Source organism: Enterobacter sp. 61D5 (assembly GCF_034107965.1).
GTDB classification, from domain to species: domain Bacteria; phylum Pseudomonadota; class Gammaproteobacteria; order Enterobacterales; family Enterobacteriaceae; genus Enterobacter; species Enterobacter cloacae_M.
The window spans coordinates 190,851-248,521 of sequence record NZ_JAWNFK010000014.1; the positions used below are offsets into that span (position 1 = coordinate 190,851).

Annotated in this window: 51 protein-coding genes and 3 tRNA genes (1 of these 54 only partly in view); 22 read left to right on the plus strand and 32 right to left on the minus strand. The window is 54.9% G+C overall.

The window, feature by feature from the left end; translation table 11 throughout:
• Window positions 1-181: 181 nt before the first annotated feature.
• The 19 genes from cpoB to sdhC all read right to left on the minus strand — a co-directional run bounded on the left by cpoB (window position 182) and on the right by sdhC (window position 19,471).
• Window positions 182-976, minus strand: coding sequence for a cell division protein CpoB (cpoB, locus tag UTM25_RS16000; protein ID WP_029740420.1), 795 nt, complete (start codon window positions 974-976; stop codon window positions 182-184).
• Window positions 977-985: 9 nt separating this feature from the next.
• The gene (gene pal / locus UTM25_RS16005) at window positions 986-1,507 is read right to left on the minus strand and encodes a peptidoglycan-associated lipoprotein Pal (RefSeq protein ID WP_003858578.1); all 522 of its coding nucleotides are present in this window, start codon (window positions 1,505-1,507) and stop codon (window positions 986-988) included.
• 35 nt (window positions 1,508-1,542) lie between these two features.
• The gene (tolB, locus tag UTM25_RS16010) at window positions 1,543-2,835 is read right to left on the minus strand and encodes a Tol-Pal system beta propeller repeat protein TolB (RefSeq protein ID WP_194400099.1); all 1,293 of its coding nucleotides are present in this window, start codon (window positions 2,833-2,835) and stop codon (window positions 1,543-1,545) included.
• Window positions 2,836-2,969: 134 nt separating this feature from the next.
• Complete coding sequence (gene tolA / locus UTM25_RS16015) at window positions 2,970-4,256, minus strand: cell envelope integrity protein TolA (protein WP_029740419.1); 1,287 nt, start codon at window positions 4,254-4,256, stop codon at window positions 2,970-2,972.
• Window positions 4,257-4,284: 28 nt separating this feature from the next.
• On the minus strand, window positions 4,285-4,713 hold the full coding sequence (tolR, locus tag UTM25_RS16020; protein WP_003858589.1) for a colicin uptake protein TolR: 429 nt from the start codon (window positions 4,711-4,713) through the stop codon (window positions 4,285-4,287).
• A gap of 3 nt (window positions 4,714-4,716) precedes the next feature.
• Window positions 4,717-5,409, minus strand: a complete 693-nt coding sequence (tolQ, locus tag UTM25_RS16025) for a Tol-Pal system protein TolQ (protein ID WP_008501101.1) — start codon at window positions 5,407-5,409, stop codon at window positions 4,717-4,719.
• The gene (gene ybgC / locus UTM25_RS16030; protein ID WP_003858593.1) at window positions 5,406-5,810 is read right to left on the minus strand and encodes a tol-pal system-associated acyl-CoA thioesterase; all 405 of its coding nucleotides are present in this window, start codon (window positions 5,808-5,810) and stop codon (window positions 5,406-5,408) included. The genes tolQ and ybgC overlap by 4 nt, the downstream gene beginning before the upstream one ends.
• A 148-nt stretch (window positions 5,811-5,958) precedes the next feature.
• Window positions 5,959-6,249, minus strand: coding sequence for a cyd operon protein YbgE (ybgE, locus tag UTM25_RS16035; protein WP_010428735.1), 291 nt, complete (start codon window positions 6,247-6,249; stop codon window positions 5,959-5,961).
• Window positions 6,249-6,362 (minus strand): cytochrome bd-I oxidase subunit CydX, encoded by a 114-nt coding sequence (cydX, locus tag UTM25_RS16040; RefSeq protein WP_003858598.1) that lies wholly within the window; start codon window positions 6,360-6,362, stop codon window positions 6,249-6,251. The genes ybgE and cydX overlap by 1 nt, the downstream gene beginning before the upstream one ends.
• Window positions 6,363-6,376: 14 nt before the next feature.
• Window positions 6,377-7,516: a cytochrome d ubiquinol oxidase subunit II gene (cydB, locus tag UTM25_RS16045; protein ID WP_023334940.1), complete on the minus strand. Its 1,140-nt coding sequence runs from the start codon at window positions 7,514-7,516 to the stop codon at window positions 6,377-6,379.
• Between the two features lie 15 nt (window positions 7,517-7,531).
• Complete coding sequence (gene cydA, locus UTM25_RS16050) at window positions 7,532-9,100, minus strand: cytochrome ubiquinol oxidase subunit I (RefSeq protein ID WP_023310795.1); 1,569 nt, start codon at window positions 9,098-9,100, stop codon at window positions 7,532-7,534.
• A gap of 732 nt (window positions 9,101-9,832) precedes the next feature.
• Window positions 9,833-10,702 carry a succinate--CoA ligase subunit alpha gene (gene sucD, locus UTM25_RS16055; protein WP_008501094.1) on the minus strand — a complete coding sequence of 290 codons (870 nt, stop codon included), beginning with the start codon at window positions 10,700-10,702 and terminating at the stop codon, window positions 9,833-9,835.
• Window positions 10,702-11,868 carry an ADP-forming succinate--CoA ligase subunit beta gene (sucC, locus tag UTM25_RS16060; RefSeq protein WP_023310791.1) on the minus strand — a complete coding sequence of 389 codons (1,167 nt, stop codon included), beginning with the start codon at window positions 11,866-11,868 and terminating at the stop codon, window positions 10,702-10,704. The genes sucD and sucC overlap by 1 nt, the downstream gene beginning before the upstream one ends.
• 83 nt (window positions 11,869-11,951) lie before the next feature.
• Window positions 11,952-13,172: a 2-oxoglutarate dehydrogenase complex dihydrolipoyllysine-residue succinyltransferase gene (gene odhB, locus UTM25_RS16065; RefSeq protein WP_194399848.1), complete on the minus strand. Its 1,221-nt coding sequence runs from the start codon at window positions 13,170-13,172 to the stop codon at window positions 11,952-11,954.
• A gap of 14 nt (window positions 13,173-13,186) precedes the next feature.
• Complete coding sequence (sucA, locus tag UTM25_RS16070; protein ID WP_194399847.1) at window positions 13,187-15,994, minus strand: 2-oxoglutarate dehydrogenase E1 component; 2,808 nt, start codon at window positions 15,992-15,994, stop codon at window positions 13,187-13,189.
• A 233-nt stretch (window positions 15,995-16,227) separates the two neighbouring features.
• The gene (gene sdhB / locus UTM25_RS16075; RefSeq protein ID WP_008501090.1) at window positions 16,228-16,944 is read right to left on the minus strand and encodes a succinate dehydrogenase iron-sulfur subunit SdhB; all 717 of its coding nucleotides are present in this window, start codon (window positions 16,942-16,944) and stop codon (window positions 16,228-16,230) included.
• 15 nt (window positions 16,945-16,959) lie between these two features.
• The gene (gene sdhA / locus UTM25_RS16080) at window positions 16,960-18,726 is read right to left on the minus strand and encodes a succinate dehydrogenase flavoprotein subunit (RefSeq protein ID WP_023310789.1); all 1,767 of its coding nucleotides are present in this window, start codon (window positions 18,724-18,726) and stop codon (window positions 16,960-16,962) included.
• Window positions 18,726-19,073: a succinate dehydrogenase membrane anchor subunit gene (gene sdhD / locus UTM25_RS16085; protein WP_008501088.1), complete on the minus strand. Its 348-nt coding sequence runs from the start codon at window positions 19,071-19,073 to the stop codon at window positions 18,726-18,728. Before sdhD ends, sdhA begins: the two co-directional genes overlap by 1 nt.
• A complete protein-coding gene (gene sdhC / locus UTM25_RS16090; RefSeq protein WP_194400097.1) occupies window positions 19,067-19,471 on the minus strand; it encodes a succinate dehydrogenase cytochrome b556 subunit in 405 nt (134 codons plus the stop codon). Before sdhC ends, sdhD begins: the two co-directional genes overlap by 7 nt.
• Window positions 19,472-20,110: 639 nt before the next feature.
• On the opposite strand from sdhC, the gene UTM25_RS16095 reads away from it, so the two are divergent.
• On the plus strand, window positions 20,111-21,394 hold the full coding sequence (locus tag UTM25_RS16095) for a citrate synthase (RefSeq protein WP_023310788.1): 1,284 nt from the start codon (window positions 20,111-20,113) through the stop codon (window positions 21,392-21,394).
• A gap of 97 nt (window positions 21,395-21,491) precedes the next feature.
• Here UTM25_RS16095 and nei read toward each other — a convergent pair whose 3' ends face one another.
• From nei to UTM25_RS16130, 7 genes are all read right to left on the minus strand, one after another.
• Window positions 21,492-22,283 carry an endonuclease VIII gene (gene nei / locus UTM25_RS16100; protein ID WP_194399846.1) on the minus strand — a complete coding sequence of 264 codons (792 nt, stop codon included), beginning with the start codon at window positions 22,281-22,283 and terminating at the stop codon, window positions 21,492-21,494.
• Window positions 22,284-22,302: 19 nt separating this feature from the next.
• Entirely contained in the window at window positions 22,303-23,043 is a 741-nt protein-coding gene (pxpA, locus tag UTM25_RS16105; protein ID WP_194399845.1) for a 5-oxoprolinase subunit PxpA, read from the minus strand.
• Entirely contained in the window at window positions 23,030-23,962 is a 933-nt protein-coding gene (pxpC, locus tag UTM25_RS16110; protein WP_194399844.1) for a 5-oxoprolinase subunit PxpC, read from the minus strand. The genes pxpA and pxpC overlap by 14 nt, the downstream gene beginning before the upstream one ends.
• A complete protein-coding gene (gene pxpB, locus UTM25_RS16115) occupies window positions 23,956-24,612 on the minus strand; it encodes a 5-oxoprolinase subunit PxpB (RefSeq protein WP_109846272.1) in 657 nt (218 codons plus the stop codon). Before pxpB ends, pxpC begins: the two co-directional genes overlap by 7 nt.
• 14 nt (window positions 24,613-24,626) lie before the next feature.
• Entirely contained in the window at window positions 24,627-25,370 is a 744-nt protein-coding gene (locus UTM25_RS16120) for a type 2 GTP cyclohydrolase I (RefSeq protein WP_023310783.1), read from the minus strand.
• A 10-nt stretch (window positions 25,371-25,380) separates the two neighbouring features.
• Window positions 25,381-26,793 (minus strand): deoxyribodipyrimidine photo-lyase, encoded by a 1,413-nt coding sequence (gene phrB, locus UTM25_RS16125; RefSeq protein WP_194399843.1) that lies wholly within the window; start codon window positions 26,791-26,793, stop codon window positions 25,381-25,383.
• 392 nt (window positions 26,794-27,185) lie between these two features.
• Entirely contained in the window at window positions 27,186-27,392 is a 207-nt protein-coding gene (locus UTM25_RS16130; protein ID WP_023310781.1) for a YbfA family protein, read from the minus strand.
• A gap of 309 nt (window positions 27,393-27,701) precedes the next feature.
• On the opposite strand from UTM25_RS16130, the gene kdpF reads away from it, so the two are divergent.
• The 9 genes from kdpF (at window position 27,702) to potE (ending at window position 39,634) form a co-directional block, all read left to right on the plus strand.
• Entirely contained in the window at window positions 27,702-27,791 is a 90-nt protein-coding gene (kdpF, locus tag UTM25_RS16135; RefSeq protein WP_014069365.1) for a K(+)-transporting ATPase subunit F, read from the plus strand.
• Window positions 27,791-29,470 carry a potassium-transporting ATPase subunit KdpA gene (kdpA, locus tag UTM25_RS16140; protein WP_194399842.1) on the plus strand — a complete coding sequence of 560 codons (1,680 nt, stop codon included), beginning with the start codon at window positions 27,791-27,793 and terminating at the stop codon, window positions 29,468-29,470. Before kdpF ends, kdpA begins: the two co-directional genes overlap by 1 nt.
• A gap of 18 nt (window positions 29,471-29,488) precedes the next feature.
• On the plus strand, window positions 29,489-31,537 hold the full coding sequence (kdpB, locus tag UTM25_RS16145; protein WP_194399841.1) for a potassium-transporting ATPase subunit KdpB: 2,049 nt from the start codon (window positions 29,489-29,491) through the stop codon (window positions 31,535-31,537).
• A 12-nt stretch (window positions 31,538-31,549) separates the two neighbouring features.
• Window positions 31,550-32,125 (plus strand): potassium-transporting ATPase subunit KdpC, encoded by a 576-nt coding sequence (gene kdpC, locus UTM25_RS16150; protein WP_023310778.1) that lies wholly within the window; start codon window positions 31,550-31,552, stop codon window positions 32,123-32,125.
• Window positions 32,126-34,813: a two-component system sensor histidine kinase KdpD gene (kdpD, locus tag UTM25_RS16155; RefSeq protein WP_023310777.1), complete on the plus strand. Its 2,688-nt coding sequence runs from the start codon at window positions 32,126-32,128 to the stop codon at window positions 34,811-34,813.
• Window positions 34,810-35,487: a two-component system response regulator KdpE gene (gene kdpE, locus UTM25_RS16160; protein ID WP_048976306.1), complete on the plus strand. Its 678-nt coding sequence runs from the start codon at window positions 34,810-34,812 to the stop codon at window positions 35,485-35,487. Before kdpD ends, kdpE begins: the two co-directional genes overlap by 4 nt.
• A gap of 279 nt (window positions 35,488-35,766) precedes the next feature.
• A complete protein-coding gene (gene speFL, locus UTM25_RS16165) occupies window positions 35,767-35,871 on the plus strand; it encodes a leader peptide SpeFL (RefSeq protein WP_003858645.1) in 105 nt (34 codons plus the stop codon).
• A gap of 254 nt (window positions 35,872-36,125) precedes the next feature.
• Window positions 36,126-38,324, plus strand: a complete 2,199-nt coding sequence (gene speF / locus UTM25_RS16170; protein WP_194399840.1) for an ornithine decarboxylase SpeF — start codon at window positions 36,126-36,128, stop codon at window positions 38,322-38,324.
• The gene (gene potE / locus UTM25_RS16175) at window positions 38,321-39,634 is read left to right on the plus strand and encodes a putrescine-ornithine antiporter (RefSeq protein WP_095907516.1); all 1,314 of its coding nucleotides are present in this window, start codon (window positions 38,321-38,323) and stop codon (window positions 39,632-39,634) included. Before speF ends, potE begins: the two co-directional genes overlap by 4 nt.
• 104 nt (window positions 39,635-39,738) lie before the next feature.
• Here potE and pgm read toward each other — a convergent pair whose 3' ends face one another.
• Both pgm and seqA read right to left on the minus strand, forming a co-directional pair.
• Entirely contained in the window at window positions 39,739-41,379 is a 1,641-nt protein-coding gene (pgm, locus tag UTM25_RS16180; protein ID WP_045356603.1) for a phosphoglucomutase (alpha-D-glucose-1,6-bisphosphate-dependent), read from the minus strand.
• 24 nt (window positions 41,380-41,403) lie between these two features.
• Entirely contained in the window at window positions 41,404-41,952 is a 549-nt protein-coding gene (gene seqA / locus UTM25_RS16185) for a replication initiation negative regulator SeqA (RefSeq protein ID WP_008501070.1), read from the minus strand.
• Window positions 41,953-42,135: 183 nt separating this feature from the next.
• On the opposite strand from seqA, the gene ybfF reads away from it, so the two are divergent.
• The 4 genes from ybfF (at window position 42,136) to fur (ending at window position 44,749) form a co-directional block, all read left to right on the plus strand.
• Complete coding sequence (ybfF, locus tag UTM25_RS16190; RefSeq protein WP_194399839.1) at window positions 42,136-42,909, plus strand: esterase; 774 nt, start codon at window positions 42,136-42,138, stop codon at window positions 42,907-42,909.
• A gap of 128 nt (window positions 42,910-43,037) precedes the next feature.
• A complete protein-coding gene (gene ybfE / locus UTM25_RS16195; RefSeq protein WP_023334913.1) occupies window positions 43,038-43,325 on the plus strand; it encodes a LexA regulated protein in 288 nt (95 codons plus the stop codon).
• Window positions 43,326-43,480: 155 nt separating this feature from the next.
• Window positions 43,481-44,011: a flavodoxin FldA gene (gene fldA, locus UTM25_RS16200; RefSeq protein WP_008501067.1), complete on the plus strand. Its 531-nt coding sequence runs from the start codon at window positions 43,481-43,483 to the stop codon at window positions 44,009-44,011.
• Window positions 44,012-44,302: 291 nt separating this feature from the next.
• On the plus strand, window positions 44,303-44,749 hold the full coding sequence (gene fur, locus UTM25_RS16205) for a ferric iron uptake transcriptional regulator (RefSeq protein WP_023310771.1): 447 nt from the start codon (window positions 44,303-44,305) through the stop codon (window positions 44,747-44,749).
• Window positions 44,750-44,844: 95 nt separating this feature from the next.
• Here the strand turns inward: fur and chiQ are convergent, their stop codons facing one another.
• The 4 genes from chiQ to nagE all read right to left on the minus strand — a co-directional run bounded on the left by chiQ (window position 44,845) and on the right by nagE (window position 50,924).
• Window positions 44,845-45,174 carry a ChiQ/YbfN family lipoprotein gene (gene chiQ, locus UTM25_RS16210; RefSeq protein WP_047061876.1) on the minus strand — a complete coding sequence of 110 codons (330 nt, stop codon included), beginning with the start codon at window positions 45,172-45,174 and terminating at the stop codon, window positions 44,845-44,847.
• Between the two features lie 47 nt (window positions 45,175-45,221).
• Complete coding sequence (gene chiP / locus UTM25_RS16215) at window positions 45,222-46,619, minus strand: chitoporin ChiP (protein ID WP_194399838.1); 1,398 nt, start codon at window positions 46,617-46,619, stop codon at window positions 45,222-45,224.
• 446 nt (window positions 46,620-47,065) lie between these two features.
• Entirely contained in the window at window positions 47,066-48,733 is a 1,668-nt protein-coding gene (gene glnS, locus UTM25_RS16220; protein ID WP_194399837.1) for a glutamine--tRNA ligase, read from the minus strand.
• Window positions 48,734-48,902: 169 nt separating this feature from the next.
• On the minus strand, window positions 48,903-50,924 hold the full coding sequence (gene nagE / locus UTM25_RS16225) for an N-acetylglucosamine-specific PTS transporter subunit IIBC (protein ID WP_194399836.1): 2,022 nt from the start codon (window positions 50,922-50,924) through the stop codon (window positions 48,903-48,905).
• A 328-nt stretch (window positions 50,925-51,252) separates the two neighbouring features.
• Here nagE and nagB point away from each other — a divergent pair, with 328 nt between their 5' ends.
• The 8 genes from nagB to UTM25_RS16265 form a co-directional block, all read left to right on the plus strand.
• Window positions 51,253-52,053, plus strand: a complete 801-nt coding sequence (gene nagB, locus UTM25_RS16230; protein WP_023310765.1) for a glucosamine-6-phosphate deaminase — start codon at window positions 51,253-51,255, stop codon at window positions 52,051-52,053.
• A 55-nt stretch (window positions 52,054-52,108) separates the two neighbouring features.
• Window positions 52,109-53,257 (plus strand): N-acetylglucosamine-6-phosphate deacetylase, encoded by a 1,149-nt coding sequence (gene nagA, locus UTM25_RS16235; protein WP_194399835.1) that lies wholly within the window; start codon window positions 52,109-52,111, stop codon window positions 53,255-53,257.
• 8 nt (window positions 53,258-53,265) lie between these two features.
• Window positions 53,266-54,486: a DNA-binding transcriptional regulator NagC gene (gene nagC / locus UTM25_RS16240; protein ID WP_021242995.1), complete on the plus strand. Its 1,221-nt coding sequence runs from the start codon at window positions 53,266-53,268 to the stop codon at window positions 54,484-54,486.
• Between the two features lie 45 nt (window positions 54,487-54,531).
• Window positions 54,532-55,284, plus strand: a complete 753-nt coding sequence (nagD, locus tag UTM25_RS16245; protein ID WP_194399834.1) for a ribonucleotide monophosphatase NagD — start codon at window positions 54,532-54,534, stop codon at window positions 55,282-55,284.
• A 249-nt stretch (window positions 55,285-55,533) separates the two neighbouring features.
• Window positions 55,534-57,198, plus strand: a complete 1,665-nt coding sequence (gene asnB, locus UTM25_RS16250) for an asparagine synthase B (RefSeq protein WP_194399833.1) — start codon at window positions 55,534-55,536, stop codon at window positions 57,196-57,198.
• Window positions 57,199-57,424: 226 nt separating this feature from the next.
• Window positions 57,425-57,501: transfer RNA gene (locus UTM25_RS16255), tRNA-Met, on the plus strand.
• Window positions 57,502-57,509: 8 nt separating this feature from the next.
• Window positions 57,510-57,594, plus strand: a tRNA-Leu gene (locus tag UTM25_RS16260).
• 23 nt (window positions 57,595-57,617) lie between these two features.
• Window positions 57,618-57,671, plus strand: a tRNA-Gln gene (locus UTM25_RS16265); it runs 21 nt beyond the window's last position.

Genomic DNA, 57,671 nt, shown 5'->3' on the forward strand with positions numbered 1-57,671 from the left:
ACCAACTGAGCTAACGACCCACTTTTACGCTGTTTTCACGTTGTTTGATATCCCGTGGCAACGGCGGCATATATTACTGATTTAAGAATTCAGCGCAACAAAAATTTCGATGAAGATCACTTAACTGCTTACGAATCATGCTGCACGACCAGAAATAACGCGATTTCTGGTCATGCGATAATCATCCCATCGAATTCAGACGTTTTTGCGCCTGCTTGGCACCTTCGGTACCTGGGAATTTAGAGACCACCTGCTGATAAACCGCTTTGGCTTTCGCAGTGTCGCCTTTGTCCTGCATGATGACGCCCACTTTATACATCGCATCAGGCGCTTTTGGCGATTTCGGGTAATTTTTTACCACGGAGGCAAAATAAAACGCCGCATCGTCCTTTTTACCCTTGTTGTAATTCAGCTGACCGAGCCAGTAATTCGCATTTGGCTGATAAGTGGAATCAGGGTATTTCTTAACAAAATTCTGAAACGCAGCAAGCGCGTCATCCTGACGAGATTGATCCTGCACCAGGGCAATGGCCGCGTTGTAGTCCGTATTCGCGTCACCGCTCTGTACAGGCGCCCCTGTTGAAGCAGAAGCATCCGCAGCCGGAGCTGATGTCGCCGCACCGGTCTGATCGCCCGCGGCTGGCTGTGCTTGTGCTGCTGCACCACCGCTACTCAGGCTATCTATCTGCAGCAAAATCTGCTTCTGACGTTCCACAACCTGGTTCAACTGATACTGGCTTTCCTGAATCTGGCCGCGGAGAGAGTCAATATCGTTTTGGTTATCAGAAAGTTGTTGCTGGAGTTGGGTTAAAAGCTGGCTGTGAGCGTTAGAAATACGCTCGAGTTGAGTGACCCGGTCTTCTACCGAGCCTGAGCCGACACTACTGATTGGTGCCTGAGCAAAAGCGGCCCAGGGGGCCGCTATTCCAACCAGTAACGACAGACTCAACAGATGATGTCTGAAGTTACTGCTCATGCAATTCTCTTAGTAAACCAGTACGGCACGACGGTTTTTGGAGTAAGCCGCTTCGTCGTGACCCAGTACTGCAGGTTTTTCTTTACCGTAAGAAACGATGGAGATCTGGTCAGCAGAAACGCCTTTACCCTGCAGGTACATTTTAACAGCGTTAGCACGACGTTCACCCAGGGAGATGTTGTACTCTGGAGTACCACGTTCGTCCGCGTGACCTTCTACGGTGACTTTGTAAGATGGGTTGCTACGCAGGAAGTTAGCGTGCGCATCCAGCATCGCAGCGAAGTCAGAACGGATGTCGTATTTATCCAGATCGAAATAAACGATGTTGTTCTGCTGCAGCTGCTGCATCTGAAGACGCGCTTGCTCTTCAGAAGACATGTTGCCATTGCCGTTCGCGTCCATACCGGTGCCGGCACCCATCATGCCTTCGCCGCTCTGGTCATTGCTTGCGTTCTTGTTGGAAGAACACGCTGCGATTGCCATTACAGGCAGAGCGATCATCAGCCCCTTCAGCACTTTGTTCAGTTGCATTTCTATGATTCCTTTAGTAATCAATTAATTATTATTTACAGATACGGCGACCAGGCAGGTGATTTTACCTGTCCATCAGTTGCCGGAATACGCGCTTTGAAACGCCCATCTGTAGAAACCAGATTCAGCACAGATCCCATCCCCTGAGAAGAGCTGTAGATTACCATAGTGCCGTTAGGTGCCAGACTCGGCGTTTCATCCAGGAACGTTGACGACAGAACTTGCACGCCACCCGCTACCAGATCCTGTTTGGCAATGTGCTGCTGCCCACCATTGGAGCTCACCATTACCATAAACTTACCGTCGCTGCTCACGTCTGCGTTCTGGTTCTGTGTACCTTCCCAGGAAATACGCTGCGGAGCACCGCCGTTGACATTCACTTTATAGATTTGCGGACGGCCTGCCTGGTCAGAGGTAAATGCCAGATTTTGGCTGTCCGGGAACCATGAAGGTTCGGTATTGTTGCTACGTCCGTCGGTCACCTGACGGATCTGGCCAGAGCCAATATCCATCACGTACAGGTTCAGGCTACCGGTTTTTGAAAGCGCAAACGCCAGTTTAGACCCGTCCGGAGAGAATGAAGGTGCACCGTTGTGACGAGGGAACGACGCCACCTGACGAACAGCACCGTTTGCCAGCGTCTGGATAACCAGCGCTGAACGGCCGCTTTCGAAGGTTACATACGCCAGCTTAGAACCGTCCGGAGACCATGCTGGAGACATCAGAGGCTGGGAAGAACGTTTCACCAGGAACTGGTTGTAGCCGTCATAGTCAGATACACGCAGTTCGTAAGGGAACTGACCACCGTTGGTCTGAACCACATAGGCAATACGGGTACGGAACGCCCCTTTAATGCCGGTCAGTTTTTCAAATACCGCATCGCTGGCAGCGTGTGCCGCGTAGCGCAGGTACTGCTTAGTGACCTTGTAAGAGTTCTGTGCCAGAACGGTACCCGGTGCACCGCCGGTGTCCACCAGCTGCCAGGCCACATTGTAAGAGCCGTCCGGGTTAGGCGTAACCTGACCCACAACCACGGCATCAATACCCAGTGCAGACCATGCTGCAGGCTGTACTTCCTGCGCGCTACCCGGCTGCTGAGGCAGACGAGAACGATCTAACGGGTTGAATTTACCGCTGTTACGCAGGTCAGCCGCCACGATGCCGCCGGCATCCTCAGGTGCAGCGCCAGGACCGGCCCACTGGAACGGAACAACACCGATTGGGCGTGCCGAGTCCACCCCCTGGGTGATCTCGATACGTACTTCTGCGTGCAGTACTGCTGCCCACAGCATTAAAAAACTAAATGCTACACGTAATGCCTGCTTCATCATATCTCCCTTATCCGGGTAACCTTACCCACGATAATTTAGCAGAATGTTAACAAACTCAAATAGACAAAACTACCAGAACCCTGTGACTAAACCTGGTCTATTTTTCCCCGTTTGCACGGGGAAAATGTAACTTAAGGTTTGAAGTCCAGCGGCGCATTTTTGAAGACTTCGTAAACGGCCTGAGACGGCGGTTTAGGCATCTTCGCCTGACGCGCTGCAGCCAGGGCCGCAGTACATAAAGCCGGGTCGCCACCTTCAGACTTAATATCCAGCAGCATGCCGTCCGGAGCCAGTTTTATACGCAACGTACACGTTTTACCGGTATAGGAAGACGCATCATAGAATCGGCTTTCAATAGCGGATTTAATCTGCGCGGCATAACCGTTGATTTCAGCCCCTGTCGCACCGTTACTCTTAGTGTTACCACTTCCCGTCGGCGCTGCGTTGTTTCCTTTCGCCCCACCGCCCGTTTTCGGTGCATTCTTACCGGAGCTCAAATCGCCCAGCAGATCGTCAACCCCTGCGGCGGCAGCAGCTTTTTCGGCGGCTGCGGCCTTTTTGGCAGCCGCTTTATCAGCAGCAGCTTTCTTATCGGCAGCGGCCTTCTCAGCTGCAGCTTTCTTATCGGCGGCAGCCTTCTCAGCTGCAGCTTTTTTATCGGCAGCGGCTTTTTCAGCAGCGGCAGCTTTTTCAGCAGCCGCTTTCTCAGCAGCAGCAGCTTTCTTCGCTGCCTCGGCAGCAGCTTTCTTCTCTGCTTCCTGAGCGGCTTTTTTCGCGGCTTCCGCTTCGGCTTTCTTCTGAGCATCAGCGGCGGCTTTCTTCGCGGCTTCCGCTTCAGCTTTCTTCTGGGCATCAGCAGCGGCTTTCTTCGCGGCTTCCGCTTCAGCTTTCTTCTGAGCATCAGCAGCGGCTTTCTTCGCCGCTTCTGCCGCTAATTTTGCCTGGGCATCAGCCTGTGCTTTCGCGTCCGCCGCGGCTTTTGCTGCCGCCTCTTCCGCCTGCTTTTGCTGTTCCTGTGCTTTTTTCGCGGCCTCTTCGGCTTGCTTCTGCTGTTCCGCCTGCTCTTTCGCAGCTTCCTGCGCCTGCAAACGCTCCTTCTCAAGCTGCTTCAGACGCTCCTGCTCTGCGGCCTGCTTTTCACGCAGTTCTTCCGCCTGCTGTTGCGACTGTTTTTCACGCTGCTCTTCAGCCCGTTTGGCACTCGCCTTCTGCTGTTGTTCGCGATTATAGTTCTGTACTACCGCACCGGGATCCACCATCACGGCGTCAATGGAAGACCCTCCACCGCCGCCGGCTGATGCATCAATATGCTCGTCGAACGAACTCCAGATCAGCGCTGCAAAGAGAATCACGTGCAGCACTGCGGAGACGATTATCGCTCGCTTAAGCTTGTCGTTCTGTTCGGTTGCCTTTGACACTATCGGTTCCCAAAAACTACGCGGATGATCAAATAGGTTGGGTCATTAAGCCAACTGACTTAACACCCGCACTATGTAGCAAGTTCAGCGCTTTAATAATTTCATCGTAGGGTACGTCTTTCGCGCCACCGATTAAGAAGACCGTTTTCGGATTTGACTCGAGGCGACGCTGCGCTTCAGCAATCACCTGCTCAGGCGGCAGCTGATCCATACGATCTTTCTCAACCACGACGCTGTATTGCCCTACGCCGGAAACCTCAATGATAACCGGAGGATCGTCATTGGTGCTCACCGCCTGTGATTCTGTCGCATCCGGCAGATCCACTTCCACGCTCTGGGTAATGATTGGCGCTGTCGCCATGAAGATCAGCAGCAGTACCAGCAGGACGTCCAGCAGTGGAACGATATTGATTTCGGACTTGAGCTCGCGACGACCTCGTCCACGCGATCTGGCCATGGTTTACCCCTTGTTGCTCTCGGTGCTGGTAAACGCCTGACGGTGCAGAATCGCAGTGAACTCTTCCATAAAGTTGTCGTAGTTCAGTTCCAGTTTGTTCACGCGCTGGTTCAGACGGTTGTAAGCCATAACCGCCGGAATTGCCGCAAACAGACCGATAGCGGTCGCAATCAGTGCTTCAGCGATACCCGGTGCAACCATCTGCAACGTCGCCTGCTTCACCGCGCCCAGCGCGATAAAGGCGTGCATGATCCCCCACACGGTACCAAACAGGCCGATATACGGGCTGATGGAACCGACAGTGCCGAGGAATGGAATGTGCGTTTCGAGATTTTCCAGCTCGCGGTTCATAGAGATGCGCATCGCACGCGAGGCACCTTCCACTACCGCTTCCGGCGCATGATTGTTTGCACGATGCAGACGGGCAAACTCTTTGAAACCGCTATAAAAAATTTGCTCGGAGCCTGTAAGGTTTTCACGGCGTCCCTGGCTTTCCTGATACAGACGAGAAAGCTCAATACCCGACCAGAACTTATCTTCAAAGGCTTCGGCTTCACGGCCAGCGGCATTGAGGATACGCGTTCTCTGGATAATGATGGCCCAGGATGCGATTGAAAAACCAATCAAAATCAACATGATAAGTTTCACCAGAAGGCTTGCCTTCAGGAACAAATCAAGGATATTCATGTCAGTCACTGCTTAAACTCCGCGACAATAGACTTAGGAAGCGCACGAGGCTTCATTATGGTTGGATCAACACAAACAATCAGCACTTCAGCTGAGTTCAGTACGGTATTCTCTGCGTTGACTATCCGCTGCGTGAAAACCAGTGAGGTCCCGCGCATTGATGTAATTTCAGTTTGGACTTCGAGCATATCGTCGAGTCTGGCAGGCGCAAAATACTCAAGCGTCATCTTGCGAACCACGAAGGCAACTCGCTCAGCCAACAGTACCTGTTGACTAAAGTGATGATGGCGCAGCATCTCTGTGCGTGCCCGTTCATAAAAAGCAACGTAGCTGGCGTGGTAAACCACACCACCGGCATCGGTATCTTCGTAATAGACACGAACCGGCCATCGAAACAGCGTTGTATTCACTTTACATCCCGGTAATGCAACAAAAGTTAATGCTTTTAAACTTCGCTACTATACGCGCGGGAAAGAGGGTTGGGAATGGGAGAAAGTAAACGGAGAGTAAATTTTTATGGGCTCGGGTAAGCCCATAACGTTAACGGACATTTCTTATTCAGAAGAAGAAGAAAATCAAACCGGCGAGAAGCACCAGATCGGCAATCAGCGGGCAAAAAATTCCCTGCCAGTGAACGGCTTTCGGACGAAAGCCCACGCCATGGATCACACCTGCGCACACCGCCCACATAATGAGAAAGCCGTGCCAGATTTCAAGCTCGCTGGTTTTCGCTGCAAAGCGCGAAGGGTCCCAGAAGATACAACCTGCCAGCAGTAATGCCATCACTAAAGAAAGCGCCCGTAACGGGCGCTTGTCCATTACCGCGTAAAGCGTCGCGATAATATTCATCAGTGTTTTTCTTCACCCGCTTTGGTCGCTTCGACGTGCTCAAGCGCCAGGGCAGTGATGACACCAAATGCACAGGCTAGAAGCGTCCCTAAAATCCATGCGAAATACCACATATTCAGCTCCTTACTTAGTACATAGAGTGGGTGTTGCTTTCGATATGTTCTTTCGTGATGCGACCGAACATTTTCCAGTAACACCAGATGGTGTAGGCCAGAACAATCGGAACGAACACACAAGCAACATACGTCATCAGGTTCAGCGTCATATGGCTGGACGTTGCATCCCACATGGTCAGGCTAGCATTCAGCATGGTGCTGGATGGCATGACGAATGGGAACATCGCGATACCCGATGTCAGGATGATGCACGCCAGGGTCAGTGATGAGAACACGAACGCCAGAGCGCCTTTCTCCAGACGAGACGTCAACACGGTCAGCAGCGGCAGCAATACGCCCAGAGCCGGGATAGCCCACAGCGCAGGGGTATTGTTAAAGTTCACCAGCCATGCACCTGCCTGACGCGCCACTTCTTTGGTCAGCGGATTAGACGGCGCAGTATGGTTGATTGCAGACGTCACCACGTAGCCATCGATACCGTACACCACCCACACGCCGGCCAGTGCAAAGCAGACCAGCGTGACCAGCGCAGCGACCTGAGCCGTCGCGCGAGAACGCAGGTGCAGTTCACCAACCGTACGCATCTGCAGATAGGTTGCGCCCTGAGTGATGATCATCGCCACGCTCACCACGCCGGCCAGCAGACCAAACGGATTCAGCAGCTGGAAGAAGTTACCGGTGTAATAAAGACGCATGTACTCGTCCAGGTGGAACGGTACGCCCTGCAGCAGGTTACCGAACGCCACGCCGATCACTAGCGGTGGAACGAAGCTACCGATGAAGATGCCCCAGTCCCACATGTTGCGCCAGCGGGTGTCTTCAATCTTGGAACGGTAGTCGAAACCGACCGGACGGAAGAATAAAGAGGCCAGCACCAGAATCATCGCCACGTAGAAGCCGGAGAACGCAGCCGCGTAGACCATCGGCCAGGCAGCGAACAGCGCGCCGCCAGCGGTGATCAGCCACACCTGGTTACCGTCCCAGTGAGGGGCGATGGAGTTGATCATGATTCGACGCTCGGTGTCATTACGACCGAGGAAACGGGTGAGCATCCCCACCCCCATGTCGAAACCATCCGTGACGGCGAAACCGATCAGCAGAACGCCGATCAACAGCCACCAGATAAAACGCAATACTTCATAATCGATCATTTGATGACTCCTGTCTTAGCGTGCCGGCTGAGTAGTCGCAGTGGACTGCTCGTAGTGATAGCGACCGGTTTTCAGGCTGCTTGGGCCAAGGCGCGCGAACTTGAACATCAGGAACAGTTCAGCCACCAGGAACAGGGTGTACAGACCACAGATCAGCAGCATGGAGAAGATCAGGTCGCCCGCTGTCAGGGACGAGTTCGCTACCGCCGTTGGCAGTACCTCACCAATCGCCCATGGCTGACGGCCGTACTCCGCAACAAACCAGCCGGATTCGATAGCGATCCACGGCAGTGGAATACCGTACAGCGCGGTGCGCAGCAGCCATTTTTTCTCGCCGATGCGGTTGCGAATCACGGACCAGAAGGACGCCGCAATGATCAGCAGCATGATGATGCCGCAGCCCACCATAATACGGAATGCGAAGTACAGTGGCGCAACGCGTGGAATCGAATCTTTGGTTGCCATCTGGATCTGCGCTTCTGTCGCATCAGAAACGTTCGGGGTATAACGCTTCAGCAGCAAACCGTAACCCAGATCTTTCTTCACGTTGTTGAACTGGTCGCGAACGGCCTGGTCAGTAGAACCGGCACGCAGCTGTTCCAGCAGCGAGTAGGCTTTCATACCGTTACGGATACGCTCTTCGTGCTGAACCATCAGTTCTTTCAGACCGGTCACCTGCTTATCAACAGAACGGGTGGCGATGATACCCAGCGCGTAAGGGATCTGAATAGCGAAGCGGTTTTCCTGCGCATCCTGATCGGGGATACCGAACAGCGTAAAGGCAGCAGGCGCCGGTTGGGTTTCCCATTCGGCTTCGATGGCAGCCAGTTTGGTTTTCTGCACGTCACCCATTTCGTAACCGGATTCATCACCCAGAACGATAACAGAGAGGATTGCAGCCATACCGAAGCTTGCAGCGATAGCAAAGGAGCGCTTAGCAAACGCGAAGTCACGACCGCGCAGCATGTAGTAAGAGCTGATGCCCAGTACAAACATCGCGCCGCACACGTAGCCAGAAGCGACGGTGTGAACGAATTTAACCTGCGCAACCGGGTTCAGGACCAGCTCGGCAAAGCTGACCATCTCCATACGCATGGTTTCGAAGTTGAAATCAGACGCGATAGGGTTCTGCATCCAGCCGTTCGCCACCAGGATCCACAGTGCGGACAGGTTCGAACCTAATGCCACCAGCCAGGTCACCGCCATATGCTGGACTTTACCCAGACGATCCCAGCCGAAGAAGAACAGACCTACAAAGGTGGATTCGAGGAAGAATGCCATCAGACCTTCAATGGCCAGCGGCGCACCGAAGATATCCCCTACATAGTGGGAATAGTAAGACCAGTTAGTCCCGAACTGGAACTCCATGGTCAAACCGGTTGCCACGCCCAGCGCGAAGTTGATACCAAACAACTTGCCCCAGAACTTGGTCATATCTTTATAAATCTGTTTGCCGGAGAGAACGTATACCGTTTCCATAATGGCCAGCAGGAACGCCATACCGAGCGTCAGTGGCACAAACAGGAAGTGGTACATCGCGGTCAAGGCAAACTGTAAGCGCGACAGTTCGACTATATCTAACATCATGACTCCTTGCTCATCGCATGAAGACTCCGAGAGTGAACCCCGTCAGAGAGAGATCCACACGCATGCCCCAATACAAATTATTCGCATCCTTGTCGTCGTTATTACCCTGAAGGAGGATAAAAACGATGACGTGAGGTTACAAATACGTTAATAAAAAACTCAAATTGATCCCGCAAATATAATACGCTGCAAAACCCTTACAATAAACAGGTTTTTATTGAATCACATTTACGTTTTTCGACGTCGATCAATTTATAGCAAAATTACCACTTTTCGGCCATTTTGATCGGGGACAATTTAGCGCCTTTTGGTGTGTTTTTCCAAACATTAAACATTGATTTAAATCAAAAACAATCCGTTGTGTTAAATGTGTTTTGATGCGGTGAACATAGTAAAAACCATGTTAAAGATATGTATATAAAATACAATTAAGGTTATCAAGTCGATTGATGAATATAAACAGAAGTGATTTTTATTAACTCAGAAGCCCGAATGCCTAATTTATTCAGGACATAAATTTTAGTGCGTTTTTCGTTTTTTTCCATCCGCTCTCTTTAAGGTAAATAAATAACAATTATTTTACTTTTATCCCCCTCTCTAATTAACACCATTTAGTGACTATTGCATGACGCCCGGCAGGCAATAAAAAAGGCCGCTTTACAGCGGCCAACCATGTCGAAACGGACATTTTTATACTGCAACGCCCCCCTTCCGGGGAGCAGAGAGGACTTACTTAATGATGGATTTCAGTGCTTCGCCGATATCCGCCAGGCTGCGAACGGTCTTCACGCCTGCGGCTTCCAGCGCTGCGAATTTCTCATCAGCAGTACCTTTACCACCGGCGATGATCGCGCCTGCGTGACCCATACGCTTGCCTTTCGGCGCGGTCACACCCGCGATATAACCGACAACTGGCTTGGTCACGTGTTCTTTGATGTAAGCAGCCGCTTCTTCTTCCGCGCTACCACCGATCTCACCGATCATCACGATCGCTTCGGTCTGTGGATCTTCCTGGAACAGTTTCAGGATGTCGATGAAGTTAGAGCCCGGGATCGGGTCACCGCCGATGCCCACGCAGGTGGACTGGCCGAAGCCGTAATCGGTGGTCTGCTTAACGGCTTCATAGGTCAGCGTACCGGAACGGGACACGATGCCCACTTTACCTGGCTTGTGAATGTGGCCCGGCATAATGCCGATTTTGCATTCGCCCGGGGTGATAACGCCTGGGCAGTTCGGGCCGATCATGCGCACGCCTGCTTCATCCAGCTTCACCTTCACGGTCAGCATATCCAGGGTCGGGATGCCTTCGGTGATGGTGATGATCAGCTTGATGCCTGCATCGATCGCTTCCAGAATTGAGTCTTTGCAGAATGGTGCCGGAACGTAGATCACGGTCGCGGTTGCGCCCGTCGCTTCGACGGCTTCACGCACGGTGTTGAATACCGGCAGGCCCAGATGCGTGGTGCCGCCTTTACCTGGCGTTACGCCGCCAACCATCTGCGTGCCGTAGGCAATCGCCTGTTCGGAGTGGAAAGTCCCCTGGCTACCGGTGAAGCCCTGGCAGATAACCTTGGTATCTTTATTAATTAAAACTGACATTATTTCCCCTCCACTGCGGCAACAACCTGCTGAGCTGCATCCGTCAGACTTTTCGCTGCAATAATATTCAGGCCGCTGTCAGCCAGTTTTTTCGCGCCGAGTTCAGCGTTGTTACCTTCCAGACGCACAACCACCGGAACGTTCACGCCCACTTCTTCTACCGCACCGATGATACCGTCGGCGATCAGGTCGCAACGAACGATGCCGCCGAAGATGTTTACCAGAACGGCCTTCACGTTGTCGTCAGAGAGAATGATTTTGAACGCTTCGGTTACGCGCTCTTTAGTTGCGCCACCGCCTACGTCGAGGAAGTTTGCTGGCTCACCGCCGTGCAGCTTAACGATGTCCATGGTGCCCATTGCCAGGCCCGCACCGTTAACCATGCAGCCGATGTTGCCGTCCAGCGCTACGTAGTTCAGCTCCCACTGTGCAGCCTGTGCTTCACGCGGATCTTCCTGAGACTGGTCGCGCATTTCGCGCAGATCGGACTGGCGGAACAGCGCGTTACCGTCAGCGCCCAGCTTGCCATCGAGGCAGATCAGGTCGCCCTGAGTGGTGATCACCAGCGGGTTGATCTCGATCAGCGCCAGGTCGCGCTCCAGGAAGATGTTCGCCAGACCCATGAAGATCTTGGTGAACTGCTGAACCAGCTTGCCTTCCAGGCCCAGTTTGAACGCCAGCTCGCGACCCTGGTAAGGCATCGGGCCCGCCAGCGGATCGATTGCCACTTTGTGGATCAGGTGCGGGGTTTCTTCCGCCACTTTTTCGATTTCCACGCCGCCTTCGGTAGACGCCATGAAGACCACGCGACGGGAGCTACGGTCAACAACCGCGCCTAGGTACAGTTCTTTTGCGATGTCGGTCGCCGCTTCAACCAGGATCTGGTTAACCGGCTGGCCGTTCGCATCTGTCTGGTACGTTACCAGACGCTTGCCGAGCCAATGTTCAGCAAACGCACGAATCTCTTCTTTGCTCTTAACAACCTTCACACCGCCCGCTTTACCACGGCCACCAGCGTGAACCTGACACTTAACTACCCAAGGGCCGGAACCGATTTTAGATGCGGCTTCTTCTGCTTCACGCGGGGTAGTACAGGCATAACCCACCGGAGCCGGTAAGCCATACCGGGCAAACAGCTGTTTGGCCTGATATTCATGTAAGTTCATGTGTTCTATCCATCCTTCAGGTAATCGTTAGGTCGTGCTTTTATTGGCCCGGCAGCCATACGCCGCCGGGCAAGACTGCAAAACTAGACGTCCAGCAGCAGACGGGTTGGATCTTCCAGCAGCTCTTTAATCGCGACCAGGAAGCCCACGGACTCGCGGCCGTCGATCAGGCGGTGATCGTAAGAGAGCGCCAGGTACATCATTGGCAGGATCTCAACTTTACCGTCTACCGCCATCGGGCGATCTTTAATGGCATGCATCCCCAGGATCGCGCTCTGCGGCGGGTTAATGATCGGGGTAGACATCAGCGAGCCGAATACGCCGCCGTTGGTAATGGTGAAGTTACCGCCGGTCAGGTCGTCTACGGTCAGCTTGCCGTCGCGGCCTTTAACAGCCAGCTCTTTAATGTTTTTCTCGATGTCAGCCATACCCAGGGTATCCACATCACGCAGAACCGGCGTTACCAGGCCACGTGGTGTAGAAACCGCCATGCTGACGTCGAAATAGTTGTGGTAAACCACGTCATCGCCATCGATGGACGCGTTCACTTCCGGGTAGCGTTTCAGCGCTTCAACTACCGCTTTCACGTAGAAGGACATAAAGCCCAGACGGATACCGTGACGTTTTTCAAACGCGTCACCGTACTGCTTGCGCAGGTCCATGATTGGCTTCATGTTCACTTCGTTGAAGGTGGTCAGCATCGCGGTGGAGTTTTTCGCTTCCAGCAGACGCTCGGCCACGCGCTTGCGCAGGCGGGTCATCGGCACGCGTTTTTCGCTGCGGGCACCCAGAGCAGGCTGTGCTGCTGGTGCTGTCGCAGGGGCTTTCGCTTCTGCCTGAGCAGGCGCTTTCGCCAGGTGTTTGTCGATGTCTTCGCGGGTCAGACGACCGCCCACACCGGTGCCTTTGATGGCTGCCGGGTCAAGGCTGTGTTCAGCCAGCAGGCGACGGATCGCCGGGCTGAGGGCGTCGTTAGACTGTTCTTCCAGAGAAGCCTGCTGGCGCTGAGCCGGCGTAGAGGCTTTCTCTTCAGATTTCGCGCTGGACTCTTTGCCCGCGCTGTTGCCTTCACGCAGGCGACCCAGGATCTGACGAGAGGTTACGGTGGTACCTTCATCTTCCAGCACCGCGTCCAGAACGCCATCCGCCGAAGCCGGTACTTCCAGTACCACTTTGTCAGTTTCGATTTCTACCAGCACTTCATCGCGCTTAACGGCATCGCCTGGTTTTTTGTGCCAGGTAGCGACGGTCGCATCTGCTACGGATTCAGGCAGGTCGGGAACAAGAATATCTACGCTACTCATTTTGTATCCTTTAATTAATCGACGTTCAGCGCGTCATTGACCAGATCTTGTTGCTGCTTCTGGTGAACGGACATATACCCTACCGCCGGAGAGGCGGAGGCCGGGCGACCTGCATAACGCAGGGCTGACCCAAATGGAATCACTTCACGGAAATGATGCTGGCTGCAGTACCATGCGCCCTGGTTAAGCGGCTCTTCCTGGCACCAGACAAAATCATGTACGTGAGCATATTGTTTCAGCACTTCCTGCATCGCCTGATGCGGGAACGGATAAAGCTGTTCGATACGCACGATGGCGACATCTTTCTGATCGTTCTTGCGGCGCTGTTCCAGCAGGTCGTAATAAACCTTACCAGAACACATTACGACACGCTTCACGCCCTGCGGATCCAGCTCGTCAATTTCACCGATGGCTGGCAGGAAGGTTCCGTTCGCCAGTTCTTCCAGGCTTGACACCGCCAGCGGGTGACGCAGCAGGGATTTCGGCGACATCACCACCAGCGGACGGCGCATACCGCGCAGCGCCTGGCGACGCAGCATGTGGTAGACCTGAGCCGGGGTAGACGGCACGCAGACCTGCATATTCTGCTCGGCGCAGAGCTGCAGATAACGCTCCAGACGCGCGGAGGAGTGCTCCGGACCCTGACCTTCATAACCGTGCGGCAGCAGCATTACCAGGCCACACATGCGGCCCCACTTCTGCTCGCCGGAGGAGATGAACTGGTCGATAACCACCTGCGCACCGTTGGCGAAGTCACCGAACTGCGCTTCCCAGATGGTCAGGGTGCGTGGTTCAGCGGTGGCATAACCGTATTCGAAGGCCAGAACCGCTTCTTCAGACAGCACGGAGTCCCAGACCTTGAACTGGCCCTGACCGTTGTGCACGTGCTGCAGCGGGGTGTAGGTTGAACCGTTGGACTGGTTGTGAACAACCGCGTGACGGTGGAAGAAGGTCCCACGGCCCGCATCTTCACCGGACAGACGAACAGGAATACCTTCGTCAACCAGCGTTGCGTAAGCCAGCGTTTCCGCGCCGCCCCAGTCGAACAGCTTCTCACCTGCCGCCATGGACTGACGGTCAGCGTAGATTTTCGCCACGCGAGACTGCATCTCGATAGCGTCCGGTACGGTGCTGATGCGTTTAGCCAGCTCCTGCAGGCGCTTCATCTCAACCTTGTTCGGGTAGCTCTCATCCCACTCGTGGTTGAGGTACGGCGACCAGGTAAAGGAGTGCATGTTCATCGGACGCAGCTCTTTGACCACGCATTCACCCGCATCCAGCGCGTCGCGGTAGAGGTTGACCATTTCGGTCGCATCTTCCAGCGTCGTCACTTTGTCGCTCTCCAGCTTGTCAGCATAGATTTTGCGCGGGGTCGGGTGTTTTTTGATTTTCTGATACATCAACGGCTGGGTTGCACTTGGCTCATCCGCTTCGTTGTGGCCGTGACGGCGGTAGCAGAAGAGGTCAATGAACACATCGCGTTTAAAGGTATTACGGAAATCCAGCGCCAGGCGGGTAACGAAAGCAACGGCTTCCGGGTCATCCGCGTTAACGTGGAAGATTGGCGCCTGTACCATCTTACCGATGTCGGTGCAGTACGGGGTAGAACGCGCATCCAGCGGGTTAGAGGTGGTGAAGCCCACCTGGTTGTTGATCACGATGCGAACGGTACCGCCCACTTCGTAACCACGCGCTTTCGACATGTTCAGGGTTTCCTGAACCACGCCCTGCCCTGTTACCGCCGCATCACCATGGATGGTAATTGGCAGTACTTTATTGCTGCTCGGCTCGTCCAGACGATCCAGACGCGCACGCACGGAACCGATAACCACCGGGCTGACGATTTCCAGGTGTGACGGGTTAAACGCCAGCGCCAGGTGAACCAGACCGCCTTCGGTTTCGATATCCGACGAGAAGCCCATGTGGTACTTCACGTCGCCGGTGCCGAGGTGTTCTTTATGTTTGCCCGCGAATTCGTCGAACAGGTCCTGTGGTTTTTTACCCAGCACGTTGACCAGTACGTTCAGACGACCGCGGTGCGCCATACCCAGTACCACTTCACGGGTGCCGCTCTTGCCTGCGTGACGAATCAACTCTTTCAGCATCGGCACCAGCGCGTCGCCGCCTTCCAGCGAGAAGCGTTTTGCGCCCGGGAATTTCGCGCCCAGATAGCGCTCAAGTCCTTCCGCTGCAGTCAGTTCGTTCAGGAAGCGTTTTTTCTCGTCAGCCGAGAAGGTCGCGTGGCCCGCTACGGATTCGATGCGCTGCTGGATCCAGCGTTTCTCTTCGGTAGAGGTAATGTGCATGTATTCCGCGCCGATGGAGCCGCAGTAGGTTTGCTTGAGCGCGTCAATCAGATCGCCCAGCTTCATCGTGTCTTTGCCGATGGCAAAGGAACCTACGTTAAAGCTTTCCTGGAAATCGGCCTCGGTCAGATCGTGATACGCCGGATCGAGATCGGCCACACGGTCTTGTTTCCACAGTCCCAGCGGATCGAGATTCGCATGCTGGTGACCGCGGAAGCGATAAGCGTTGATAAGCTGCAGGACTTTGACCTGCTTCGCATTGATGTCAGGGTCGGAAATCGCAGAAGAGTAACGTGAGGCATCCTTCGCCAGACGACGGAAATAATCACGTGTTTTGGAATGGAATTGATCCGGTTTGACCCCTGTGCCAGGCAACTGCTGGAACATGGAACGCCAGTTTGCGTCCACTGAGTCAGGATCGGTTAAGAAGTCTTCATAGAGCTGTTCTATCCAGCTCTGGTTCGCACCAGAGAGGTAAGAAGAGTCCAGCCAGGCTTTCATTGCGCCGTTCTGCATCGTGATCCCTTAAGCATTTTTATGCTTACTTTCGCCGTAGAAACTACCACGCACACCACGTGTACGTGCCGGGGTTCACCTGCGAGCTCTTTTCATTTGGCCCGCGAAGGAACCTTTAGAAACTGTCTGGACTTCAGGGTAGTACAGGGCAGTTTTTAAAGGTTTCTGCAATCTGTTCCCTCTCCCTTTGGGAGAGGGTCAGGGTGAGGGGAACAGCGCTCCCCTCTCACTACTTACGCACTGCGCTGCAGCAGCATCGACTTAATATGGCCGATGGCGCGCGTCGGGTTCAGCCCCTTAGGACACACACTGACGCAGTTCATGATGCTATGGCAGCGGAATACGCTGAAAGCGTCACTCAGCCCTTCCAGACGGCTGTCGGTTTCGGTGTCGCGGCTATCGATCAGAAAGCGATAGGCAGCCAGCAGACCGGCCGGGCCGATAAACTTGTCCGGGTTCCACCAGAACGACGGGCAGGACGTTGAACAACATGCGCAGAGAATACACTCGTACAGACCATCGAGTTTTTCACGCTGCTCAGGAGACTGTAAGTGCTCGCGAGCGGGTGGATTTTGCCCATTATTCAATAAGTAAGGCTTAATCTTCTCATATTGTGCATAGAATTGCCCCATGTCTACCACCAAATCACGCACGACCGGCAGGCCTGGCAGAGGACGGATAACAATTTTCTGACCAGGACGCTGCAGCGCTGAAATTGGCGTGATGCAGGCCAGGCCATTTTTGCCGTTCATGTTCACACCGTCAGAGCCACAAACCCCTTCACGACAGGAGCGGCGGAACGACAGCGTAGGATCTTTTTCTTTCAGCTGGATTAAGGCATCCAGCAGCATCATGTCGCGACCTTCTTCCGCTTCCAGGGTGTAGTCCTGCATACGCGGAGCGTCATCAACATCCGGGTTATAACGATAAACTGAGAATTCGAGTTTCATTATCCTGTCTCCGCATTAGTAAGTACGAATCTTCGGCGGGAACGCCGGACGCAGTTTCGGTTCCATGTTGACGCTACGACGCGTCATGGATTCCGACTCTGGCAGATACAGGGAATGGCACAGCCAGTTTTCGTCATCACGATCCGGGAAGTCGAAGCGGCTATGCGCGCCACGGCTTTCGGTACGGAAGTTTGCCGACATCGCCGTCGCGAACGCGGTTTCCATCAGGTTATCCAGCTCCAGGCACTCAACGCGCTGGGTGTTGAATTCGCTGGAGGTGTCGTCCAGACGGGCATTTTTCAGACGCTCGCGGATCGCTTTCAGCTGCTCAAGACCTTTGGCCATCGCGTCGCCTTCGCGGAACACCGAGAAGTTGTGCTGCATGCATTCCTGAAGCGCTTTACGGATTTCCACCGGATCTTCGCCGTTGCGGTTACCGTTCCAGCGGTTGAGGCGCTCAAGAGAGGCATCAATTTCATCGTCGGTTGCGTCACGCAGCGCGCCCTGCTCGGCAATGGATTCCTGCAGATGCAGACCGACTGCACGACCAAACACCACCAGGTCCAGCAGGGAGTTGCCGCCCAGACGGTTTGCACCGTGTACGGATACGCAGGCAATTTCGCCTACCGCGAACAGGCCAGGAATAACCACGTCTTCGCCCTGCTCGTTTACGGTCAGCGCCTGACCGGTCACTTTGGTCGGAATACCGCCCATCATGTAGTGGCAGGTTGGGATAACCGGAATTGGCTCTTTCACCGGGTCGACGTGTGCGAAGGTGCGGGACAGTTCCAGGATGCCCGGCAGACGGGATTCCAGAACTTCTTTACCCAGATGGTCCAGCTTCAGCTTCGCGTGTGGACCCCATGGGCCGTCACAGCCGCGGCCTTCACGGATTTCGATCATGATGGAACGCGCCACCACGTCACGACCCGCCAGGTCTTTCGCATTCGGGGCATAACGCTCCATGAAGCGCTCGCCGTGCTTGTTCAGCAGGTAGCCACCTTCACCGCGGCAGCCTTCTGTTACCAGAACGCCCGCACCGGCGATACCGGTTGGGTGGAACTGCCACATTTCCATATCCTGCACCGGCACGCCCGCGCGGATAGCCATACCGACACCGTCACCGGTGTTGATGTGGGCGTTGGTGGTGGACTGATAGATACGGCCTGCGCCGCCGGTAGCCAGCACGGTAGCGCGAGCTTTGAAGTAAACCACTTCGCCGGTTTCGATGCACAACGCGGTACAGCCGACGATTGCGCCATCGGCGTTTTTCACCAGATCCAGCGCGTACCACTCGGAGAAGATGGTGGTATGGTTTTTCAGGTTCTGCTGATACAGGGTGTGCAGCAGTGCGTGACCGGTACGGTCAGCCGCCGCCGCGGTACGTGCCGCCTGCTCGCCGCCGAAGTTTTTCGACTGGCCGCCAAACGGACGCTGATAGATGGTGCCATTTTCCAGACGGGAGAACGGCAGCCCCATATGGTCCAGCTCCAGAATCGCTTCCGGGCCGGTTTTACACATATATTCGATGGCATCCTGGTCGCCGATGTAGTCGGAACCTTTTACCGTGTCGTACATGTGCCATTCCCAGTTATCTTCATGGGAGTTACCCAGCGCAACGGTGATACCGCCCTGCGCAGACACAGTGTGGGAACGGGTCGGGAAAACTTTAGAAAGCAGCGCACAGGTCTGGCCGCTCTGGGAAATTTGCAGTGCGGCACGCATACCTGCGCCACCGGCACCAATTACAACAGCATCAAATTCTCTGACTGGCAGTTTCATTACACACCCCACACCACAACGAATCCATAAATAACGTAAACCACCAGTGCAACAACAATGGCCAGCTGCAGTGGGAGGCGAATCGCCAGCGGTTTAACGTAATCGGTCAACACCTGCCACATGCCAATCCACGCATGAATAAGGATGGAGAACAGAGCCAGCAGGGTGAACACTTTGGTGAAGGCGGATCCGAAGAACCCACTCCAGATTTCCCACGTCAGCGTGCCGCTGGTCGCGAAGAAACCGATCATATAGATGATGTAAAGAGTGAGAACGATGGCGGTAGCACGGACCAGAATGAAGTCATGTACGCCGTTGCGTCCTAATGCGGAGGCGTTGCTTACCATACGAGAACTCCTGCGAGAAGTGAAAGCACGACAGTAATCACAAATGAAATGTTAGCGGAGCGTTTCCCGGCTTCGAAAGTCTCTTCCAGGTAGCCAAAGTCCATCAGCATATGGCGAACACCCACAACGACGTGGTACGCCAGCGCGGTCAGAATGCCCCACATGATGAATTTCACGAAGAAGCTGTTCATGATGGCAGAGACCTGGAGGAATCCTTCAGGGGAAGAGAGGCTAGTGCCCAGTAACCACAGTAAAATACCGACCGCCACAAACGTAATCACACCAGAAACACGGTGCAGAATGGACGCTATTGCTGTTACAGGGAACCGGATCGTTTTGAGATCCAGATTGACAGGTCTTTGTTTTTTCACATTTCTTATCATGAATAACGCCCACATGCTGTTCTTATTGTTTCCTTCCTCCGGACTGCGATGCGGGTCAAGCAGCGTTCCTTTTCTATAACTGCGCGTCATGCAAAACACTGCTTCCAGATGCTTAAACGACACGTTACAACGCTGGGTGGCTCGGGATTGCAGGGTGTTCCGGAGACCTGGCGGCAGTATAGGCCGTTCACAAAATCATTACAATTAACCTACATACAGTTTGTCGGGTTTTCTCTGGAACAGTGATCAGGGTCACGATAACAACATCTTTTTAATTTTTAATCATCTGATTTGACAAATGTTAAACAATATTGTTACAAACGTCATCAGAAAAGGCATATAATGCGCAAAAGTTATGAGGTCTCTCTTTCACCTGACAAATAGTTATGTAACAGTGTGATGGTATTGACCGAAGTTATCAGGACAGTTATTAGTGATATACAGGTTTGAATAATTCGGACTGCAAAAACGCTGATTTGCTGTTGTTTCACTGATATTTCATTCGTTTACCTGCAAGGCGCCATAGCTCTGTACCCTGGTTTGTCCTCGTGAGCTGAGCGGTAAGCCAAATAACAATCTGGTAACGGTGATTAACAGCTGAAAGCAAATCCGGTAAAGCGCAGTCTTAAGCATAAGGCGCTAAGGAGACCGTAAATGGCTGATACAAAGGCAACGCTCACCCTAAATGGTGACACTGCTATTGAACTGGATGTGCTAAAAGGCACGCTCGGTCAGGATGTTATTGATATCCGTACGCTGGGCTCTAAAGGTGTATTCACCTTTGACCCTGGATTTACCTCTACCGCATCTTGCGAATCCAAAATCACCTACATTGACGGTGACGAAGGTATCCTGCTCCATCGCGGCTTCCCCATCGATCAGTTAGCCACCGAATCCAACTATCTGGAAGTGTGCTACATCCTGCTGAACGGCGAAAAACCGACGCAGGCACAGTACGATGAATTCAAAACCACCGTGACCCGTCACACCATGATCCATGAGCAGATTACCCGTCTGTTCCATGCGTTCCGCCGTGACTCTCACCCGATGGCGGTGATGTGCGGTATCACCGGTGCGCTGGCGGCGTTCTACCACGACTCCCTTGACGTGAATAACCCGCGTCACCGTGATATCGCGGCGTTCCGCCTGCTGTCCAAAATGCCTACCATGGCGGCGATGTGCTACAAATACTCCATCGGCCAGCCGTTTGTGTATCCGCGCAACGACCTCTCCTACGCGGGTAACTTCCTGCGCATGATGTTCTCCACGCCGTGCGAAGAGTACGAAGTGAACCCGGTGCTGGAACGCGCGATGGACCGTATTCTGATCCTGCACGCTGACCACGAACAGAACGCCTCTACCTCTACCGTCCGTACCGCGGGCTCTTCAGGCGCCAACCCGTTCGCCTGTATCGCTGCGGGCATCGCCTCCCTGTGGGGACCGGCGCACGGCGGCGCGAACGAAGCGGCGCTGAAGATGCTGGAAGAGATCAGCACCGTTGAACACATTCCTGAGTTCGTGCGTCGCGCGAAAGACAAGAATGACTCCTTCCGCCTGATGGGCTTCGGTCACCGTGTTTACAAAAACTACGACCCGCGCGCCACCGTCATGCGTGAGACCTGCCACGAAGTGCTGAAAGAGCTGGGTACCAAAGATGATCTGCTGGAAGTGGCGATGGAGCTGGAACACATCGCGCTGAACGATCCGTACTTCATCGAGAAGAAACTCTACCCGAACGTCGATTTCTACTCTGGCATTATTCTGAAAGCGATGGGCATTCCGTCTTCCATGTTCACCGTGATCTTCGCTATGGCCCGTACCGTAGGCTGGATTGCGCACTGGAACGAAATGCACAGCGAAGGCATGAAAATCGCCCGTCCTCGTCAGCTGTATACCGGCTACGAGCAGCGTGATTTTAAGTCTGACCTGAAGCGCTAAAAGACGTTGGGTGCGGCCTGATGCCCTCACCCCGGCCCTCTGCCACATGAGAGGGTGAAAACATTAAAACGGTAACCCAAGGGTTACCGTTTTACTTTTATTTCTGGCAGTGCGGGCACCAGTAAAAGGGTCTGGAAGAAAGCATCATCCTGTCGATAATCCCGCCGCACCGTTCGCACTTTTTCCCCGCCCGATGAAACACCTTAAAGCGGAACAGCGCCCCGTGATGCTTGTTTTCATCTACGACGCCGCGCGTGTTGTACGACAGCCGCGGAATATCCAGCAGTGCGTGGGACAGCGCGTCCAGCCGTTCATCGCTCAGCTGCGAGGCCTTGTGCTGCGGTGCAAGCCCGGCTTCCCAGAGGATCTCTACCCGCAGGTAGTTACCCAGCCCGGCCAGAAAGGCCTGGTCGAGGAACAGGCCGGAAAACTGCCGGTTGCGGAATTTGGGTGATAACAGACGGGCCTTCACGTCGCTGGCCGACAGGCGCATGTCCAGCACGTCTGGCCCGACCCGCTGCAGAAACGGGTGCGTCAGCAGCTGCTCCGGCGTAAGCATTTCGATATCCGACGCGCTATAGAGCAGGATCGCCTTATCCGCCGTTTGCAACCTGACGCGCAGCACGCGGGTGGTTTGCGGCTGCTCGTCGGCCTCCACCACGCGCCAGACGCCGTAAAGCTGGTTATGGCTATATAACGTCAGGTTATGGGAAAAGTGCGTGAGCAAAGCCTTGCCGCGCGTTTCAATATGGGTCACCGTCTGGCCCACCAGCTGTGATTCAAACGGTTTTAGCTGAGGAAAAGCAAACCAGACATCCGTCAGGGGTTTGCCCTTTATCGCCGCCTCCAGGCTATCCGCCGCGCGGCGGATCTCCGGACCTTCAGGCATTTTTGTGTCCTTATCGTCATTATTCGGCGCTGACGAGGATACCCTCTTCAGAAAACGCTGCCCGCAAGCGGCGCGCGAACTGGTGCGCATGCTCGCCATCGCCGTGTAAACATACCGTATCGGCCTGAACGTTTGCCGGTGTTCCATCCACGGCGGTCACCCGCCCGGCGCGCACCATCTCCAGCGTCTGCGCCAGCGCTTTAGCTTCGTCGGTAATCAGCGCCCCGGCCTGCGTTCGTGGAACCAGACTGCCGTCCGGCAGGTATCCTCGATCGGCAAACACTTCCTGACGGGTGGTCAGGCCCAGCCGTTGTCCGGCGCGAATCAGCTCGCTGCCCGCCAGACCCACAAGGATCAGCTGCGGGCTGCAGTCCCACACAGCGCGGGCAATGGCGTCCGCCAGATCCGCATCTTTCGCCGCCTGGTTGTAGAGCATGCCGTGCGGCTTCACATGGCGCATCACGCCGTTCTGGGCGCGCACCATCGCCTCCAGCGCGCCGATCTGGTAGAGCACCTGAGCGTAGACCGTCTCAGGGGGCAGATCCATCGCCGTACGGCCAAAGTTTTCCCGATCGGGAAAGCTGGGGTGAGCCCCAATCGCGACGCCGTTTTTAATGGCATTACGCACGCTCTCCAGCATGGTTTGGGCATCACCCGCGTGAAAGCCGCAGGCGATATTGACCGAGGTGACCAGAGTCATCAGTTCCGAATCAGCGCTGCTTCCCTCCCCGAGATCGGCGTTCAAATCAATCTTTACCATCAAGCCTCCACGCCAGCTGTTCAAGATAACGCTGCTGATCCTGCCGCGCCTTAAGCGCCTCCTCCAGCGAACACTGCACGAAGTGAATCGGCTGGCCGAGGGGAATTTGCGCCAGATGGTAGCGATCCGCTTCAATGATGCAGGCAATGCGCGGATAGCCGCCGGTAGTTTGCGCATCGTTCATTAATACGATGGGCTGACCGTTTCCCGGCACCTGAATAACCCCAGGCAATAAACCGTGGGAGAGCAGCTCCCGGTCCGTCGTACGGGTCAGCGGCTGCCCCTGAAGGCGGTAGCCCATGCGGTTACTCTGCGGACTAATCTTCCACGGCGCACGCCAGAAGGACTCTTTAGAAGCCTCGTCAAACTCATGATATTCCGGCCCCGGTAAGGCGCGGATCTGGTTTCCCCACAGCAGCTGTTTTACGCCCTGCGTGGTCGAGAAATGGCGCGCGGAGGCTTTGATTGCCAGCCGATCGCCATCGCGCAACAAACGTCCTTCGTGACCGCCGATCCCGGCCTTCTGATCGGTACTGGATGAACCCAGCACCTGCGGCACGTCAATGCCGCCAGCCACCGCGAGATAGCTACGCACGCCGTGCAGCGGACGTTTGAGCGTCAGGCGCTGCCCGGCTTTCGCACGCAGCCGCCAGCCGGTCCACACCGCTTTGCCATCCAGCGTCGCCTCACACCCTGCGCCGGTTAAGGCAAACCAGGTTTCCTGACCAAACTCAATCACACACTGACCCAGCGTAATTTCTAGCGCCGCCGTGCTGCCAGGGTTGCCCACAAGCAGGTTGGCAATCTCCAGCGAAGGACGGTCAAGCGCACCGCAGTAGCTTACGCCCGACTGGCGCAGACCAAAGCGACCAGCATCCTGTACGGAGGTGTAAAGCCCGGCGCGAATAAGCGTTAACATACCCCCTCCTTCTGCGGGATAAAGCGAAGGGTATCCCCGGGACGCAAGAGTATTGGCGTCTCCAGCCCGGGTTCAAATAACGGTGTAGCGGTATGTCCAATAAGCTGCCAGCCGCCAGGCGATGTCAGCGGATAAACGCCGGTCTGCTCACCGCCGATAGCCACCGTCCCCGCCGGCACGCTCACGCGCGGCTCGGCACGGCGTGGCGTATGCAGCCGGGGAGATAATCCGCCCAGATACGGGAATCCGGGCTGAAACCCCAGGAACCAGACCACGTAGTCAGCCGAGCTGTGCAGCTCAACAACCTGCTTTTCGGTTAATCCGCAGTGGTCTGCCACCACGCCAAGATCTGGCCCACCCGTACCGCCATAAACGACCGGGATCTGAATGGCGCGCGATTCCGGTTCCAGCGCCTCGCTCTCTTCCCACCAGCGCTGCAAACGTTCAATGGCATCCAGCGCCAGGGTATGCGGGCTACGCAGCACGACGGTTATGTTATTCATACCCGGAATGGTCTCAACCACTTCAGGCATGTCGGCCAGACGCTGGGTCAGCCGCCAGATACGCTTTTGCGTGGCAAGCGTCACCGGTGGTTCAAGCTCCAGAACCACTGCGGTTTCACCCAGAAGATAACAACGCGCTCGCTGCACTTAACTACCTCTCGTCAGGCTGGGTTAGGGATATCAATAAAGGTCACATCCAGATCGGTATTTTCCGTCAGCCACTCGCTGAGGGCGCGAATGCCGCCGCGCTCGGTGGCATGATGGCCAGCCGCGTAAAAATGCAGCCCCTGTTCACGCGCCGAATGAATGGTCTGCTCGGAAACCTCGCCGGTGATAAAAGCATCGACGCCGAAACGCGCGGCGCTGTCGATAAAGCCCTGACCGCCACCGGTACACCATGCGACACGCTTCACCGTATCCGGACCGGTATCACCGCTCCACAGCGGACGACGACCCAGGCGCGCTTCAATCCACGAGGCCAGCTCCAGTCCTGGTACCGGCATCGCCAGCTCGCCCCACGGCACCAGCGGCTCAATTTCACCCATCACGGTAATCCCCAGTAGCTGCGCCAGCTGGACGTTGTTGCCGAGCTCCGGGTGCGCATCCAGCGGCAGGTGGTAGCCGTACAGGTTGATGTCATTAGCCAGCAGCGTTTTCAGACGATTGCGCTTCATCCCGCGAATAATCGGCGATTCGTTTTTCCAGAAGTAACCGTGATGAACAATCACCGCGTCGGCGTTCTGACGAACGGCCTCGTCCAGCAGCGCCTGACTTGCCGTCACGCCGGTGATAATTTTTTGCACCGTCTCACGGCCTTCAACCTGGAGCCCGTTCGGGCCGTAATCGCTGAAGGAGGTACTGTTCAGTTTTTCGTTAATCAGGCTTTCCAGTTCGCTGTTTTTCATCATCACTCTCTTATGCTTTGCGGGCCGCTTCGTACGCCGCCAGCGTGGCGACACGCGCCTGTTTATGGTCGACAATCGGACGAGGGTAATCCAGCTTTACACGCTGTTTATCCGCCCATGCCCACGGTTCGTGGATCGCTTTAGCAGGTATACCGTTAAGTTCAGGAACCCAGCGGCGGATAAAATCGCCGTCCGCATCAAATTTTTGCCCCTGCGTGGTCGGATTGAAAATCCGGAAATAGGGTGCGGCATCGGTGCCGGTAGAGGCCGCCCACTGCCAGCCGCCGTTATTCGCCGCGAGATCGCCATCGATCAGCTGAGAGATAAAATAGCGCTCTCCGATACGCCAGTCGATAAGCAGATCCTTCACCAGAAAGCTGGCGGTAATCATCCGCAGGCGGTTGTGCATCCACCCCGTCTCATTAAGCTGACGCATGGCGGCATCGACTATCGGATAGCCCGTCTGCCCGCTTTGCCAGGCTTTCAGCTGCTTATCATTCGATTGCCACTTTACATTATCGGTCCAGCCGATGAAGGGCCGATGCTTACACAAACCAGGATGAAAGGTCATCAGATTGCGGTAGAACTCGCGCCAGATAAGTTCATTCAGCCAGACAGACCCTGCGCCCCCCTCCAGCGCCTGCGGCTGCTCCGCCAGCAGACGATGCAAACACTGGCGCGGTGAGATCGCGCCCAGCGCCAGACAGGCCGACAGGCGGCTGGTACCCTCGATGGCGGGAAAATCCCGACGCGCGTCGTAACTGGCCGCGTCCTGCTTGCAGAACTGGCGCAGTTGGGCGATGGCCGCTTTCTCATCGGCGGGGAACAGCGTTTCATCAAACGGCTGCTGAGGGTAATCAAACGTCAGCTCAGGCAGCTCTTTTATGGCTTCGCCTCGCACGGCAGGCGCGGCAACGCACTCCGGCAGCGCCTCTTTCAGACGTTTGATAAAGGCATTTTTGAAATGCGTAAAAACTTTATACATCTCGTGGTTGCCGGTCATCACGCTGCCCGGTGCCAGCATCACGCTGTCATCAAACCCTTCGCAGACCACCCCTTCCAGCATCTTCTCCAGCTGACGGTCGCGCTGCTGCTCGTTGAATTCGTACTGATAGTTGTAAAAAAGATGCGTGACCTTGTGCTGCTTACAGATCTCCTGCACCGTCTGAAGCTGTGCGGCAAAATCACCCACCTCTTTATAGAGAAGCGGTATGCCTTTTCCAGCAAGCGAGTGCTGCAGATCGTTCAGATACGCCCGGAGCAAGGCCGCCTGCCGGGGGGCCATATCGTGCTGCCGCCACTGCTCGGGCGTGGCCATAAACAGTGCCAATACGTTAGCGTCTTTGGCGCGGCAGGCTGCCGCAAGGGCGATGTTGTCATGTACGCGCAGGTCCGCGCGAAACCAAACCAGATGGGTGGGCATAAAACTCCAGGCAATTATCCATTATGTCCGTAAGGGCATGCCGTAAAAGGAAAAAGCATGCATTGAACTACTTTGCCATGAAGTGTAGACGGGATGAAATAAAAAAGGCCGCCAGGGCGGCCTTACAGACTGCTAACAAAGTACTCGATGTGCGCTTCGTCCGGTGGCGCTACGCTTGCACGGGCCTGCAATGAAACATGCAATACTTGATATCTTTGCACTGTGTAGGCCGGGTAAGCGCAGCGTCACCCGGCAAGAAAGAGGGCTAAATATATGTCTGTAACCTCTGACGAGGGCCTGAAGCCACCCAACGGACCGCGAATCCCGAGGGACAAAAAAACCGCCACATTGCTGTTGGCGGTTTTTTTTTATTGCTATGTGTAGTCTTAGTATCAGTAGAAATCGCAGGTCGCTTTCTCGGCCTGATCCATCCACACCGGCTTCTCGCTGGTTTTCGCCCAGACGCGGTGCAGATAGCTGTAAAAACGTGCACGATCTTTCCAGAACAGCATCACCGGCAGAGCCAGCACGCCAGCCACTACGGCGAAAGCGCGGCGCAAGAACACGATATGAGCCGGATACTCTTTATAAAGATCCATATTTTTCTCCCCTATAGTTGGCCGGAAACGTCATCCGGAAAATTCAAAATCTGTGACCTGGCTAAAATAATATCGCTTTGTTTGTAATTTTACTACTCATCCGACCACTTATTTTTGCCCATTTAGGGAATATTTACATTCTCTCCGTAATTAAGTTACAAAAAAGTTAACGATTTACTTATCAATAGTTAAATTGTGGGCTTTGCCATTTTTATACTTTTTTTACACCCGCCCTCCCCATTTTTGCGAAATCTTTGCGCCGGAAATCCTACCGTTAGTACAACAACGAAAGTCACCCGGAGGTGGATTGTGAGTGCAGGTCTTATTGCCGGCATCGTGCTGGTGTTCCTGTTATTGGGTTATCTGGTCTATGCCCTGATAAATGCGGAGGCCTTCTGATGGCTGCTCAGGCGTTTCTGCTTATTGCCAGCTTCTTAGTGGTACTGTTCATTCTGGCAAGGCCACTGGGATCGGGACTGGCACGATTAATCAACAACGTCCCTTTGCCCGGCACGGGAAGCGTTGAAAAAGGGATCTGGCGCGTACTGGGAATAGACGATCGGGAGATGAACTGGCGTCAGTATCTGATCGCCATTCTGCTGCTGAATATCGTTGGGCTCATTGCGCTTTTTGCCATGCTGATGTTGCAGGGCATCCTGCCGCTGAATCCGCAACGGTTACCGGGCCTGTCCTGGCATCTTGCGCTGAACACGGCGGTGAGCTTTGTCACTAACACCAACTGGCAGTCCTACGCCGGTGAAACCACGCTGAGCTACTTCAGCCAGATGGTCGGGCTAACCGTGCAAAACTTCCTCTCTGCCGCCAGCGGTATCGCGGTAATCTTCGCGCTGACGCGTGCGTTTGCGCGTCAGAAAATCAATACCCTGGGTAACGCGTGGGTGGATCTGACCCGCATTACGCTGTGGATCCTGCTGCCAATTGCGCTGCTGATCGCGCTGTTCTTCATCCAGCAGGGCACCCTGCAAAACCTGATGCCTTACGCGTCCTATACCTCGCTGGAAGGTGCAAAACAGCTCCTGCCGATGGGGCCAGTGGCGTCACAGGAAGCCATCAAAATGCTCGGAACGAACGGAGGTGGTTTCTTCAACGCCAACTCGTCGCATCCGTTTGAAAACCCTACCGCATTGACCAATTTTGTGCAGATGCTGGCGATTTTCCTGATCCCCGCCGCGCTCTGCTTTGCCTTTGGTGATGTGGTTAACGATCGCCGTCAGGGCCGCACCTTGCTCTGGACCATGTCGCTGATCTTTGTGGTCTGCGTGGCGCTGGTGATGTGGGCTGAATGGAGCGGCAACAGCCATTTCATGCAGCTGGGGGCCAACAGCAATATCAACATGGAAGGTAAAGAGAGTCGCTTTGGCATTCTCGCCAGCAGCCTGTATGCGGTGGTCACCACGGCGGCTTCGTGCGGGGCAGTCAATGCCATGCACGATTCCTTTACGGCGCTGGGTGGCATGATCCCGATGTGGCTGATGCAGATTGGCGAAGTCGTCTTTGGCGGCGTGGGCTCGGGTCTTTACGGCATGCTGCTGTTCGTGCTGCTGGCGGTGTTTATTGCCGGTTTGATGATTGGCCGCACCCCGGAATACCTCGGTAAAAAAATCGACGTTCGCGAGATGAAATTAACCGCGCTGGCGATTCTGGTCACCCCTGCGCTTGTGCTTCTAGGCACCGCGCTTGCGCTGATGACCGAGGCCGGACGCAGCGGCATCTTTAACCCCGGCATTCACGGTTTTAGTGAAGTGCTGTATGCCGTCTCTTCTGCCGCCAACAACAACGGTAGCGCCTTTGCGGGCTTAAGCGCCAACTCACCGTTCTGGAACTGCCTGCTGGCGTTCTGCATGTTTGTGGGTCGCTTTGGGATCATTGTGCCGGTGTTGGCGATTGCCGGATCGCTGGTGAATAAAAAAATCCAACCGACCACCACCGGGACATTGCCGACCCACGGCGCGCTGTTTATCGGCCTGCTGACGGGTACCGTGTTACTGGTCGGCGCCCTGACCTTTATCCCCGCCCTCGCGTTAGGCCCGGTCGCGGAATACCTCTCTTTACGCTGATTTTGCGGAGAAATTGTCATGAGTCGTAAACAACTGGCCCTGTTCGAACCGTCATTAGTTCGCCAGGCGCTCATGGATGCGGTGAAAAAGCTGAGCCCGCGCGTGCAGTGGCACAACCCGGTGATGTTTATTGTCTGGGCGGGAAGCGTGCTGACCACCGCCCTGGCGATTGCCATGGGAACGGGCCACATGCCGGGAAATGCGATGTTTACCGGCGCAATCAGCCTGTGGCTGTGGTTTACCGTGCTGTTCGCTAACTTTGCGGAAGCGCTGGCGGAAGGCCGGAGTAAAGCCCAGGCCAACAGCCTGAAAGGGGTGAAGAAAACCGCCTTCGCGCGCAAGCTACGTGAACCGAAATACGGCGCGCAGATGGACCACGTTCCGGCGGATGAACTGCGCAAAGGCGATGTGGTGCTGGTGGAAGCCGGGGATATTATCCCTTGCGACGGTGAAGTCATCGAAGGGGGCGCCTCGGTGGATGAAAGCGCCATTACCGGGGAATCCGCGCCGGTTATCCGTGAATCCGGCGGCGATTTCGCCTCCGTGACGGGCGGGACGCGCATTCTCTCCGACTGGCTGGTGATCCAGTGTAGCGTTAACCCGGGGGAAACCTTCCTCGACCGGATGATCGCCATGGTGGAAGGCGCCCAGCGTCGTAAAACGCCGAACGAGATTGCCCTGACCATCCTGCTGGTGGCCCTGACCATCGTCTTCCTGCTGGCAACCGCGACGCTGTGGCCGTTCTCCGCCTACGGGGGCACCGCGGTCACCATCACGGTGCTGGTGGCGCTGCTGGTCTGCCTGATCCCCACCACCATTGGTGGCCTGCTGTCAGCCATCGGCGTAGCCGGCATGAGCCGTATGCTCGGTGCCAACGTCATCGCCACCAGCGGGCGCGCAGTGGAAGCCGCCGGTGACGTGGACGTCTTACTGCTGGATAAAACCGGGACCATTACCCTCGGTAATCGCCAGGCGTCAGATTTCCTGCCCGCCCCGGGCGTGGATGAAAAAACGCTGGCGGATGCCGCACAGCTCTCTTCGCTTGCCGATGAAACCCCGGAAGGCCGCAGCATCGTGATCCTCGCCAAGCAGCGCTTTAACCTGCGCCAGCGCGACGTTCAGAGCCTGCACGCCACTTTCGTGCCCTTCACGGCGCAAACCCGCATGAGCGGCATTAACATTCAGGATCGCATGATCCGTAAAGGCTCTGTTGACGCTATCCGTCGCCACATTGAGGCCAACAGCGGCCACTTCCCACCGGAAGTGGACAGCCTGGTCGAAAGCGTGGCCCGTCAGGGGGCGACACCGCTGGTGGTGGCCGAAGGGGCACATGTGCTGGGGGTCATTGCGCTGAAGGATATCGTCAAAGGCGGCATCAAGGAACGCTTTGCCCAGCTGCGTAAAATGGGGATCAAAACGGTGATGATCACCGGGGATAACCGTCTTACCGCCGCGGCGATTGCCGCCGAAGCGGGCGTGGATGATTTTCTTTCCGAAGCCACACCGGAAGCGAAACTGGCGTTGATTCGTCAGTATCAGGCGGAAGGCCGTCTGGTGGCGATGACCGGCGACGGTACCAACGATGCCCCAGCCCTGGCGCAGGCCGACGTGGCGGTGGCGATGAACTCCGGTACCCAGGCGGCAAAAGAGGCGGGCAACATGGTCGACCTCGACTCTAATCCGACCAAGCTGATTGAAGTGGTGCACATCGGCAAGCAGATGCTGATGACGCGCGGGTCGCTGACCACGTTCAGTATCGCCAACGATGTGGCGAAATATTTCGCCATCATTCCGGCGGCGTTTGCTGCGACCTACCCGCAATTAAACGCGTTGAACGTGATGCACCTGCACTCTCCGGCATCGGCCATTCTGAGCGCAGTGATCTTTAACGCCCTGATTATTGTCTTCCTGATCCCGCTGGCGCTGAAAGGCGTGAGCTATAAGCCGCTCACCGCCGCCGCCATGCTGCGCCGCAACCTGTGGATTTACGGTCTGGGCGGGCTGGTGGTGCCTTTCATCGGTATCAAGGTTATCGACCTGCTGTTGACGCTGTTCGGCCTGGTTTAAAAGGTGAATCAAATGACGATGTTACGCCCCGCTATACTTCTGTTTATTCTGCTGTCTCTCATTACCGGCGGGCTGTACCCGCTGGTGACCACCGCGCTGGGCCAGTGGTGGTTTAAGGATCGGGCCAACGGCTCGCTGATTATGCAAAACGGTGAAAACCGCGGTTCGCGCCTGATTGGTCAGAACTTTACGGATGCCCGTTACTTCCAGGGACGCCCTTCCGCCACTGCCGAAAGCCCGTATAATCCGATGGCATCCGGCGGCAGCAACCTGGCGGGCAGCAACCCTGAGCTGGACAAAGCCGTTGCTGAGCGCGTCGCAGCCCTGCGCGCCGCCAATCCGCAGGCCAGCCGTGAGGTGCCCGTAGAGCTGGTGACCGCCTCGGCCAGCGGGCTGGACTACAGCCTGACGCCAGCAGCAGCGGCCTGGCAAATCCCGCGCGTCGCCGCGGCCCGTCAGCTGACCGTCGAACAGGTTAGCCAGCTGGTTGCAGAGCACACGCAAAAGCCGCTGGTCAGCTTCATCGGCATGCCCGTGGTGAATATTGTTGAGCTGAATCTGGCGCTGGACGCGCTAAGGAAAAACTAAATGACCGACGAGCCCATGCGCCCGGATCCGGACAGGCTGCTTGAACAGACGGCTGAAGCCCATCGCGGCAAACTGAAAATTTTCTTTGGCGCCTGCGCAGGCGTCGGGAAAACCTTCGCCATGCTGACGGAAGCCCAGCGGCTTCGGGCGCAGGGGCTCGATATTTTGATCGGCGTGGTAGAAACCCACGGACGCAAAGAGACGGCATCGCTGCTGAAGGGGCTGGCTACCCAGCCGCCCCGCCGCATCAGCCACCGCGGTCGGTTAGTTACCGAATTCGATCTTGATGCCGCCCTCGCCCGCCGCCCCGCCCTTATCCTGATGGACGAGCTGGCGCACAGCAATGCGCCTGGTTCACGCCATCCAAAGCGCTGGCAGGATGTAGAAGAGCTGCTCGAAGCCGGCATCGATGTATTCACCACGGTTAACGTTCAGCATCTCGAAAGCCTGAACGACGTGGTGAGCGGCGTGACCGGCATTCAGGTGCGCGAGACGGTGCCCGATCCGTTCTTTGATTCTGCCGATGAAGTGGTGCTGGTCGACCTGCCCCCCGATGATTTGCGCCAGCGCCTGCATGAAGGCAAAGTCTATATCGCCGGCCAGGCCGAGCGCGCCATCGAACATTTCTTCCGTAAAGGTAACCTGATTGCCCTGCGCGAGCTGGCCCTGCGTCGTACTGCCGATCGCGTCGACGATCAGATGCGCGCCTGGCGTGACCTGCAGGGCCAGGAACGCGTCTGGCATACGCGGGATGCCATTCTGCTGTGCGTCGGCCACGGCAGCGGCAATGAAAAGCTTGTCCGCACCGCCGCTCGCCTGGCGGCCAAATTTGGCAGCGTCTGGCATGCGGTGTATGTCGAAACGCCGCAGCTGCACGCGCTGCCCGAAAACCAGCGCCGCGCTATTCTGAGTTCGCTGCGCCTGGCGCAGGAGCTGGGTGCGGAAACCGCCACCCTTTCCGATCCGCAGGAAGATAAAGCCATTCTGCGCTACGCCCGTGAGCACAACCTGGGGAAAATCGTCATTGGCCGTCGCCAGCACCGCCGCTGGTTTAGCCGCGAATCCTTTGCCGACAAGCTGGCCCGCCGCGCACCGGATCTGGACCTGGTGATAGTGGCGCTGGATGATAAGCCCACGCCGTTACCCAGCCGCGCGCCGGACAGCCGTGCCTTCAGCGATAAATGGCGCATTCAGCTGCGCGGCTGTCTTGTCGCCGTCGTGCTCTGCGCCCTGATTACCGTGATTGCCAGCCAGTGGCTGATCGCGTTTGATGCCGCCAACCTGGTGATGATCTACCTGCTTGGCGTAGTGGTGGTGGCGCTCTTTTACGGTCGCTGGCCGTCGGTCCTGGCGACGGTGATCAACGTCATCAGCTTCGATCTGTTCTTTATTGCTCCGCGAGGGACGCTCGCGGTGTCGGACGTACAGTACATTCTTACCTTCGCGGTGATGCTCACCGTCGGGCTGGTGATCGGGAATCTGACGGCGGGCGTGCGCTATCAGGCGCGTATTGCCCGCTATCGCGAGCAGCGCACGCGCCATCTCTATGAGATGTCGAAATCGCTGGCGGTGGGACGCACGCCGCTGGATATCGTGCAGACCAGCGAGCAGTTCATTCGCTCGACGTTTCATGCCAGCAACCTGATTTTGCTCCCGGACGAACACGGCAAGCTGCGCCCGCTGACGTCGGCCTCAGGCATGACGCCCTGGGACGAAGCCATCGCGCGCTGGAGCTTTGATAAAGGGTTACCTGCGGGCGCAGGGACCGACACCCTGCCCGGCGTGCCCTACCAAATTCTGCCGCTGCGCAGCGCCGATAAAAATCAGGGGCTGGTGATTGTTGAGCCCTCAAACCTGCGCCAGCTGATGATCCCCGAACAGCAGCGGCTGCTGGAGACCTTTACGCTGCTGGTTGCCAGCGCGCTGGAGCGGCTGGCCCTCACCGCCAGCGAAGAACAGGCCCGGCTGGCGAGCGAGCGAGAAAGCATTCGTAACTCGCTGCTGGCGGCGCTCTCTCACGATCTGCGAACCCCGCTCACCGTCCTGTTTGGTCAGTCAGAAATCCTGACGCTGGACCTGGCGGCCGAAGGCTCTAAACACGCGCTTCAGGCCAGCGAGATCCGCCAGCATGTGCTGAATACCACGCGTCTGGTGAATAACCTGCTCGATATGGCGCGTATCCAGTCAGGCGGTTTTAACCTCAAAAAAGAGTGGCTAACGCTTGAAGAGGTGGTGGGCAGCGCCCTGAAAATGCTCGAACCCGGCCTGGGCGGGCGGCATATTGCGCTGAACATGCCCGAGCCCCTGACCTTAATTCACGTTGATGGTCCGCTGTTTGAGCGGGTGCTGATCAACCTGCTGGAAAATGCCGGCAAATATGCGGGCGCCAGCGCGCAAATTGGCGTGGATGCGACGGTGGACGACGGCACGCTTCACCTTGACGTCTGGGATACCGGACCCGGCATTCCCGCCGGGCAGGAGTTGGCTATTTTCGAAAAATTCGCGCGCGGCAATAAGGAGTCGGCCATTCCGGGCGTGGGGCTGGGGCTGGCGATTTGCCAGGCGATCATTGACGTCCATGGCGGGTCCATCTCCGCAGAGAATCGTCCCGAAGGCGGCGCGCGGTTTTGTGTTACACTTCCTCTGGAAACCCCGCCAGAACTTAATGAATTACCAGAGGATTTGTGATCAACGTTCTGATTGTTGAAGATGAGATCGCCATTAGCCGTTTTCTGCGCGCTGCGCTGGAAGGAGACGGTCTGCGCGTTCATGATGCGGGTACGCTTCAGCGGGGTTTAATTGAAGCCGCCACCCGCAAGCCGGACCTGGTGATCCTCGATCTTGGTTTGCCTGACGGCGACGGCATCGATTTTATCCGGGAAGTTCGTCAGTGGAGCCAGATGCCGATCCTCGTGCTCTCCGCGCGTACGGAAGAGACGGATAAAATCGCGGCGCTGGATGCCGGGGCGGATGACTATCTGATTAAACCTTTTGGTATCGGCGAATTACAGGCTCGCCTTCGCGTGGCGCTGCGTCGCCACAGTGCAACCACGCCTGCTGACCCAACCTACACGTTTGGGGATATCCGGGTTGACCTGGCCGCGCGACGCATTGTGAGCGGTGAAGAAGAAATCCATCTGACGCCAATAGAATTTCGCCTGCTCGCCGTTCTGCTCAACAACCACGGCAAGGTTCTCACCCAACGCCAGCTGTTAAGTCAGGTGTGGGGGCCCAACGCGGTGGAACATAGTCATTATTTACGCATATATATGGGACATCTTCGTCAGAAACTCGAAGTTGACCCCGCTCGCCCTCGCCATTTATTAACTGAAACCGGTATCGGTTATCGGTTTATGCTTTGAATAACTATTCATTTTATTTTTAAATAAAATCAAAACACCTCAGACATTATTTCATAAATAACTCATACATTATTTTTACGGGTTATTCTTGCTCATTTAAAACATTGATAACACAATCTGTTAACGTAACATCAACAAATCAGAATTTTGATCTGCAATATTCATCTAAAACGAATATTTATTTCTGATTTTATCGTTTAACGGTGATCTACCTCACGGTTAATCGCCTTTCCCTGGATAAAATGACCATGCTTTCAATTACTGAAAGGAAAATGAAACATGGAAAACAACAATCGCTTAATGCCCCATATAAGGCGGACAACACATATCATGATGTTTGCCCACCGAAACTGCTTTGACTTTCATCTCTTTAATGCCCGGTAGTCCTTCGACTTCTGGCGCACTCGCTTACAGGTTATCCTGAAAAACCTTATTTTACAGGCTATTGCCTGTGAACTCGTGCGCTCATTCATTTTAATTCAGACGCATCCGCACCGGGCGGACTGAATTTCAATCATCAAAAAAGCAATTCACTGATTTTAATCAGCGGCCACCCTTTGCTTTTTTTCCGGTAAATTATCGATTTCTTTCTTGCAAGAAATCGAGGGACGCTCATTACCTAAAATAAAGAGAGAAAGATGAAAAGTTTAAAAATCGCAGCCAGCCGTGCATGTCCGGATTGCTTTACTACCCAGCGTGAACTGGTAGATGTCCGTGCCTCTGATTATATTGATGTTGCCGCCATTGTTCTGGCGGTCACGGATATTGCCAGCGGTATCCTGGATGAAATAGAAGCCACCGGTTTTGGCATTCCTGTTTTTGTCGCGACGCACAAAGAGGAATTCATTCCGGCAGACTATTTATCGCGCATTCACGGCGTATTTGAGTATTCAGACACCAGCAACGACTTTTTTGGACGCCAGCTGGAAGCGGCAGCCCAGAAGTATGAAACCCAGCTGCGCCCGCCGTTTTTCCGCGCCCTTGTCGACTATGTGAAGCAGGGCAACAGCGCATTTGACTGCCCGGGGCATCAGGGTGGCCAGTTCTTCCGCCGTCATCCTGCCGGTAATCAGTTTGTCGATTTCTTTGGTGAGACGCTTTTCCGCTCCGACCTGTGTAACGCCGACGTGGCGATGGGCGATCTGCTGATCCACGAAGGCGCGCCGTGCATCGCCCAGCAGCATGCGGCAAAGGTCTTTAATGCCGATAAGACCTACTTCGTGCTGAATGGCACCTCGTCATCCAACAAAGTGGTGCTTAACGCCCTGCTCACCCCGGGTGACCTGGTGCTGTTTGACCGTAACAACCACAAATCTAACCATCACGGTGCTCTCCTCCAGGCTGGCGCAACGCCGGTCTATCTGGAAACCGCGCGCAACCCGTACGGCTTTATTGGCGGCATTGACGCCCACTGCTTTGAAGAAAGTTATCTGCGCGAGCTGGTGGCGGAGGTGGCGCCTGGCCGTGCACGCGATGCGCGTCCGTTCCGTCTGGCGGTGATCCAGCTGGGCACCTACGATGGCACCATCTATAACGCCCGTCAGGTGGTGGATAAGATTGGGCATCTGTGTGATTACATCCTGTTTGACTCCGCTTGGGTGGGTTACGAGCAGTTTATTCCAATGATGGCCGACTGCTCTCCGCTGCTGCTGGAGCTGAACGAAAACGATCCGGGGATCCTGGTCACCCAGTCCGTGCATAAACAGCAGGCCGGCTTCTCGCAGACCTCGCAAATCCATAAGAAAGACAGCCATATCAAAGGGCAACAGCGCTATGTCCCGCACAAGCGGCTGAACAATGCCTTTATGATGCACGCCTCCACCAGCCCGTTTTATCCGCTGTTCGCTGCGCTGGACATTAACGCCCGTATGCATGAAGGCCAGAGCGGCCGCAACATGTGGATGGATTGCGTGGTGAACGGTATCGAAGCGCGCAAGCTGATCCTGGAGAACTGCCGGTATCTGCGCCCCTTCGTGCCGGAAACGGTAGATGGCCGCCCGTGGGAAAGCTGGGACACGGCGGAAATTGCGACCGATCTGCGCTTCTTCCACTTCGTACCGGGTGAAAACTGGCACGCCTTTGAAGGCTACGCTGAGCATCAGTATTTTATCGACCCGTGCAAGCTCCTGCTGACCACGCCGGGCATCAACGCCCGCACCGGGGAGTATGACGACTTCGGCGTGCCCGCTACTATTCTTGCCAACTTCCTGCGTGAAAACGGCATCGTGCCGGAAAAATGCGATCTTAACTCGATCCTGTTCCTGCTCACGCCTGCGGAAGATATGGGCAAACTGCAGCAGCTGGTGGCGCAGCTGGTGCGCTTCGAAAAACTGCTCGAGAGCGATGTTCCGCTGAAAGACGTCCTGCCATCTCTCTACAAACAACATACGGAACGTTACGCGGATTACACCCTGCGCCAGATCTGCCAGGAAATGCATGATCTGTACGCCCGCCACAACGTGAAACAGCTGCAGAAAGAGATGTTCCGCAAGTCTCACTTCCCGCGCGTGATGATGAACCCACAGGAAGCAAACTACGCCTATCTGCGCGGTGAGGTTGAACTGGTCTCCCTGCGCGACGCGGAAGGCCGCATTGCCGCCGAAGGCGCGCTCCCTTATCCACCGGGGGTACTGTGCGTGGTTCCGGGGGAAGTCTGGGGTGGTTCCGTGCTGCGCTATTTTGCCGCACTGGAAGAAGGCATCAACCTTCTGCCTGGCTTCGCGCCGGAGCTGCAGGGTGTGTACGTCGAGGAGTGCGAGGGTCGCAAACAGGTTCGCTGTAACGTCATCAAACAACCCGCCGCTCAGCCCGCGCTGCTGAAAGGAGAGAAATTATGAGTAAGTCCAATAAGATGGGCGTGGTGCAGCTGACCATCCTCACCATGGTGAACATGATGGGCTCCGGGATTATCATGCTGCCAACCAAACTGGCTGAGGTGGGTACCATCTCTATCATCTCCTGGCTGGTGACGGCAGTCGGTTCAATGGCGCTGGCTTGGGCGTTTGCCAAGTGCGGGATGTTCAGCCGTAAGTCAGGCGGCATGGGCGGCTATGCCGAATACGCCTTTGGCAAGTCGGGCAACTTTATGGCCAACTACACCTACGGCGTGTCGCTGCTGATCGCCAACGTGGCGATTGCCATCTCCGCCGTGGGCTACGGTACGGAGCTGTTTGGCGCGACGCTCAGTCCGGTGCAAATTGGGCTGGCGACCATCGGCGTGCTGTGGATCTGCACCGTGGCTAACTTTGGCGGCGCGCGTATCACCGGACAGCTCTCAAGCATCACCGTCTGGGGCGTGATTATCCCGGTTGTCGGCCTGTGCATCATCGGCTGGTTCTGGTTTAGCCCGACGCTCTACGCCAACTCCTGGAACCCGCACCATGTGCCGTTCTTTACCGCGGTCGGCTCTTCTATCGCCATGACGCTCTGGGCCTTCCTGGGTCTGGAATCCGCCTGCGCGAACGCGGAAGTGGTAGAGAATCCGGAAAAGAACGTGCCGATTGCGGTCCTCGGCGGCACGCTGGGCGCGGCGGTGATCTATATCGTCTCGACTAACGTGATTGCGGGCATCGTACCGAATATGGATCTGGCTAACTCCACGGCGCCGTTTGGGCTGGCCTTCGCGCAGATGTTCACACCGGAAGTCGGGAAGGTGATTATGGGTCTGATGGTGATGTCCTGCTGCGGTTCACTCCTCGGCTGGCAGTTCACCATCGCACAGGTGTTTAAATCCTCGGCTGATGAAGGTTACTTCCCAAAAATCTTCTCCCGCGTGACCAAAGCGGATGCGCCGGTGCAGGGCATGCTGGCGATTGTCATCTTCCAGAGTGGATTGTCGTTGATGACCATTAGCCCGTCGCTGAACAGCCAGTTCAACGTGCTGGTCAACCTGGCGGTGGTGACGAACATCATTCCGTATATTCTGTCGATGGCAGCGCTGGTGATCATCCAGAAGGTGGCGAAGGTGGATCCACGCAAAGCAAGAGTGGCGAATATTGTGGCGCTGATTGGGGCAATCTACAGCTTCTATGCGCTCTACTCATCCGGCCAGGAAGCGATGCTCTACGGGGCAATGGTGACCTTTATGGGCTGGACGCTGTACGGTCTGGTGTCACCGCGGTTTGAATTGAAGAACAAGCACAGTTAAGTAAAAGCAAAACGGCAACCCATGGGTTGCCGTTTTTAGTGTTTTCTCCCTCTCCCTATGGGAGAGGGCCGGGGTGCGGGCTGATGCCCTCACCCATACCGCACTTACGCGTTTTTCAGCACTTCGCTGACAATCTCTACCGCTTCTTTCTCAATCTGCTGACGGTGCTCAGCGCCGAGGAAGCTTTCGCAATAGATTTTGTACGCATCTTCCGTACCGGACGGACGCGCGGCGAACCAGCCATTCTCGGTCATCACTTTCAGACCACCAATGGATGCGCCGTTGCCCGGTGCCGCCGTCAGACGAGCGGTGATCGGATCGCCCGCCAGGGTGCTTGCGCTGACCATCTCAGGAGAGAGTTTGGACAGGGCCGCTTTCTGGGCTGACGTCGCGCCAGCCTGAATACGGTTATAGCTTGGTGCACCAAAGCGTGCTGCCAGGTCGTTATAATGTTCCTGCGGGTTCTTACCGGTGACAGCGGTGATTTCCGCCGCCAGCAGGCACATGATGATGCCGTCTTTATCGGTTGACCATGGCGTGCCGTCGAAACGCAGGAAAGATGCGCCCGCGCTCTCTTCACCGCCGAAGCCGAAGCTGCCGTCGTGCAGACCGTCAACGAACCATTTGAAGCCCACCGGCACTTCCACCAGCTTGCGGCCCAGCGCCTCGACCACGCGGTCGATCATCGCGGAGGAAACCAGCGTTTTACCGACAGCCACCTCTTTGCCCCACTGCGGGCGGTGCTGGAACAGATAGTTAATTGCGACGGCCAGATAGTGGTTCGGGTTCATCAGCCCGGCAGGGGTTACGATACCGTGACGGTCATAATCCGGGTCGTTAGCAAACGCCAGATCGAATTTATCACGCAGCGCCAGCAGGCCCGCCATCGCGCACTCGGAGGAGCAGTCCATACGGATCGCGCCGTCTTTGTCCAGGTGCATAAAGCGGAAGGTCTGATCGACGTGATCGTTCACGATGGTCAGATCCAGCTTGTAATGCTCGGCGATACGTTTCCAGTATTCGATACCGGAGCCGCCCAGCGGATCCACGCCCAGCTTCAGGCCGGCTTTCTGGATGGCCGCCATATCGACGATATCCGCCAGCCCTTCCACGAACGGCTGAACCAGATCCTGCTCTTTCACGTGACCGGACGCCATGGCAGCATCCAGAGAAATGCGCTTCACGCCTTTCAGACCGTCAGCCAGCAGCGCGTTCGCACGATCTTCCACCACTTTGGTGACGTTAGTGTCGGCCGGGCCACCGTTAGGCGGGTTGTATTTGATACCACCGTCTTCCGGCGGGTTGTGGGATGGCGTGATAACGATACCGTCTGCCAGCGCACCACCTTTTTTGTTGTGTACCAGGATGGCGTTAGAGACCGCAGGCGTCGGGGTGAAGCCATTGTTCTCCTGAACAATCACATCGACGCCGTTTGCCGCCAGCACTTCCACCACAGAGATGAATGCCGGTTCAGACAGGGCATGGGTATCTTTCCCCACATAGCACGGACCGGTAACGCCGTTTTTAGCGCGCTCTTCCGCAATGGCCTGAGCAATGGCCAGAATGTGCGGTTCGTTAAAGCTGTGGCGCGCCGCGCTGCCGCGGTGACCAGATGTACCAAACTTCACTGCGTGTTCTGCGTTGCCCACGACCGGTTTCAGCACATAATACTGCGCGGTCAGCTGAGCGACGTTAATCAAATCGCTTTGTTGTGCAGGTTGGCCTGCACGGCTGTGATTTGCCATTACCGGGTCCTTCTGATGCAAGGGTTAAATTGTACCGCAAACCTTTTCAATCAATTCCGCCGGGAACTGCATGGACTGCATGATGTGTTCAATCATGCTGCACTTGCGGCCCGTATTGGTATTGGTGATCACCCAGTACGGGGTGCCAGGAACATGTTTGGGTTTGGTTTGATTGCCATTTTGCAGCAGCGTCTGCTCGTCGCCCGCGAAATAGACGCGAGTACGGCCGTGAAGCGACTCGGTCGCTTCAGCAAACGCTTTGTTATCCAGTGAGTAAAGTGTAGACAGCACCAGCATAAAGCGGTTAACCGCCTTTTTCTGCTCCGCGTATTCATCGGAGAGCAGCAGCTCGCGCATCGCGCGCACTTTATCTTTTGCAGGCGTCACGGCAGGTTTTGCTTGTGCAACAACGCTCGGCTGAGACACGACATCTTTGGTGACTGGGGTAGCAGGCTGTGAAGCGGCGGAAATTTTAAGCATGCGCCGTAAAATGTCGGACGCGCTCTCCCCGATATGCCGCGTCTGGCTGGCAATATACTGATAGAGTTCGTCATCAACTTCGATTGTTTTCATCTTAATCCAGTGCGATATCTTATCTGAATACAAGTCATTGGGATTATAAGGTCAAATCCCAACAGCGGATAGCGTCAAACCAGGTTGGCAGCAAAAGTCAGATTAAACTGGAACCTTGCAGCCGGGCGGCAGAATGGTCAACATGATACCCTAACCTGACATACGTAAAAAAAGAACTTTGCCATGAAATTGAATACCCGAGCGCAAACTGCACAATCGCCGAACAATAATTCTCCCATCGTACTGGTTCACGGGCTTTTTGGTAGTCTGGATAACCTGGGCGTGCTGGCGCGCGATCTGGTTACCGACCACGATATTTTACAGGTCGATATGCGCAATCATGGTCTTTCCGGGCGTTCCGACGAGATGACCTACGCGGCGATGGCGCAGGATCTGCTGGATACGCTGGATGCCCACGACCTGCAAAAGGTGACCCTCATCGGGCATTCAATGGGTGGCAAAGCGGTGATGGCCCTGACGGCACTGGCCCCGCACCGTATTAGCGGCCTGGTGGTGATTGACGTCGCGCCCGTGGATTACGACATCCGTCGTCACGACGAGATTTTTGCCGCCATTAATGCAGTCACAGAAGCGGGTGTTGCGACGCGCCAACAGGCGGCCGCCGTCATGCGTGAGCATCTAGATGAAGAAGGCGTCGTGCAGTTCCTGCTGAAGTCGTTTGTTGATGGGCAATGGCGTTTCAACGTGCCGGTGCTCTGGGACCAGTACAATAACATCGTCGGCTGGGAAACCGTCCCCGCCTGGCCACACCCTACTCTCTTTATTCGCGGCGGCAACTCGCCTTACGTTACCGACGCGTACCGCGACACGCTGCTGGCCCAATTCCCGCAGGCTCGCGCCCACGTGATTGCCGGTGCAGGGCACTGGGTGCATGCGGAAAAACCGGATGCCGTACTGCGCGCTATCCGCCGCTATCTCGCTGATACTGCAAATTGATTAAAAAGAAAGCGACTGGAAGGCTGCGGGCTTCCAGTCGTTGGCGTGCCGTTTTTGGTGATGTATGATGGCGCGCTTATCGCCCGGGCATTAGCAGGGCGGCGTGTTTCCCCCGAAGTCTCAGAATCATGGCCAAAGAACAAACGGACCGTACGACACTAGATCTGTTCGCGAATGAGCGTCGCCCGGGACGACCCAAGACGAATCCGCTTTCGCGCGATGAACAGCTGCGTATCAATAAGCGCAACCAGCTTAAACGCGATAAAAATCGTGGGCTTAAGCGTGTCGAACTGAAGCTTAATGCCGACGCCGTCGATGCACTTAACGAGCTGGCTGACGCGCGAAATATCAGCCGCAGCGAGCTCATTGAAGAAATGTTGATCGCACAGCTTGAGACATTACGCAGCCAGGCATAAGTCTGAAAATCCCCTTTATCGCCCTTTTCATGTAGCACAGAGTGCAGTCCTGCGCGATAGCTGTTTCCGCAGGGTTGCCAGTTCTGCTATTATTGCCCTTATCCGTGGCCAAATTGCGCCACCATACTATTAAGTTTCAAGAGGTTATTTTACTCATGGCAATCATCGGCATTTTCTTTGGCAGTGATACCGGCAATACCGAAAATATCGCAAAAAACATTCAAAAACAGCTCGGTAAAGACGTTGCTGATGTGCATGACATCGCCAAGAGCAGCAAAGAAGATCTGGAAGGCTATGACATTCTGCTGCTGGGTATCCCAACCTGGTACTACGGTGAAGCCCAGTGCGACTGGGATGATTTCTTCCCGACTCTGGAAGAAGTGGACTTCAACGGTAAGCTGGTCGCCCTGTTTGGCTGTGGCGATCAGGAAGACTACGCCGAATACTTCTGTGACGCGCTGGGCACCATCCGCGATATCATTGAGCCGAACGGCGCGGTTATCGTCGGCCACTGGCCGACCGCCGGTTACCACTTTGAAGCGTCTAAAGGCCTGGCCGATGACGATCATTTCGTAGGCCTGGCCATCGACGAAGACCGTCAGCCAGAGCTGACCGCAGAGCGCGTTGAGAAGTGGGTGAAGCAGATCCGTGAGGAACTGCACCTGGACGATATTCTGAACGCCTGATTTTTATCGCGGCGCAGCGGCGGCTGCGCCCGTGCTCCAGGTCAAACCGATTAAATTAATCGCTACAATCTTTTAACTTTTTCGCCCAGACCTGTACAATGTCTCCCTGATAAAATGTGGTTTTCCATTGAGCAAGTTTGTTGGTGATACCCCATTTTTATAAGCATATTTTGCCTGAGACTTGCAGTTTTCATTTAGCCATGGCAGTTCTATAATGAGACGCATTATCCCAGGTGCATTTTCTGTCACTTCCTACAGAAGTGAATCGTTTAGCAACAGGACAGATTCCGCATGACTGACAACAATACCGCATTAAAGAAGGCTGGCCTGAAAGTTACGCTTCCTCGGTTAAAAATCCTTGAAGTGCTTCAGGGTCCAGACAATCACCATGTCAGTGCGGAAGACCTCTATAAACGTCTTATCGACATGGGTGAAGAGATTGGGCTGGCTACCGTCTATCGCGTGCTGAACCAGTTTGATGACGCGGGCATTGTTACCCGTCATAATTTCGAAGGCGGTAAATCTGTTTTCGAACTGACCCAGCAGCAGCACCACGATCACCTGATCTGCCTCGATTGCGGCAAGGTCATTGAATTCAGCGATGATTCCATTGAATCACGCCAGCGTGAAATCGCGGCGCGTCATGGCATCCGCCTGACGAACCACAGCCTGTACCTTTACGGTCACTGCGCTGAAGGCGACTGCCGCGAAGACGACCACGCGCACGACGCGAAATAATCAGTATTCATACTCTGAGCCAGCCGCGAGGTTGGCTTTTTTTTTGCCAAAAAAAAGCCCGGTGGCGCACAGCCACCGGGCATGATAACAGCGAATTAGTTACTGTTATTGCTTCGTATTTCTTTCCAAATCTGGTCGCAACGCTTCGCCACTTCCTGGTCGTTACCGGTTTTACGCGCCTGGATACAGGCCTGGTAATCCATCACGCGGACGTTTTCCTGCGTCGCGAACTGCTCATGCGCTTTCTCTTTCTTCAGCACGTTCAGCACGCTCTGACAGGCTTGAATTTTCTCCGGCGATCCTTCCGCAGTATTTATGCAGGCGCTATACGCCTCCTTCAGACGGGAGTCCTCTTTCGGCGCCTGATTCTGAGCACACGCCACCAGCCCTGATGCCAGCAACGCGACGATTACGATTTTTTTCATCATGTGCAGTCTCCATACCGGCGGGACTCAGCCCGCCGGTGCGTTCATCAGAAGATGGTGAATGGGGCAATAACCATGAATTTCACGTCACGTTCATCCTGGAAGATGTTGCCGTAACCGCCCGCATAGCTCGGGATATCGGAGTGGTTGTCATACTGAGTGAAGTGCAGTTTGAACATCGTGCCTTTCGCGCGGCCATCCTGCAGGGTATAGATAGCATCGAGGCTGTAGGAAGACTCTTTCAGGCGATAGTTGGGATCGTAGTATGCGTCCGGTGTTGCCATATCGGCAGGTTTTGCGTCCCAGGCGTAAGCGTAAGAGGCACCCACGGCCCAGCCCGGCAGATTCCAGTTTTTCAGGTCATACATTGCGCCGAAGAAGACCGCCTTCTCGCCGTCGGCGTTGAAGTCAGAGCGGTTATCCCACCAGATATCAAGACGACCGTTGGAGGAGGCGTAGGTCGGGGTCATACGCTGCAGGAAGTAGCCCTGCTGCCCTTCCGCCTTTACCCATGTGCCTTCCAGACGTAAATCAACCTGACCGACCTTGTAGCCGAAGGTTAACGCCTGCAGCCACGCGGTGCCGTCATAAATGTCGTTGACGTCACCGTTGCTGACTTTATCGCGCGTACCGTAGAACTGGTAGCTGGTGCTCAGCGGGCTACCCGCGACATCGAATTTGTAGCTGGCCTTAGCAAAGTACTGATCGACATAGCCTTGTGCCTGACCAAATGCCGCTTCCAGCACCAGATCGTTTTTAAAGTCGTACTTCGCGCCCAGCGAGTGCAGGTAATCAACTTTGGTTTTTTTATCGTTCTGGTAGAACTTGTCCATCTCGATGTGCCACGGCGCTTTGTACTCGTTGGTCCACATATAGGAGAAGCTCAACGCCCCCGCATCACCGTAGTCAAAATTCGCCCCGGCTTCCGCACCCTGATAGGTACCCGGCATAAAGCTCCAGTGCGGTGCTAACAGAGTCTGACCGGTTGGCTGAATATAACCGCCGCGCGCCCAAACCGGACCGTATTTAAATTTTGCAGCGGCTTTGTAAAGGCTGATACCGCTCTTATCCCCGGACCAGTCTTCTTTATAGGCTTTGTTGCTGGAGGAGAAGGCTATTTCGTTCGGGTGGGCGCTGTCGCCGTTTTCCGCCATTTCAATCGCGGTGAACGCAGCAATATCCAGACCGAACATATCGGCTGCATAGCCTGACTGGAAGTCCAGGTTGGCGTTCCAGGTGGAGTGTGAAAGGTTGGTTTTATATTTGTCTTCAGTGACGTCTTTACGGTCACGCTCACGCTGCCAATAATAAATACCGCCCGTGAGGGTCGAATCGTCGATGAAGCCCGCCGCTTTCGCCTCTGGTGTCACCACCAGGCCCGACATTGCTGTCACACCGGCGATAGCCAGCGCCAGCGCACTACGTTTGCCACTGAACGTACGCATAGATTATTCCTCTTTGACGAATTAAAACGCCTGAAACGGCGTAAATAAAAAAGACCAAATGGTCAGGGATAGTTTTAAATACCCTCGAATTAACTACCGTCTTTAGGTTATTTTTCGCGACGCGAATTATCAATGCTTTTTAGCGGACAAAAGTCAGGATTATGACGAAGTGCACATAATTGGTATTGCTTTGTAACATTTGCGGGGAGGCGAGGTATGGCGGGTAATTATCAGGAATTTCAGTGAGTAGACGTGGAACATTCTCCTTTTTTTATAACCTTTTTAATTTCCGCAATGACACAAACTTTTTTTAAAAAAATAAGTAGCACCTCATTGACCTGATATTTTCATGACGCCTCTTTAGGCTCTGGCTTAATACCCTGATCGTTAAATAAAAAAACGCCGCATAGTGCGGCGTTTGTTTCTCATTGACCAGAGCAGCAATATTATTCGCCGATCTTCGTCCAGGTATCACGCAGACCTACGGTACGGTTAAATACCGGTTTTTCCGCCGTGCTGTAACGACTGTCCTGGCAGAAATAACCTTCACGTTCAAACTGGAACGCTTTGCCCGCTTCAGCAGCTTTCAGAGAAGGCTCCGCATAACCCTGTTTGATCACCAGAGATTCCGGGTTGATGGTCGCCAGGAAATCTTCAGCAGCACCTGGGTTAGGCACGCTGAACAGACGATCGTACAGACGAATTTCTACCGGCAGCGCGTGGGAAGCGCTCACCCAGTGAATAACGCCTTTCACCTTGCGGCCATCCGCCGGATCTTTGCTCAGCGTTTCAGCATCATAAGAACAGAAGATAGTGGTGATATTACCTTCCGCATCTTTCTCTACGCGCTCGGCTTTGATGACGTAGGCATTACGCAGACGCACTTCTTTACCCAGCACCAGACGCTTGTACTGCTTGTTGGCTTCTTCGCGGAAGTCAGCACGATCAATCCAGATCTCACCGCTGAACGGGACGTCGCGGCTACCCATTTCCGGTTTGTTCGGGTGGTTAGGCATGGAGACAAGCTCGCTTTCACCCTGCGGATAGTTTTCGATAACCAGTTTCACCGGGTCGATAACCGCCATCGCGCGGGGGGCGTTTTCGTTGAGATCTTCGCGAATGCAGGATTCCAGAGACGCCATTTCGATGGTGTTATCCTGCTTGGTCACGCCGATACGTTTGCAGAACTCACGAATAGAAGCGGCAGTGTAACCACGACGACGCAGACCGGAGATGGTCGGCATACGCGGGTCATCCCAACCTTCAACGTGCTTGTCGGTCACCAGAAGGTTCAGCTTACGCTTGGACATCACGGTGTATTCCAGATTCAGACGAGAGAACTCGTACTGGCGCGGATGCACAGGAATGGTGATGTTATCCAGAACCCAGTCGTACAGACGACGGTTGTCCTGGAACTCCAGCGTACATAGGGAGTGTGTAATGCCTTCCAGCGCATCGCTGATGCAGTGGGTAAAGTCGTACATCGGGTAGATGCACCACTTGTTGCCGGTCTGGTGGTGTTCTGCGAACTTGATGCGGTACAGCACCGGATCGCGCATTACGATGAACGGAGACGCCATGTCGATTTTAGCACGCAGGCACGCTTTGCCTTCTTCGAAGCCACCGGCACGCATTTTTTCAAACAGCGCCAGGTTCTCTTCCACGCTGCGATCGCGAAACGGGCTATTTTTTCCCGGCGCAGTCAGCGTACCGCGGTACTCACGGATCTCATCAGCAGACAGTTCGTCAACATACGCCAAACCCTTGTTGATCAGTTCAACCGCGTAGGCGTACAGCTGATCAAAATAGTCAGAGGAGTAGCAGATATCGCCAGACCAGTTGAAGCCCAGCCATTGCACGTCATTCTTGATGGACTCAACGTATTCGATGTCTTCTTTTACTGGGTTGGTGTCATCGAAACGCAGGTTGCACTGTCCCTGATAGTCTTGCGCAATGCCAAAGTTCAGGCAGATGGACTTCGCATGCCCAATATGCAGGTAGCCGTTCGGCTCCGGCGGGAAGCGGGTATGAACTGTGGTGTGCTTACCACTGGCCAGATCTTCATCGATGATCTGACGAATAAAGTTACTCGGGCGGGCTTCTGCCTCACTCATCGTGGATTCCTCAAAGCGTAAACAACGTATAACGGCATATGATCTTATAAGCCGGACGTAGTGACAACCCTTAAAACGTCTCTGAGGAAAATAATGGGGGCTTTTGCTGCAAAAAAAAGCGGCGGAGGATATCCCCCGCCGCTTAAGGCATGACTCTACTCAGGAGCGATTACTTGCCTTTAATCTCATACAGCGGCGTTTGCCCCGCAACAACCTGACCTTTCGCCTGAATGACCAGGCCACTGAAGTCATCGATGTTGCTGCAAACGACCGGGCTAATCATTGAGCGCGCGTTGGCGTTCAGGAAGTCCAGATCCATCTCCAGAATCGGCTGTCCTGCCACTACTTCAGCGCCCTCTTCCACCAGGCGAGTAAAGCCCTGGCCGTTCAGCGCAACGGTATCAATACCCATGTGGACAACGATCTCCGCGCCATTTTCGGTTTCGAGGCAGAATGCGTGGTTTGTGTTGAAGATTTTCACGATGGTACCGGCAGCAGGAGACACAACGGTTTTATCCGTTGGTTTCACCGCCACACCGTCACCGACCGCTTTACTGGCGAAGGCTTCGTCAGGCACCTGCTCAATCGCAACGACTTCACCGGTTACCGGTGAAACCAGCGCGGCTACCGTTTTGGCGTTGGGTACCGCCTGCGGTTTTGCAGCCGCTGGCGCGGCGACAGGTGCGGCAGAAGCTTCTGCTGCGGCTACCGGACCAGTGGTTTTCATGGCATTAGCAATTTTCTCTGCTACGAAGCCAACGATAATCTGCACGCTGGTTTTGTTCAGGCGGATAACACCGGAAGCACCCAGACGTTTGGCCAGCGCTTCGTTCACCAGGGAAGAGTCTTTAACGTTCAGACGCAGGCGAGTGATACAGGCGTCGATGCCGGTCAGGTTGTCAGAACCGCCGACAGCGGCGATGTACTGACGCGCCAGACCTGATACGTCCTGATCCTGAGCACCGCTCACGTTCATATCCTGACCGTCCGCTTCGCTACCGGCCACAGCCAGTTCACGACCCGGCGTCATCAGGTTGAATTTGGTGATAGTGAAACGGAACACCACGTAGTAGATCGCAAAGAACACCAGACCCTGCGGGATTAGCATCCACCAGTGGGTCGCCAGCGGGTTACGGGACGACAGCACCATATCCACCAGACCGGCGCTGAAGCCGAAACCGGCAATCCATTGCATGCTGGCAGCAATGAACACGGAGATACCGGTCAGAACGGCGTGGATCACATACAGAACCGGCGCCACGAACATGAAGGAGAACTCCAGCGGCTCGGTGATACCGGTGAAGAAGGCCGCGAACGCCCCCGCCATCATGATACCCAGCACTTTCGCTTTATTCTCTGGACGCGCGCAGTGGTAGATAGCCAGCGCAGCACCCGGCAGACCAAACATCATGATCGGGAAGAAGCCCGCCTGATAACGACCGGTGATACCGACAACCGCTTTACCTGCTTCGATGGACTGTGCGCCACCCAGGAAGTTAGGGATATCGTTAATACCGGCAACGTCGAACCAGAACACGGAGTTCAGCGCGTGGTGCAGACCGACCGGGATCAGCAGACGGTTGAAGAACGCGTACACGCCCGCACCGACAGATCCCAGTTTCTGGATGTGCTCACCGAAGTTAACCAGACCGTCGAAGATCATCGGCCAGACGTACATCATGATGAACGCAACAACGATCATCACAAACGAGGTCAGGATGGGGACCAGACGGCGACCACTAAAGAAGGAGAGCGCTTTTGGCAGCTCTACGCTGCTGAAGCGGTTATACAGTTCAGCGGAGATGATACCCACAAGGATACCGACAAACTGGTTGCTGATCTTACCGAACGCCGCCGGAACCTGGTCCGCCGGAATTTTTTGGATCATGGCCACCGCTGCAGGCGAGCAGAGGGTGGTTAACACGAGGAAACCGACAAAACCGGTCAGCGCAGCGGCACCGTCTTTGTCTTTGGACATACCGTAAGCCACACCAATCGCGAACAACACGGACATATTGTCGATAATGGCGGAACCTGACTTGATAAAGAACGCCGCCAGCGCGCTGGTATTACCCCAGCCGTTGGGGTCGATCCAGTAGCCGACACCCATCAGGATGGCTGCGGCAGGCAGCGTGGCGACCGGCACCATAAGTGCGCGACCAACCTTTTGTAAATAACCTAGAATACTCACTTTCTTCCCCCTATGAGACCCCGTTTAAGGCATGTTCTCAGCTCTGTTTTTTATTGTGTCACGAACTATAGATACAGTTGATGCTTCACTGGCATTGTGAGTGTGTGAAAAATTAATTCGTATCGCAAATTAAACGCGTACTTTTTGTGATTTTTGTCACCAAATATCGTTATTTACCCTCCCTTATACTGGCTAACAGCGAAAACTTATTTTATCATTCAAAAAATCAAGACGGATTGATCCGGCCTGAAAGTTTCCAGGTTACGCTTAAGTATCAGGTTCCGATAGCCATCCGCCCACTCTTCTACTTTAACTCTTGAGGTGAACAATGAGACTGATTCCCCTGGCAACTGCTGAACAAGTCGGTAAATGGGCCGCTCGCCATATCGTTAACCGTATTAACGCCTTTAAACCGACCGCCGATCGTCCTTTCGTTCTTGGACTTCCGACAGGCGGCACGCCGCTGACCGCCTATAAGGCGCTGGTTGAGATGCATAAAGCAGGCCAGGTTAGCTTCAAACATGTTGTGACCTTCAATATGGATGAATACGTTGGCTTACCGAAAGACCACCCGGAAAGCTACCATAGCTTTATGCACCGCAATTTCTTTGATCACGTTGATATTCCGTCTGAAAATATTAACCTGCTTAATGGAAACGCGCCTGATATTGACGCAGAATGCCGTCAGTATGAAGAAAAAATCCGTTCTTACGGTAAGATCCACCTGTTCATGGGTGGTGTAGGTAATGATGGTCACATCGCGTTTAACGAACCGGCGTCTTCTCTGGCTTCCCGCACACGTATTAAAACGCTGACCCATGACACGCGCGTGGCAAACTCCCGCTTCTTTGACGGCGATGTTAACCAGGTTCCAAAATACGCCCTGACCGTAGGCGTAGGCACCCTGCTGGATGCCGAAGAAGTGATGATTCTGGTGCTGGGCGGCGTGAAAGCCCAAGCGCTCCAGGCTGCCGTTGAAGGCAACGTTAACCATATGTGGACCATCAGCTGCCTGCAGCTGCATCCTAAATCAGTCATCGTTTGCGACGAACCGTCCACGATGGAGCTGAAGGTTAAAACGCTGAAATACTTCAACGAGTTAGAAGCTGAGAACATCAAAGGTCTGTAATTGAATAACCGCCTCTTCATCAAGAGGCGGCCGCTTTTTTTAACCGGGGGTCGTTATGTACGCTTTAACCCACGGTCGGATTTATACCGGCCATGAAATTCTGGATGACCATGCGATTGTTATCGCTGATGGCCTGATTGAACGTGTTTGCCCGCTGGCAGAACTGCCGCCGGAGATTGAACAGCGCTCACTCAATGGAGCAGTAATCTCCCCCGGTTTCATCGACGTACAGCTCAACGGCTGCGGCGGTGTGCAATTCAATGACACCGCGGATGCGGTGACGGTCGAAACCCTGGAGATCATGCAGAAAGCCAATGAGAAATCGGGCTGCACCAGCTATCTGCCAACGCTCATCACCAGCAGTGATGATCTCATGAAGCAGGGTATCAGCGTGATGCGTGAATACCTGGCCAAACACCCTAATCAGGCGCTGGGCCTGCATCTTGAAGGGCCATGGCTGAATATGGTCAAGAAAGGGACGCATAACCCGAATTACGTTCGTAAACCTGATGCGGAACTGGTTGACTACCTGTGTGCGAACGCCGATGTGATCACCAAAGTGACGCTGGCGCCTGAAATGACGGGTACGGATGTCATCAGCAAACTGGCTGGTGCCGGGATTATCGTTTCAGCAGGCCACTCTAACGCGACGCTGAAAGAAGCGAAAGCCGGTTTCCGCGCGGGCATTACCTTCGCAACGCACCTTTACAACGCTATGCCGTATATCACAGGCCGTGAACCGGGTCTGGTCGGGGCGATTCTGGATGAGCCAGACGTCTACTGCGGCATTATTGCTGACGGCTTACACGTCGATTACACCAACATCCGCAACGCTAAGCGGCTGAAAGGTGACAAGCTTTGTCTGGTGACGGATGCCACCGCACCAGCAGGTGCAAATATTGAGCAGTTCATTTTTGCCGGTAAAACAATATACTACCGCAATGGACTGTGTGTGGATGAAAACGGTACGCTGAGCGGTTCCTCTTTGACCATGATTGAAGGGGTGCGTAACCTGGTTGAACATTGCGGGATTGCGCTTGATGAAGTCCTGCGTATGGCAACCCTTTATCCGGCGCGCGCAATGGGCGTGGATAAACAGCTTGGCGGAATTGCACCAGGTATGGTTGCAAACCTGACGGCATTCACACACGATTATAAAATTATTAAGACCATCGTTAATGGTAACGAGGTCGTCACTGAGTAAGTAAAAGTATGACACCTGGCGGACAAGCTCAAATCGGTAATGTCGATCTCGTTAAACAACTTAACAGTGCGGCGGTATACCGCCTGATTGACCAGCACGGACCTATCTCGCGAATTCAGATAGCCGAACAAAGCCAGCTTGCTCCCGCCAGCGTGACAAAAATTACCCGCCAGCTCATTGAGCGCGGTCTGATCAAAGAAGTCGATCAACAGGCCTCCACCGGGGGCCGCCGCGCCATCTCCATTATTACCGAAACCCGCAATTTTCAGGCCATTGGCGTCCGTCTGGGCCGTCATGACACCACACTCACACTGTACGATCTGAGCAGTAAAGCCATTGCGGAAGAGCACTACCCTCTTCCGGAGCGCACCCAGGAGACGCTGGAGCATGCGCTGCTGAATACCATCGCGCAGTTTATTGAAAGCTGTCAGCGCAAGATCCGCGAACTCATCGCCATCTCCGTGATTCTGCCCGGTCTGGTCGACCCGGAAAGCGGCGTTATCCGCTATATGCCGCACATTCAGGTTGAAAACTGGGGGCTGGTCGACGCGCTGGAAAAGCGTTTTAAAGTGACCTGCTTTGTGGGCCATGACATTCGCTCGCTGGCGCTGGCAGAGCACTACTTTGGTGCGAGCCAGGACTGCGAAGACTCTATTCTGGTGCGCGTTCACCGCGGAACGGGCGCCGGTATTATCTCTAACGGCCGTATTTTTATTGGTCGCAACGGTAACGTCGGCGAGATTGGCCACATTCAGGTTGAGCCCCTCGGGGAGCGCTGCCACTGCGGCAACTTCGGCTGTCTTGAGACCATTGCCGCCAATACGGCCATCGAGCAGCGCGTTCGCCATCTCCTTGAACAGGGTTACCAAAGCCGCGTCACGCTGGACGATTGCAAAATTGGCACTATCTGCAAAGCCGCCAATAAGGGCGACGCGCTGGCCTGCGAAGTGATTGAGCAGGTAGGACGCCATCTGGGGAAAACCATCGCCATCGCCATTAACCTCTTTAACCCACAAAAAGTGGTGATCGCCGGTGAAATTGTGGAAGCGGAAAAGGTGCTGCTCCCCGCCATTGAAGGCTGTATTAACACCCAGGCGCTGAAAGCATTCCGCCAGAACCTCCCGGTGGTTCGTTCAAAGCTTGACCATCGCTCGGCGATCGGCGCGTTCGCGCTGGTCAAACGCGCCATGCTCAACGGAATTCTGCTGCAGCATTTGCTGGAAAGTTGATCGGACCTTATAGTAACGCCTTCTTTTTTTGATGTCGGACTGTCCATGACCATTAAGAATGTAATTTGTGATATCGACGGCGTGCTGATGCACGACAACGTTGCCGTGCCGGGTGCTGCGGAGTTTCTTCACCGCATCATCGACAAAGGAATGCCTCTGGTTCTGCTCACGAACTACCCTTCCCAAACCGGTCAGGATCTGGCTAACCGCTTTGCCACGGCGGGCGTCGACGTGCCGGACAGCGTGTTTTATACCTCGGCAATGGCCACGGCGGATTTTCTTAAGCGTCAGGAAGGGAAAAAAGCCTACGTGGTGGGTGAAGGTGCGCTGATACACGAGCTGTACAAAGTTGGCTTTACCATCACTGACGTGAACCCGGACTTTGTGATTGTCGGCGAAACGCGCTCTTTTAACTGGGAGATGATGCATAAGGCTGCATACTTTGTCGCCAGCGGCGCGCGCTTTATCGCTACCAACCCAGATACGCACGGCCGTGGTTTTTATCCGGCCTGCGGCGCGCTGTGCGCAGGTATCGAAAAAATCTCAGGCCGTCAGCCGTTTGTGGTCGGTAAACCGAGCCCGTGGATCATTCGTGCCGCGCTCAACAAGATGCAGGCCCACTCTGAAGAGACCGTTATTGTCGGCGACAACCTGCGCACCGATATTCTGGCCGGATTCCAGGCGGGTCTGGAGACGATTCTGGTCCTCTCGGGTGTCTCTCAACTTGATGACATTGATTCGATGCCGTTCCGGCCAAGCTGGATTTACCCCTCCGTCGATGAAATCGACATCATCTGATACCGAACCACGCCACAGGGCGTGGTTTTTCATTTATAGCCTACACAAAAAGAACACCATCTAACAAAAAACACGTTTTATTGAATAATCATCAATAAAAGAACTCATGACGTACTCTTTTTTCACTATTCCGCAATCACTATTGCACTATTTCCGTTTTCACCCGTAAAACGCTTGCGCGCCCTGCCCCTTTGCGGCATTTTCATAAGCAAGCAACATTACAAAGCAACAGGGTTAACGGAGAAGGTTATGTGTTCAATTTTTGGCGTACTGGATATTAAAACTGACGCGGGCGAACTGCGTAAAAAGGCACTCGAACTGTCCCGCCTGATGCGCCATCGCGGCCCGGACTGGTCAGGCGTTTACGCCAGTGACAAAGCGATTCTGGCTCACGAACGTCTGTCTATTGTTGACGTCAACGCCGGTGCACAGCCGCTGTATAACGAGAAAAAAACGCACGCGCTGGCTGTCAACGGTGAGATCTACAACCACCAGGCGCTGCGCGCCGAATATGGCGACCGCTACGCGTTCCAGACCGGTTCTGACTGTGAAGTGATCCTGGCGCTGTATCAGGGGAAAGGGCCCGAGTTCCTGGACGATCTGCAGGGCATGTTTGCCTTCGCCCTGTACGACAGCGAAAAAGACGCTTACCTGATTGGCCGTGACCACATCGGCATTATCCCGCTGTACATGGGTCACGATGAGCACGGCAACTTCTACGTTGCCTCTGAAATGAAAGCCCTGGTGCCTGTCTGCCGCACCATTAAAGAGTTCCCGGCTGGCAGCTATCTGTGGAGCAAAGACGGCGAGATCCGTCAGTATTATCAGCGTGACTGGTTCGATTTCGACGCGGTAAAAGACAACGTCACGGACAAAGCCGAGCTGCGTCAGGCCCTGGAAGATTCCGTGAAAAGCCACCTGATGTCCGACGTGCCGTACGGCGTGCTGCTCTCCGGCGGTCTGGACTCCTCCGTGATCTCCGCGATCACCAAGAAATTCGCAGCCCGTCGCGTGGAAGATCAGGAGCGCTCGGAAGCCTGGTGGCCACAGCTGCACTCTTTTGCCGTTGGCCTGGAAGGCGCACCTGACCTGAAAGCCGCGCAGGAAGTGGCGAACCACCTCGGCACCGTGCACCATGAGATTCACTTCACCGTGCAGGAAGGTCTGGATGCGATCCGCGATGTGATCTATCACATTGAAACCTATGACGTGACCACCATCCGCGCCTCAACGCCGATGTACCTGATGTCGCGTAAGATCAAAGCGATGGGTATCAAGATGGTGCTCTCCGGCGAAGGTTCTGACGAAGTGTTTGGCGGCTACCTGTACTTCCACAAGGCGCCGAACGCCAAAGAGCTGCACGAAGAGACCGTGCGCAAGCTGCAGGCGCTGCATATGTTCGACTGTGCGCGTGCCAACAAAGCGATGTCGGCCTGGGGCGTGGAAGCGCGCGTGCCGTTCCTCGATAAGAAATTCCTCGACGTGGCGATGCGCATCAACCCGCAGGACAAGATGTGCGGCAACGGCAAAATGGAAAAACATATCCTGCGTGAGTGTTTTGAATCCTACCTGCCGGCGAGCGTGGCATGGCGTCAGAAAGAGCAGTTCTCTGATGGCGTAGGCTATAGCTGGATCGACACCCTGAAAGAGGTCGCGGCGAAACAGGTTTCTGACCAACAGCTGGAAACCGCAAGCTTCCGCTTCCCGTACAACACGCCGGGCTCGAAAGAAGCTTATCTGTATCGTGAAATTTTTGAAGAGCTGTTCCCGGTACCGAGCGCCGCGGAGTGCGTACCGGGTGGCCCGTCCGTCGCCTGCTCTTCTGCCAAAGCGATTGAATGGGATGAATCTTTCAAATCCATGAACGATCCATCAGGACGCGCGGTAGGCGTTCACCAGTCAGCCTACAAGTAATCACTCAGATCGCAATCAGGCCCCTCAGGGGCCTGATTTTTTTTCCTCACATTTCACCGCCTAAATCTGATTAATAACCAATAATTGCCGAATATTCGGTCACGCTGTTCGCAACCTAACCAAACAGTCACATTCCGGCTATTTTCGTTGAAAAAGGTGTTGACGCTGCAAGGGTCTATACGCATAATGCGCCCCGCAACGCCGATAAGGTAACGCGAAAAAAGATGGCTACGTAGCTCAGTTGGTTAGAGCACATCACTCATAATGATGGGGTCACAGGTTCGAATCCCGTCGTAGCCACCATCTTTTTTGCGGGAGTGGCGAAATTGGTAGACGCACCAGATTTAGGTTCTGGCGCCGCAAGGTGTGCGAGTTCAAGTCTCGCCTCCCGCACCATTCCCGGGTAAGCGTTGCACGGATGGGGTATCGCCAAGCGGTAAGGCACCGGTTTTTGATACCGGCATTCCCTGGTT

What these genes read in the sequence shown, in the direction of transcription:
- cpoB (WP_029740420.1), bottom strand. Translation starts at nt 976, where the DNA reads ATGAGCAGTAACTTCAGACATCATCTGTTGAGTCTGTCGTTACTGGTT.
- pal (WP_003858578.1), bottom strand. Translation starts at nt 1,507, where the DNA reads ATGCAACTGAACAAAGTGCTGAAGGGGCTGATGATCGCTCTGCCTGTA.
- tolB (WP_194400099.1), bottom strand. Translation starts at nt 2,835, where the DNA reads ATGAAGCAGGCATTACGTGTAGCATTTAGTTTTTTAATGCTGTGGGCA.
- tolR (WP_003858589.1), bottom strand. Translation starts at nt 4,713, where the DNA reads ATGGCCAGATCGCGTGGACGAGGTCGTCGCGAGCTCAAGTCCGAAATC.
- ybgE (WP_010428735.1), bottom strand. Translation starts at nt 6,249, where the DNA reads ATGAATATTATCGCGACGCTTTACGCGGTAATGGACAAGCGCCCGTTA.
- cydX (WP_003858598.1), bottom strand. Translation starts at nt 6,362, where the DNA reads ATGTGGTATTTCGCATGGATTTTAGGGACGCTTCTAGCCTGTGCATTT.
- cydB (WP_023334940.1), bottom strand. Translation starts at nt 7,516, where the DNA reads ATGATCGATTATGAAGTATTGCGTTTTATCTGGTGGCTGTTGATCGGC.
- cydA (WP_023310795.1), bottom strand. Translation starts at nt 9,100, where the DNA reads ATGTTAGATATAGTCGAACTGTCGCGCTTACAGTTTGCCTTGACCGCG.
- sucD (WP_008501094.1), bottom strand. Translation starts at nt 10,702, where the DNA reads ATGTCAGTTTTAATTAATAAAGATACCAAGGTTATCTGCCAGGGCTTC.
- sucC (WP_023310791.1), bottom strand. Translation starts at nt 11,868, where the DNA reads ATGAACTTACATGAATATCAGGCCAAACAGCTGTTTGCCCGGTATGGC.
- odhB (WP_194399848.1), bottom strand. Translation starts at nt 13,172, where the DNA reads ATGAGTAGCGTAGATATTCTTGTTCCCGACCTGCCTGAATCCGTAGCA.
- sucA (WP_194399847.1), bottom strand. Translation starts at nt 15,994, where the DNA reads ATGCAGAACGGCGCAATGAAAGCCTGGCTGGACTCTTCTTACCTCTCT.
- sdhB (WP_008501090.1), bottom strand. Translation starts at nt 16,944, where the DNA reads ATGAAACTCGAATTCTCAGTTTATCGTTATAACCCGGATGTTGATGAC.
- sdhA (WP_023310789.1), bottom strand. Translation starts at nt 18,726, where the DNA reads ATGAAACTGCCAGTCAGAGAATTTGATGCTGTTGTAATTGGTGCCGGT.
- sdhD (WP_008501088.1), bottom strand. Translation starts at nt 19,073, where the DNA reads ATGGTAAGCAACGCCTCCGCATTAGGACGCAACGGCGTACATGACTTC.
- sdhC (WP_194400097.1), bottom strand. Translation starts at nt 19,471, where the DNA reads ATGTGGGCGTTATTCATGATAAGAAATGTGAAAAAACAAAGACCTGTC.
- UTM25_RS16095 (WP_023310788.1), top strand. Translation starts at nt 20,111, where the DNA reads ATGGCTGATACAAAGGCAACGCTCACCCTAAATGGTGACACTGCTATT.
- nei (WP_194399846.1), bottom strand. Translation starts at nt 22,283, where the DNA reads ATGCCTGAAGGTCCGGAGATCCGCCGCGCGGCGGATAGCCTGGAGGCG.
- pxpA (WP_194399845.1), bottom strand. Translation starts at nt 23,043, where the DNA reads ATGGTAAAGATTGATTTGAACGCCGATCTCGGGGAGGGAAGCAGCGCT.
- pxpC (WP_194399844.1), bottom strand. Translation starts at nt 23,962, where the DNA reads ATGTTAACGCTTATTCGCGCCGGGCTTTACACCTCCGTACAGGATGCT.
- UTM25_RS16120 (WP_023310783.1), bottom strand. Translation starts at nt 25,370, where the DNA reads ATGAAAAACAGCGAACTGGAAAGCCTGATTAACGAAAAACTGAACAGT.
- phrB (WP_194399843.1), bottom strand. Translation starts at nt 26,793, where the DNA reads ATGCCCACCCATCTGGTTTGGTTTCGCGCGGACCTGCGCGTACATGAC.
- UTM25_RS16130 (WP_023310781.1), bottom strand. Translation starts at nt 27,392, where the DNA reads ATGGATCTTTATAAAGAGTATCCGGCTCATATCGTGTTCTTGCGCCGC.
- kdpA (WP_194399842.1), top strand. Translation starts at nt 27,791, where the DNA reads ATGGCTGCTCAGGCGTTTCTGCTTATTGCCAGCTTCTTAGTGGTACTG.
- kdpB (WP_194399841.1), top strand. Translation starts at nt 29,489, where the DNA reads ATGAGTCGTAAACAACTGGCCCTGTTCGAACCGTCATTAGTTCGCCAG.
- kdpC (WP_023310778.1), top strand. Translation starts at nt 31,550, where the DNA reads ATGACGATGTTACGCCCCGCTATACTTCTGTTTATTCTGCTGTCTCTC.
- kdpD (WP_023310777.1), top strand. Translation starts at nt 32,126, where the DNA reads ATGACCGACGAGCCCATGCGCCCGGATCCGGACAGGCTGCTTGAACAG.
- speFL (WP_003858645.1), top strand. Translation starts at nt 35,767, where the DNA reads ATGGAAAACAACAATCGCTTAATGCCCCATATAAGGCGGACAACACAT.
- speF (WP_194399840.1), top strand. Translation starts at nt 36,126, where the DNA reads ATGAAAAGTTTAAAAATCGCAGCCAGCCGTGCATGTCCGGATTGCTTT.
- potE (WP_095907516.1), top strand. Translation starts at nt 38,321, where the DNA reads ATGAGTAAGTCCAATAAGATGGGCGTGGTGCAGCTGACCATCCTCACC.
- pgm (WP_045356603.1), bottom strand. Translation starts at nt 41,379, where the DNA reads ATGGCAAATCACAGCCGTGCAGGCCAACCTGCACAACAAAGCGATTTG.
- seqA (WP_008501070.1), bottom strand. Translation starts at nt 41,952, where the DNA reads ATGAAAACAATCGAAGTTGATGACGAACTCTATCAGTATATTGCCAGC.
- ybfF (WP_194399839.1), top strand. Translation starts at nt 42,136, where the DNA reads ATGAAATTGAATACCCGAGCGCAAACTGCACAATCGCCGAACAATAAT.
- ybfE (WP_023334913.1), top strand. Translation starts at nt 43,038, where the DNA reads ATGGCCAAAGAACAAACGGACCGTACGACACTAGATCTGTTCGCGAAT.
- fldA (WP_008501067.1), top strand. Translation starts at nt 43,481, where the DNA reads ATGGCAATCATCGGCATTTTCTTTGGCAGTGATACCGGCAATACCGAA.
- fur (WP_023310771.1), top strand. Translation starts at nt 44,303, where the DNA reads ATGACTGACAACAATACCGCATTAAAGAAGGCTGGCCTGAAAGTTACG.
- chiQ (WP_047061876.1), bottom strand. Translation starts at nt 45,174, where the DNA reads ATGAAAAAAATCGTAATCGTCGCGTTGCTGGCATCAGGGCTGGTGGCG.
- chiP (WP_194399838.1), bottom strand. Translation starts at nt 46,619, where the DNA reads ATGCGTACGTTCAGTGGCAAACGTAGTGCGCTGGCGCTGGCTATCGCC.
- glnS (WP_194399837.1), bottom strand. Translation starts at nt 48,733, where the DNA reads ATGAGTGAGGCAGAAGCCCGCCCGAGTAACTTTATTCGTCAGATCATC.
- nagB (WP_023310765.1), top strand. Translation starts at nt 51,253, where the DNA reads ATGAGACTGATTCCCCTGGCAACTGCTGAACAAGTCGGTAAATGGGCC.
- nagA (WP_194399835.1), top strand. Translation starts at nt 52,109, where the DNA reads ATGTACGCTTTAACCCACGGTCGGATTTATACCGGCCATGAAATTCTG.
- nagC (WP_021242995.1), top strand. Translation starts at nt 53,266, where the DNA reads ATGACACCTGGCGGACAAGCTCAAATCGGTAATGTCGATCTCGTTAAA.
- nagD (WP_194399834.1), top strand. Translation starts at nt 54,532, where the DNA reads ATGACCATTAAGAATGTAATTTGTGATATCGACGGCGTGCTGATGCAC.
- asnB (WP_194399833.1), top strand. Translation starts at nt 55,534, where the DNA reads ATGTGTTCAATTTTTGGCGTACTGGATATTAAAACTGACGCGGGCGAA.